A 57,671-nucleotide genomic window follows, 5' to 3' on the forward strand; every position below is an offset into this window, starting at 1 on the left:
AATTTTTCGACAGGGACGTTGAAATGAAAGTTACTTAACATAAACTTTTCTAAGTCGATCTTATAGGGTTCTGAAAAGTCGAATAAAAAGTTGCGAAGTCCGGGCAGGGCAAGAAGCAGCAGTTTAATGCCTTCTTTTACTTTCAGGATTCCCATTTCGTCCGTCATCTGAGCTCCGGAGCTTCGTGCGTAAGGAACAATAGATTGAAAATACCCCTGCAAAAATTCGTTAGATGGAATTAATAGATTTGGCGGACCAATATATTTCTGGTCTGCTTCGAGCTTTTCTTCCAGCGCAATCTTGCGCAACAGGTCTTCCTGCAGGGATATAACAATTGTTTCATAGTTCCCGCCGGGCAGCGGTGTTTTGGTAAGTGTTCCCAGCTGATTTTTGCCGATCAGCAACATTTTGCCTCCTGCCATCGAGATGGTTTGCCCCGAAGTTTCCATTGTGAATTGTCCTGAAACCTGAAATACTAACGTGGGATGATTCCAAAAACAAACTTTTTCTTTCCGCTCAGCAGAGAGATAAGAATAAAAGATCACACCCGGAAGAATTTCTGCTGGACTCGTCATTTAGCGTTGTAAGTAAGTGCCGCCCAATATAGCACCTTCTGCAAAAGTAGTGTTTAAGGTATTCCTTTCTTCCGGCGAGAATACAATATCCATCGCTGCGATATTTTCCGGCAATCTTGATCTGCGGCTCATGCTCACTAATGGCATGATATGATCACCTTGAGCATTTACCCAGGCAATGGCAACTTGTGTTGGTGTACAATCTTTATCGCCGGCCAATTGCTTTAGGACTTCTACTTTTTCCAGGTTATGAATTAAGTTTTTACCCTGGAAACGGGAGAAATGGTTGCGGTAATCATTCTCGGTAAGCGGAGCTTTCATTTCGCCGGTCAATAAGCCTTCAGCGGTATTCGCGAAGGCAACTACAGCAATACCTAATTCCTTTGCTGCGGGTAGCAGTTCGCTTTCTATTCCACGTTCAGCCAGCGAGTATCCAATCTCCAGCGCACTAATCGGATGAATACTGTTGGCTTTAAGAAGTTGTTCAGCCGTAATTTCCGATACACCGATATGGCGCACTTTACCTTCTTTAACCAGTTCGGCTACCGTTCCAATAATATCTTCAACCGGTACGCTGTTATCCATTCTACTTGGCTGGTAAAGGTCGATAGTTTCGATACCCAAACGGGTAAGTGAGTAGTTTACAAAATTTTTGATCGCGATGGGGCGGAGATCCATTCCCAACCAATGACCATTGTGAAAGATGGCACCGAATTTTACACTGATGAAAGCATCGTTACGCCTTCCTTTAATAGCCTTACCTATCAGCATTTCATTATGGCCGGCACCATAAAAGTCGCCGGTGTTCAGGAAATTAATACCGCTGTCTAAAGCTTCGTGTATGGTAGCAATACTTTCCTTTTCGTCAGGTGTAGAACCGCCCCAGATAGCCGACATCCGCATACAGCCTAAACCAAGTTTGGATACGAATGGGCCATTTTGACCCAATTGAATTTTTGTGATGTTTTTCATGAAACAAAGATCAACATTCACCACAGGTAAAAGTTTCCCCTACGGCTCAAATATTTTGTCCATACGGCTCAAGTCTTCACTTTTTAAAGATTATGCACTCAATTGCAAAATATTACTATTACGCGCACGATTGTCGAAAAAAAAATTTCAAGTCCCCTAAAAAGATTACATAAAAGACATACCTTTTTAGACAAATTCAGTTTTTTTAACCATATATGTGTTATTGCAATTCAGTATGAGCGTTTCTTCTCGTTGGTTGAATTCTCACTTCGTATGGAATATGTTTTTTACCCCAGTTGCAAAGTTCGTGCATCACATTTACAAGTTCAAGCCCGCTTGCTGTAATGTTGTATTCTACTTTCAATGGAACTTCATTGAAAATTTGTTTTTCAATGAAGTCAGCTTTTACTAACTCATTTAAAACGTTTGATAGCACGTTGTCGGATATACCATTAAGACACTCCTTGAGGTAACTAAACCGACAAACATCCTGTTTAATCAGTACTAAAATTTCGGATACCCATCTTTTTCCGATGATTCGCAAAACCTTGTTCAAAGTGCAGCGCTCGTCGAGGTAAAGTTCGTTCAAGGTATTGGTGGAACTAAATTTTTTTATGCTCATACTCATTTAATTATTAGTAACTCATAAAGGGCATCGCGTCGAAATCAGACAAATATTGACAGTACTTTTGTAGTGGAAATTTATTTTAATCAACTATTTATATGCAAATCATGAATGTTGCTCAAGTTAACAAAAACAAGTACAAAGTGGAAATACCTAACACTTGTATTAATCATGGAATCACGGGGAAATCGAAAAACGAGGTAAATGGTGATTGTACGAGTTTGCTCCTTAGTCGAAGTCTTTCTATTTACGACCAGTTCGCTATAATGGCATTCACTAAATAATAATAACAACAATAGATGAAAGCATATCAAGTTACCGAAAAATACAGCATAGCCGGCCTGGCGTTGGTTGAAAAAGATATTCCTAAATTATTGCCCCACCAGGTATTGGTAAAAATAAAGGCAGCGTCTTTAAATTACCGGGATCTTTTGGTGATTAAAGGTATCGAATCATGGAAGCCACCAGTCGGCAGAATACCCATTTCTGATGGTGTGGGGATTGTCGTGGAAAAAGGAATAGCGGTTAACTCGCTGAAGATAAATGATCGGGTAGCGGGCCTGTTTTTGCCCAACTGGCTGGAAGGGAAGCTTAATCCGGCAAAGCTGGTCAATCCCTTGGGAGGCAGATTATATGATGGTGTGTTGCAGGAATACGTAGTCTTTGACAAAAGCGCCGTGATAAAAGTTCCAGCATTTTTAAGTGATGCAGCTGCGGCTACTTTACCATGTGCAGGTCTTACCGCATGGAATGGTATGATGGAAAAAGGCAAGATCGGTCCTGGCCAAACGGTTCTGATACAAGGTACGGGGGGATATCTTTATTCTCCACGCAATTCGCGTTGATGAGTGGTGCAAAAGTTATCCTTCTGTCAAGCAGCGATGAAAAACTATCGCTCGCTGGTAAGATGGGCGTTCATCATTTAATAAATTACAGGTCTTCTCCAGCCTGGGAAAGCGAAGTATTGGAGCTAACCAACGGTTTAGGGGTAGATCACGTAGTTGAAGTGGTTGGAAGCGACCACATCAACCGCTCGATAGAAGTGTTGGCGCTGGATGGCACGATATCGCTGATCGGTTTGATCGACGGATTTTATGGCAACATCAATACCGCCAAAATTATGTCGAAGCAAATCCGGCTGCAAGGGATAGAAGTTGGATCGAAGGAAATGTTCACAAGGATGAACAAAGCTTTAGATGTGAATCAAATTAGCCCGATAGTAGACAAAGTATATGCTTTCGAAGATGCCAGGGAAGCTTTAAGCGCGCTGGAAAAAGGAACACATTTCGGCAAGATCGCTCTTGCGTTCAAATAATTAGTGGCCAACGCAATAAACCAGATAAATGAGAAACGTGCTTAAAACCATCGACATTAAAGTATTGTTAGCCTTTGCAGCTGTATACCTTATTTGGGGCACCACTTATTTAGCAATAAAAATGGGCCTGGAACATATGGAACGTACTGACTGCGCAATTTAAAAAGGTGTTTGAAAAGATGGGTTACCTAATTAAGCCACATGAAATTCAGGTTAATAATTTAGGTGACTAAATGTTAGCAAATAAGCAATTTAAGATAGCCTAAAATCTATTTAAGCTCAATATGGCCAACAATTCCTATAATAACAATGATTATGAATCAATCGGTGATTTGTAATTAGCAATTGTTTAGAAATGGGTAACCCGCTGCTGATAATAAGTAGAGAATACAGAATCCGGGTAAACAGGTAGATGAACCTGTGCAGCAGCGCTTATAGCTAAAAATAAGAGACAGGCTATCCCAATAACTTTTTTCATGTTTAAAGCTTATGTACAACAAAAACTATCTGCTTGTAATTGTCCTTTTCATAAAGCACACCAACCTCTTTCTTATTTGTTAAAACAAGATCAGAATAAGCGCTGTAATCACCTTTGTAGCCTTCGGGGGCTTTAGCAATAAGGTAGTTTTTCTTCCAGCTTTTTCCTTCGTCATAACTAATGCGCAATGTGAGATTATTTCTCTGCAAGGTGTCAGCATCGTTACAAATTGCCAGTATATTTTTTCCTTTATACTTACCAATGTTCAATATACTGCCCTGGCAAACCGGATCGGGCAGATGCGGGTCAAAATAAACAGTGTGCCATTGCTGTCCGCCGTTATTGCTTATCGCAATTATCCTTTGCTTAATATCCCCCAACTGATTTCGGATACTAAGCATCAGTTCGTTACCGGATAACTCAGCAGCCATCACCTCGTTGCCGCCGGGGATATTTACCTCATCACTTATTTTAAAGGTTTTACCATGATCATCTGTGTAGTATCCAAATGCCCGGCCATCTCCATAATGTTTTTGTGGGGCACCTGTTGAATGATTGGCTGCAACATAAATACGCCCTTTATATAACCCTTCTGCAAATTGAACAGCATGACCTGGAGTATTGGCATAGCTGCGCCAATCTTCATTAAAATTATAATCCTTATTAAATTCAGGCTGTTTGGGTTTGTGAACCTGCAAAGTAATATTTACAGGAGCAGACCAGGTTAAACCATTATCTACAGAGGCTTTATACCATACTTCGCGCACACCAAAACCTTGTCTTAGCTTTGATTCTGAAACATTACCAGTGTTATAAAAAAGGAAGATCCTGCCTTTCGGATACCTGGGATCAGTGCTATCTACTACCGGGGCAGCATTGTCAGTTTGCAAAGTGTCGTTAGAGGCTACTATTTGTAAGGCACTCCAGGTTTTACCATTATCGCTGCTTCTTTTCAACACGATCTGGATATTGCCGAAATCACCACCGCCATTTACACGTCCTTCACAAAATGCAAGCAAGCTCCCGTTTGGTGCTTTAATAATAGCCGGTATGCGAAATGTTTTATACCCTTCTGTTCCCGAAGCAAATACCGGAACTTCCTTTGGCTGTGCACCAGCAACTGCCATACCCAAAACGTTAATCAAAACGTAAATAATAAGTTTTCTCATTTTCTCTCAATACTTTTTAATAATTGCATACAATACCATTCCTGGCGTGGCAGGTGAAATGGTCCTTTAAATAAATTTCCTTTTGCCGGCTGGGCTATGGTTCCATCGCGGTGCAGATAGCCAAACCATTCACTATGATTTTCATCATGGAAATGTCCATAAGCATAGTCATGTACCATTTTATGCCAGCGGGCATATTTTTCAGCACCTGTAATTGTATAAGCTAACAAAGTAGCAATGATTGCCTCGTTGTGCGGCCACCAAAATTTCATATCATGCCAGTATTCCTGCACGGGCTTATTGTAAATATCCCGGTAATACAAAATACCGCCGTACTCCTTATCCCATCCGCGTTCCCACATATAATCAAGCATCCGGCAACCCAAAGCAATGAGCTTCGGGTCATTATCGCGGTATTTTGCCTCGTGCAGTATAAACCACGCTCCTTCCATCGCATGCCCAGGGTTAAGCGTTCGGCCATCTATATGGTCAATAATATTTCCGTCAGGTGCCACCTGTTCCATTACACATTTAATATCATCCTTAACAAAATCGTTCTCTATTTCGTTAATCCATTTATCTATCCACCCGTCGCAACGCGAATCGCCGATTGTATCCCTGAGCTGCTGCGCGGTATTGATCATAATCATAGGCACACCTATACCTTTTGATGGCCTTATTGAAGTAAATTTTGGCTGCAGCAAGCCGGGAATAGTTGCGTATTCAATACACTTACCGAAAATGTTCCGTGCTTTTTCAGCAATTTGTTCGCTGACGGTAGCTTTTGCGTAAGCGGCTAAAGCAATTACAGCAAAAGTTTCTGAAAAAAAGTACCTGCGTTTACGGATCGGACTGCCATTGCGGGTAACATGGAAAAACATTTGCCCGTCAGTATCAAAACAATGATTTATCAAAAATTCATACCCCAGTTTTGCGCCATCCAACCATTCCTGTTTCTTCTCAACCGTATTATATAGTGTTGCCAATAGCCAGGTGGCCCTGCCCTGTATCCAAACCGCTTTATCATCATCTATCAGCGAACCATCGTGGTCGCGCATTAGCAGGAAACCGCCATGCTCCGAATCATACGACCGTGGGAACCAAAATGGCACCGTATCCTTTAATAACTGATCCTCGTAAAAACCTGCTAATCGCTCTATTTCCTGTTCCGTGTAGTTCATTTTATTGATTATAATTTTTCATTACCATTAAGTAATAACCTGAAGGTTGATGCAGGTATCCCCGCATTATTCACCAGGTTAGCGTGCGTAAAGGGCTGCATGGCATACCATATTGCTTTCACGTCTTCCCCTTCTGGAATTTTGAGATAGATATTATTTTTGTTGATGAAGGCAACAACTGCTATCCGTTCACCTTTTGTATTAATCAATTCAAACCCCGTCAATGGTTTGTGATTCCCCGTGGTTAATTGCTCTTTAAAAACAATTATGATGGAGTTGCCTTTATGCAATACTGTTAATGGTGCAGGGCCATCGGCGGTTATTTGTTTTTTGTAAGTATAATGCAGCGCCAGTAAGGCCAACCTGTTTGCCACTACTTTTTTTTGCTTATAGTGAACATTTAAGGAATCCCCCATATCCATACTAACAGCCATGTGCACACCGGGAATTTGTTGCTGCAATTTATTTTCCATCTCTCTGAAGCCCGGCCATGAAGGCCTATTGATGCCGGATAGCTGCACAAAGTAAAAAGGAAGATCCAATCCCCATTTTTGCCGCCAGCTGGTAACTATCGCTTTAAACAGCCGGTTGTATAGTTCTGTATTGTGTGTATTACTTTCGCCCTGGTACCATAAAACACCTTTAACAGGAAACCCTGTTAAAGGAGCAATGCCTGCTTCGTAATTGTAGCAAGGCTCGTATGGATGTCGCTGTTTTCCTGAAGCCGAATATTTTAAATTAATATCTGCCCTGTCGCGGCACCATTGCATGGTAAAATCTGATTTTCGCCAGTTAGTCAGCATATCAACCAAAACCGGATCGTGCTCCATCGTGTACCTGTCTATCCATGATTCTATAGGTGATCCGCCAACGGCCACCTGTATTAAACCTATGGGTACATGCGCTTCACGGTTTATTTTTTCACCGAAATAATAAGCTATAGCCGAAAAATCACGGGCCGAAAGTGTATTGCTTTCTTTCCAGGTACCCGAAAAATACTTCAACCTGTTAACTTTAGCTAAAGTTGAGGTATCCCAGGTAATGGAATCAGTTTGTTTTAACAGATTAAGCTGATACAGCCTTATTGCCGTGTTATTTGCAGCTGTTTTTATTTCATTATCCCCATCGGCTTCGCTCCTTAGCGGGAATGCCATATTGGATTGCCCAGAGCATAGCCAAACATCGCCAATCAATATATTTTTGAAGATGATGGTTGTATCATTATCTTTTACGGTCATGCTAAATGGGCCGCCGGGTAACATAGCAGGTAAAATAATCCTCCAGTGCCCGTATTCGTCAGCCCTTGCGGTTAATCTGTACTTCCTAAAAGTTACTTCAATACTGTTCCCTGTATTTGCTGTTCCGGATACCGGCACAGGCATATTACGCTGCAGTACCATATTATCCGCAAATACTTCAGGAAGTTTTAGTCCGCCATAGTTTTTGCTTATTGCCTGATGAATTGTTGTGGCCATAATGTATGCGCCTTCCTGATCAGGATGCAGGTTATCAGCAAAAAGATCAGGCCGGGCATAAAACGGTTGGTGCAGATCGATTAAACTAACGTGATTTGTACGGGAAATGTAAGGGATTAAACCCTGGATTTGCCAATACCAATCCCTTGTACCCGATTTAAAACGTGGATGGCCGCTAAATATGGGCGTTAAACGGCAGATGTATATTTTAACTCCCGGATTAGATTGTTTAAAAGCACCGATCAGCCATGCATAATCGGCTTCAAATTCGTCGTGATAATCCGGCCAGTCCCTCGGATCGGTATCATTAAGGCCGAGATCAATTATGGCAATGTCAGGCTTAAAACCTATTGCATCAGCAAACTCCGGTGTTTTATAATACGGATTGTGGCCTTTCTTTAGTAGTGTTGCACCACTATGACCAAAATTCTTCACAATATATCCCTTACCTAAAAGATTTTGCAGTTGAGCAGGGTAACACTCTCGTTCTCTATTTTTAAGCCCGTAACCATAAGTAACGGAATTGCCGATACAGGCAACTTTCAAAACCTTGTCCTGCGCATCAATGCGTAAGCTAATCAGCAAAAAAATAAATAATGCTGTGATGAATGAGAATACTTGTTTGTAGTTCATACTATTAAATATTTATGCCTCTACAAAATCATTGGCCGCTGGTCTTAGAAAATAGAGTTGCAGCATCAAGGCCAGTAAAACAATCCCGGCCAGCATTGCGAAATCTTTACCCAGATTGCCGGCATCTGATGATTTGCCCAACAGATCGGTAATAAATGCTCCGGCAAATACACCCGTCATATTCATCAATCCATAAGCAGTAGCTCTGTATTTTGAGCTAACAAACTGGCAAAGAATGGGCATATTATTAGCATCAAACATTCCATAGCCTACCCCAAAACAAAGCGCAGCGCTTATAACAGAAAAAAGCGTGTGCCCAAAACCGATCAGCAATAGCGCAGGTATGGTTAATGCCATACCGATAGCACTGGTGTAAACCCGCCCCATCATATTTTTTTGTACCCATTTATCAGAAAGCAGGCCACCCAAGATTACCCCCAGAAATGAAGACGCCGCAATAGCGATGGTAGAAAATGGCCCTGCCTGGCTCATAGGTGTATGCAAGTTTTGTGAAAAAAGTGTGGGCAGCCAGTTTTTGCAGGCCCAACCGGGCAAACTCACTACCGCAAAATAAAAGAGGATAACCCAAAAGGCTATATTACTAAATAAGATTACCAGACCCTTGAAAGGTTTTGAGCTGCCTGTAACGGCATCTGCCAGGGTTGTTTCTTTAGATCTTTTCTTTTCCTTTAGAAATAAGATCAACACCAGCGAATACAGAACACCCGTTAATCCAAAAGCTTGAAAGGTTGTTTGCCATGAAAAAGCAGCAGCAACAGTTGCACCAAAACCACCTAAGGCCTGGCCCACATAAAGCCCTGTCATGTGGATCCCTATGGCAAGTGATCTTGTTTTGGACGAATGAACATCAGCAATTAATGATAAGCCTGCCGGTATATATAATGCTTCGCTGATACCCATTATAGCCCTTAACCAGTAAATTTGATTAAAAGTAGTTGCAAATCCCATTGAAAAAGTAACTGCCGACCAAACGAACAAACTGAAAACGATCAGCCATTTTCGGTTAAACTTATCTGCAAAAATTCCCGAAACCGGGCTCATGATACCATAGATCCAAAGAAAAATAGCCATCAAATACCCGAAGTTGGTAGCAGACTTTAGTTCGGCTATATCCAGCTGCATGGCAGGTTTCATTACCGAAAGCATTTGCCTGTCCATATAATTCAACAAGGCCACGCCCCATAACAGTCCGACTAAAATCCAAGCGTAATTTTTTGAATAGGTCATTTTTCTAATTTCTCAAACTTACCTCTTGATATATTGGGTGTACGTGTACCCGGTTTTATCTCACCACCAGGAATAAAAATTTCTTTATCCCATTTTACAGCCGTGGTAGTTACCTGGCCGTAAAACGGCAGTTCACCAATTTTTTTCCAAGTATTGGTTTGCGTGTTAAATTCATAAACATCTTTACTAAACCCAGGATGATTATTTAAAAGTGCTAATTTTTCACTATTGGCCTTTTTCTTTTCCTTATCGTTTTTGCTATTTGCAATAATCGCATTCCATGTTTCTATTTTATGGAATAGATCGCCTTTATCACCACCTATTAATATAATATGCTGCTTTCCGTTTGCTATTCCCGTAGCTGCTGAAATAGACGTTGTGTGCAAGCCATCACCCACATTACTAAGGGTGATCCATTTATTATATTGGGGATCGTAACAAAAGGTGGTGTTGTGCAATGTACTAATACCCAATGGTATACTGCTACGACCGCCTATTATATAAACACAAGGATAATTTCCATTTGACTGTGCAACGGCAAGCGAATGCGACATTGCAACAGGCAAAGGTGGTAAGGATAACCATTCCGGTTTGCTATCATCAAGGTTTAGCTTAAATACTTTATCTGAGGGCTCGCCGTTGCTTTCGCCACCAACAAGGTATACTACGTTTCCAATACTTGTTATACCCGCGTTTGCTACCGGAATTGGTAATGAAGGAAGTTGTTTATAAACAATATCCCGGCTAACTGCGTCCCATCGCATCATAAATACCTCCCTGTTACTGCCGGAATGTTCAGTTTCTCCCCCGGCGCATATAATACCTCCGGTAATAGTAGTACTGGCGCCATAAGCCATTTTTTGTTTCAGGTGTTTTGTTTTAGGGATGATCCAATTAAATTTGCCACTTTCAGTTTTTTCCAAAACATAAATATCATCTTTATAAACCTTTACCCCTCCTTGCCAGGGCTTTGCGCCATCGGTAAAATTGCTGCCGCCTGCTATTAACAAAACTCCATTATTAACGCCGGTAAATGGGCCTGCTACCCCCAATTGCTTTTGCATGCCGGCAGCTAAAGGCAGTTCGGCAGCTACTGACCACGAGATTTTATTTAAATTATTTTGCGCAATAGTTTCACACGACACCAACATCATACAAATTATAAGTAAAAGAAAGGCAAAAAATGGTTTCATTTGATTGAGACTTGCGGCTGCAAGTTTGATTTAAACTCGTCAAAACCTAATTTAGAAACATCTAATTTAAAGTTTTCAAATTGTTCCTGCGTCATATTGCTTACAGGTAACCTAAATTCCCCGCAATCAATTCCAACTAATTTCATGTAGGCCTTTCCAACAGAAATACCGCCGTATTTGCCCAGCAGCCTGATCATATCAACAGATTTTTGCTGCAACTGCTGCGCTTTTTCAAGGTCATTATTTTCAAAAGCGTTAATTAAATCATAATAAAGTGGTGCAGCATAGTTAAATGTACTGCCTACCGCTCCCTTTGCCCCTACTGCTAATGCCGGTAGCATGTTTTCGTCCCTGCCCCAAAGCATATCATATTGTCCATTTTGAAAGGTACTGCATGATAAGAAATCCATAAAATCCTCATGGGTATATTTTATACCTGCAAAGTTCGGCACATCATTAACTGCGTTTAACAAGTCGATCATCGGGAAGCCTACATTGGTTAAAACCGGGATGTGGTAATAATAAAACGGAATGCCTGGTACGGCTGCTGCAATTTGCCTGCACATCTGCGCAAGCACAGCAACATTAGCCGGTTTAAAATAACTCGGTGATGTAAACGAAACAGCATATATACCTGCTTTTTGCGCATGTTTGGCCAATTCAATACAGTCGGCAAGGGTATTGCCGCCAACTAATAGCATCACTTTAAAATCTTTATCGCTAACAGTACATTTTGCCCAGACATCTGTTATGTGTTTTTTTTCTTCTATGGTTAAGGATACTCCTTCACCGGTAGATCCGCAGATGAATGCACCGGTATTACCATTTTGTTTCAAAAATTTATAATAAGCGGGAATAATAGTGGTATTAATGCCGCCATTATTATCCATTGGTGTAAAAGGTGCCGCAATTAATCCCTGTAAATGTTCAAATTTCATAAGTATTGTTTAAAATTATTTGTGGCCTTATTATACCGGGAGTTTTGCTCCCGGTATGTATAAAGCATTCAATCAACTAACGCTATGCTCACACATAGTATCTTACAATTATTTTAAAATGATGTGTAACCGGCTGTTTGTACCAATTTGGTATTGTTGGTAAGCGTATTACGGTCAATTGGCCACAATAAGGCGTATGCATTTGCTGGTAACAAGGCAGTATGCTCATAAACATAGCTATCGCCCATGCTTCTTAAATCATACCATCTTTTTCCTTCAAATACAAATTCATATAAACGCTCCTGCAAAATGGCTTCCCTTGGGTTTGCATCTATAGCTTGATTTGGAAAGCCTATGGTTGCTGCTTTATAATTGACACCGTAGGCCCTTGCTCTTACTTTATTGATCTCGTTGCTTGGATCCTGCCCCAGGTAAACCTCTGCTGTTGCCTTCAGCAAAAGCAGATCGGCATAGCGGTATACAGGGAAATCATTGGTTATGTATCTTACTCCAGCATCTTGTTCTCCCTGATATTTGTCAACAAAACAACCGGCTATCTGGTAAGTTCCGTTGCTTAATTTATTATAGGCAGGCTGGATGCTTGCCAATGCCCTTGAATCGAGCGGGTTAAATTTCCTAAAAGTGGCTATAGTAACCGGCGCACGCAATAAGCCGCCCCAGTTATCAGTAGTTGCATTAAACTGGCGGTTAGCAAGTGAATCATAGAAGTTAGCAATTAAACCCGACTGCGGAACATAGGTGCTTTGTATCCAGGCCATACCGTTGTTAGTAGTAGCATTAGGCTCATTAAATTGGTAGTGAATGGCAAATATGATCTCGCTATTGCCCTTATTGGTTGATGAAAAAACACTTGAATAAGATGTTAATAGCTGTAAACCTGCATTTGTCTGTATATCATTCAACGCGTTTTCTGCAATAGTAGCGTCTGCCGTTCCGCCACTGTTATGAACACTTGTCCACAAATATACTTCGGCTTCCAGCATCAATGTAGCTGATTTTGACCAGTATGATTTTGAATTTTTGAATGAGTAATCACTACCAAAACTTGCTAATGATTGGGTAATATCTGCCTTAATCAAAGCCATTACCGCCGTTTGTGGTGAGGCTGCTTTAGCCAGCGAAGTAATATCAAGACTGCTGCCAGTTACCGGGTCGGTTTGTATAATGGCATTTCCCCAGGTACGATATATCTGGAAGTAGTAAAAAGCACGCATGCCATAACAAATACCCAGATAATAGTTTTTAGTTGCAGTGGCTACTACAGTTGTTGTATTTAATTTGGAGATCATGAGGTTGATCTGGTCAATATTTAAATAAAACCCGCCGAAATTGCTAACGCCCGGGTTATCCAGGTTAAGGTTTTCCTGCCATAAACGTTCCTGACCCTGGGTAGCTTCCCCGGTAAAAGCAGATCCCGAACCAGGATCGGTACCAAATATATCGGCACGCATTTCGCCCAGTATCTGAAATGCATTATTGTTTGCCCTGAAATTATTATGTATGCCTGCCATAAATGCATCAAACTGACTTGCAGACTGGAAAAAATTTGCATCGGTTATACTGCTTACCGGGGTAAGGCTTAACTGTTTGCGGCACGAGCTTACCAGCGCAAACATCCCTAAGCCTGATAAAATTATAATTATATATCTTTTCATTTTTTATTGATTATATAGATTTTAAAGAGATACCTGAACTCCTAATACATAAGTGCGCGGTGTTGGATAAGTACCCGTGTAAACCCCGGTTATAGTATTTCCTGATACGGGTGCTTCAGGATCAGGTCCGCTGAATTTCTTTATATAAAACAAGTTTTCGCCGCTAACAAATAACCTGGCAGACGAGAACACTTTAGTTCTGGTAAGCAAGGCCTTTGGAAAATCGTATGATAAGGTTACTTCACGACAGGCGAGGTAATTACCGCTTTCATAAAACTGAGAGTTTTCGCCTTGCAAACTACTGCCTCCATTGTTGCCGCGGGTATAATTATCCTTTGACCCCGCTACCTGATCGGCGTAGTACACTTTAGGTATCATGGTATTAGTATTGGTTGGTGTCCAGGCATTCTTTATCTCATTTATAAAATTGAATGTACCTTGGTAACCACCAAGAGATCTTGCTACAAAATCATTATAAATTGTGCTGCCTAATGAATAGTCAAAACGGGTGTAAAAGGAGAAGTTTTTATAGGCTGCATTGAAATTAAAGCCACCTGTCCAGGTTGGGTAAATATTACCCAGGTACACCTGGTCGCGCGAGTCAATAATTCCATCACCATTCACATCTTGCCAATTTACATCGCCCGGCTGAATATGTCCGCCGCTTCCAGCCGCAAGATTAGGACCCGTAATATTTGCAATATTGTCTTTACGGTTACCGGCAACAGACTGTACCTGTGCTTCATTAGCAAAAATTCCTAACTCTTTATAGCCATATATCTGGCCCATAGCCTGGCCTTGCTGCAAACCACCTACAGAAATTAACTGACCAGTTTTAGGATCAAATACCTGGATGGTATTTTGGCGGTTATTAGGTTGCCCGTTATTAGGCAATTTTAATATCTTATTTTTATCGTATGAAGCTGTTGCACCAAAGTCAAGCCTTAAGCCACCGGGATTATTAATAATGTTTGCTTTTAAGGTGAACTCAACACCCTTATTTTGCAGGCTGCCATCATTTGTTTCCAGCGTGCTGAAACCTGCATAACTTGGTAATTGCAATTTGGTAATTAAATTACTGGTTACGCGGTCGTAATAATCAAATAGCAGGCTTATACGGTCATTAAAAAAGCCTAAATCAATACCTACATCTTTAGTACTACTGGTTTCCCATTGTAAGGTGTTAAGCGTTGGGGCTGTATTAGATATGCCGCCTATACCATTATAAGTATTTGTTGATGAGTATATTCCCTGCACATCATAAGCGCCTATAGAAGTTACGTTACCGTTAGAGCCATAGCTGATTCTTGGTTTTATAGTAGATATTATTTTGGAAACACCTGAGTTTTGAAAGAAGTCTTCTTTCTGCAAATTCCATCCTGCTGACATGCCCGGGAAGAAGCCAATACGTTTTTGGTAAGAAAGTACTGAAACACCATCTTCCCTTAGTACAAAAGTTAAAAGATACTTCTGATCATAATCATAGTTTAACCTTGTAAAGCTCGATATAATACGAGTTGCCGAACTTTGGCTATAATTGCTACCGGCAGCAAAAATGGTAGAGGCATTTGCTGTTGAAATATTATCTGTAGGTGCGCCTGTTCCTGATACTTGCTCCTGAAAAATTGAGGTATTAAAGTATTCGCCACCAAGTAACAGGTTAAAATTATTTTTGCCGAATGACTTATTATAATTTAAAATAGCATCATACGTTTGCTGAAAATCCCTTTCAGTGTAAGCTGTTGCCGGCCTTGCAGTATTGTTATATGTTTGCGGATTAGCAAATATATTGGTATAAAGCTGAGTGGCATCGGTAAAACTTTGATTTATATTTTCATAAAAATATCCGCTCCCTGATAATTTCAAAGATAAGCCAGGCAGTATTTTCCAGTTAATAGCGGCGTTACCGGTTACCCTGTCAATTTCATTGCTCCGTTTTGTTTTTTGTAACCAGTACAAGGGGTTACCATCAGTTATACTGTTACCAGGGTTTGGTACTGTTTGGGCAGCATTAAGCCAGGGATTAAATGTTGGCCATAACGATAACGTTCTGTAAATATCATTCGACTCAGAATTTGAAGCTACGCCAAGTTGATTGACAGTTGAAAAATTGATACCGCTTGAAATTTCAACATTAGGTTTTACTTTATATGAACCGTTCACATTTCCTGAATAGCGATTGTAGGTTGATCCTACAATTACCCCAGGCTCATTATAATAATCAAAGCTCGAAAAATAGGTACCCTTATCATTACCGCCTGATGCAGCTACATAATGATCAACTGTTTGGGTGTTCTGAAACAGCGCATTGGCAACCTGCCCGCTGTGATCTTTAAATATTATTTTATGACCGGGGTTTGCCGGGTCGTTTTCATCCTGCCAACCTTGTTTTAAAAGCCCGATATTAGCCGGAGTTTCGGCTTGTATATCAAATGAACCTAAATCTGCCGGATCGGTCAATAAACCATAACCCCTTGAATTGTTAAGTGTTGTAAGTTGTCCGGTCGTAAGGGTTGTTTCTCCGGGATTCAACGCCAGAAAATTATTTAACCTGCCTAAACGGCCGTAGTAAATATAATCTGCAGCATCTACATATTTATATCCCTGGCGCTCGCGGTTAAAGCCAGTGGTAAACTTATAAGTTACATTGGATGATCCCGATTTGCCTTTTTTAGTAGTAATTAATATAACACCGTTATTGGCCCTTGCACCATATATTGCAGTGGCGGCCGCATCTTTCAAAATACTTACCGACTCAATATCTTCCTGGGGTATATCATTGTAAGGCCTTATTACGCCATCAACCACGGTAAGCGGCGATCCAGGGCTGTTAATTGAAGCTCCTCCGCGTAATAATACCAATGGCTGCGAACCAGGTGAACCGCTTGCAGCAACTACCTGTACACCCGATACCGTTCCCTGCAATGCAGTTGCCACATTAGCACGCGGCGCATTTGCAAGTACCTGGTTATCAAGTTTAGCAACTGCACTTGTTACGGTAGACCGCGACTGCGTTCCATAACCCACTACAAGTACTTCCTGTAATTTAGTGGCGTCATCTTTAAGGCTAACATCAATAGATGATTGGTCGCCTACAGCAATTTGCTGTGAAATGGCACCTATGAAAGTAAAAATCAGCACGTCGCCTTTAGTCGCTGTAATGGAATATTCTCCACTGTTACTGGTCTGCGTACCATTTGCTGTTCCTTTTACAACAATCGTTACTCCGGGCAACGGCAGTTTGTCGTGATCGGAGATTACCTTGCCAGTAATTTTCCTGGTTTGGGCTTGTACAACGGTAAGGAACAATGCCATTGTTACCGTCAACAAGATTCGGGTGAAAGTAAAGTTTATATTCATTTAATTAATAAGTTTATAATTGTATTATGTCATACATAATACAATTATAGGAAATTTAAATTATTACTTCCAAATAATTGCAGGGTTTTTTTTTCTGTTGATTTTCTGAGTGTTATAAATACACTTTGTGATTTTTGGCTTAAAAAGTGTGTTTTTAAATGAACGGAGAAGGATGTTGCTATTTTAGATCAGCACATTAAAAGCAGGATTTGTTAATATAAATTATATGGTACTTATTCCCTTTTTTTGGAAAATCCCCAAATTTATTTTTAAAGTTGCGCTCCCGAACGGAAGTTTTGCCGTCCTATCTATATATAAAGTAAAAGATAATCTTAACTGTATTATGTTATACAATAAACCGTAAAGAAACTTTTTTTAGCTTTGGATATTGACTTTATTGAACTTTTAAATTGACACGAACAGAAAAAGTCTTTATATTTTTACAATTAAATCTGATATATTAATGATAGAGTTGCAATCAAATGATCTCACAGATAGTCTTAGAAATATTGATACGAGCTCCCTGGTAGACCGTGTCGAAAAAAATTTAATTGAATTATTTATTGAGAAGAATTACAAAGTGGGCGACTCTATACCAAAGGAACTTGAACTTACCAAGGCCCTGGGCGTAAGCCGTACAGTAATCCGCGAGGCTTTGCTCAGGTTGAGGATGATTGGTCTCATCGATTCAAAAAAGAAACGCGGCGCCGTGATAACCAGCCCTGATTTAGTATCCATACTTGAAAAGAGCATGAATCCTCAAATATTGGATACAACCACTTTGAAAGAGATATTTGAGATGCGTTTATCCTTAGAAATTGGAATGGCTGATTTGATCATTAACCGTGTTACGCAACAAGACATCGCTGATCTCAAGCAGATCGTATCTGGTGAACCTCAGGAAACCAGCCATGAAATATTTATGATTGAGCAGGAAATTAAATTTCATGGTAAATTATATGACATTACCGGCAACGAAACATTAAGAAAATTTCAAAAAATGCTACTGCCTGTTTTTGACTATGTACATCGAAGCGGCTTACTCAAAAAACCCATTGAAATAAAAGAATATGTTTCTCATGCCGGTCTGATTACCTTAATTGAAAAAGGGTCAGCCGAAAAACTCAGAAACGGGATGCGCAATCATTTAGGAAATCATTTTGCAAGATTATTTGATTGAATTTTTGTTCAATAATTGAAGTTTGTCTTGCTATCCGATAGGGCCAAAAAGTTAATTAGAATTAGAAAATTAAAGAACATGATATCTGTTATTTCAAAATGCTAAGGTAAATTTCCCAGGCTGGGCAGAATTCGAACCTTTTGGTGGAACAATTGAACGTTTTAAATAATCTACAAGTGGGATAAAATATTATGGTAACGATATACAACTTGGGATATTTCGTAAGTACATATTAAAGCACTATATGTTGCGCTTTTGTTTGCTGTTTAGTGACCGTCTGTGTAGTACCATTATTTGATTAATCATGTAATATCATTATTGGTACATCCTAAAAGTATCTTCAAAGTGCTGATTGTTGCGACATAATATCTCTAAACAGCCTAAAACCTTACAGTATTCATAAATAAACTAATCCTGTATAAGGCAAATGCTTTTAAGGAAAAGTCACCCGCGTGTGTTGGCAAGAAAAGAAAATTATTTAATTTGTTCCATTACCGTGATCGCTCATATTATCAGTTTAGAGTACCGCTGCACAACATGGCTGGAGTATGTATCAAAAGACCGCAAGCACTTTGGCGTTAATGAGGAAGCATCCCATCATCGGAAAGAGTTAAAGGAGCTTAAGCTACCAGACATACATTTTTTATATCTGAATTTGTGAGTATTAACACTAAGTAACTAATTTTTCACTAAGTATATATCATTTTGAACAGATAATTACTTTTGTCAAAATAACAAAACCCTGCGTGCTATAGCCGCAGGGTTTATTGTTGAACGAGTATTGTCTGATATCTTTTACATTCCAGGATCCTTTTTAACCTCCAACGCCGTACGAACAGCCGATGGAAGGCTTGAAAACAAGGTGTAACCTGTGGCCGTTTCAATATCCTTCATGGTCACAATATATTGTGTCCAGTCAGAATTTATCACGTTAACATTCGGGGTGTTTACAGCAATAATGCGTGTGTTGCTGGTTACCCGGCTTATATCACCGTTACCCACAGGTACTATCAGCGCTACCTTCCAAACGTTGCTTGGCACATTTACGTGGCCGTTATTAACGGTGGTTGCCGGACCATTGGACCCGGTACCTCCCGAGCCATAGCTGCCCATAACAATGTAAACCTCGTTACCCGCGGTAACCTGGCTACGTAAGTAATTCTCCAGGTTGGCCCAGGTACTTTCATTGTTATTCGGCGCCTGCGGTATCATGTTGGTCATCAAAAACGTGGCAGCGTTTGCATTGGTCGAGCTTGTTCTATCGGCCGAAGGGCAGTTATGCCCCCTGTCGAAACCGCTGCCGCTATAGCTGTTGCTTTCTACCTGGTACCAGCCCATGGGTATACCTGCCCAGCCTGCAAAATCGTTTAAACGGTCAGTTACTCCAGTAGTATTTGAGGCATCTAAATGCCAACTAACCCAATTTGGTTCGCCTTTGGTAGCGTTGTAAGATTCAGTGTAGTAACTTTGGTCTATCAAATAATTATCCATAGCAGCCATTGTTGGCATCGCGTTCGATGGGTTGCCTAATAACAGGTTGCTGTTATCACCACTGGGAGGTGGCGCATCAGAACCTGCGGTAACAAGCCTTTGGGCCGCAACGCTGCCCGTGGCTGTAGTATCAAGCGCTGTACTGCCGGTTGTTGTACCTGAAACAATTCCCGGGTCACCGCTACCTTTAAAGGTTATATCATCAATATTAATACGCGTTGTTCCTGCTTTTACAATTTCAAAACGTACTTTTCCAGTTACGCTTACTTTGAATGAGTCGGTTACCAACGTGGTATTGGTTTCGTTTATAGGGTTGCCAACATTGGTATATGTTTTACCACCATCGGCAGACATTTCCAGTTGCCAGGTTGATGCCGCATCGGTGCCGTATTTGCCGTGTTTAATGTATAAGGTAGTTAAGCCGCTTACATCAAAGTTCATGGCTAAATCACCGGTGCGTAAACGTACCGATTGCGAGCCGTCTTTTAAATCGCCCGAAAGGCTGCCAATTAACGCGTCGTTAAAATCCCAGGTACCAGTGCTTAGCCCTACTGTGGCATCGGCATAAGCTGTTTTTGTGCCTTCATCAAATGTTTCGGTGATGCTATATGGTGTCGGGGGCGTTGTACCCGTGCCAGTTGTAGTAACGGGTGTTGGGTTATTTTTTTTTTCGGTTTTGGAACAGCCTGCAATAAATAAAACTGCGCCAAAGCATAATAGTAATAATCTGTTTTTCATCTGGTATTAAATTTTATAAAACATCAGTACATAAACATCCCGTAAGGCAAATAAAAGCCAGGCATGTTTGTTAATTTTTGTACGATATGGTTTGGTTGGTAAAAAAGGAAAAAGAAGAACATGCCCGAAAGCACGTTCTTCTTTTAAAGGGAGTGCTTATTTAGCAACCCATGCAGAACCGTTATACTGGAAAGTAGCAACGGTTGGTACGTCTTTACCGCCTGTATATAGCAAGTAAGTAACCTTGTAGTTGATATTCACCTTAGGGGTAGGGAAATCCGCAGTTAAAGCAAGGATGATAGCTGCTTGCAGGTCGGCAGTAGTCCAGGTGGTTTCCCAGTCGCCGTATTTCAACAGGTTAGTTCTGTTAGAGGCCTCGGCAGTACCGCCAACTGTTGAGTTACCTATAAGTGTAAAGTCTTTAGCAACCAATGTGTAATAAACGGTAGGATCCTGTATCCAGCTACCGCCGCTTTTTACAAATGTTAAGGTATTAATGGTTAAGGATGTTGTTACCCAATTGGTACCATTATAAGTAAACGGAATAACACGTTGGTCGGTAACTTTTGCAGCATTGTAATAGTTAAAGCTTACATATTTAACATCGCCAACTTTAGCAACAGCAGCAACACTTAAATCTGCTTTTAGCAGGGTGTTGATGTAAGCCGTTAAACTTGCGTCGTCTGCAGAAGTAAACTGATTATAACTGCCATGGCCTATGGCTGTATATTGCGCAGGTGTTAAAAGGTAAATTTGCTGCCATGCGCCGTTTAAGTATAAAAACGCAAATGTTGCTGCGGTATTTGCTGCCGGCGGGTTGTAATAGGTAAAGGTTAATACCACCTGCTGGTTTGCAACAGGCGCGGTGTATTTGTATGGTAACCAGGTTAATACCTGGGCAATGCTGAAATCGGCATATTTATTGCCGGGCAGCAGCAAATAATCGGCACTGGTTAGGGTGTACGATTGATCTTTAAAAACGCTATCGGGCAGCGTAATTGTTGGCGCTTTTGATGTATAGGTAATGTTAGCGTTCGAACCATCGGCATAATCAAAAAATTTGTAATTAAGTATGGTTGGGATATTGGCATTTGCATCGGTAGCCGACGAAAAGCCCAGTGCCTTATTAGCAGGCACCGTAGCAGGCAATATGGCGTAATCAGCAGGCTGAATGGTATAGTTCAGGGTTTGCACCGGTTTGCCCAGACCATCGAGCGCTTTATACGTTTTGTTTAGCGGGTGGCATGCCGTAAATGCAAAAGCAATTCCCAGCAACGCCAAAATGTTATAAATCTTTTTCATGATTTTTTAATTTTTATAATTAAAATTTAAGTTTTAATGTAGTCATGTAAAATCTGCCAGGGCCGTAATCAACACCAAGTTGGCTGGTACGTGTAATGTAGCTTGCGCCTTGTGCCGGAGCGGTATCAAACGCATCACCTATATAACCGGTGTTAAACAGGTTGTAAACGTTACCAGTAAACGAAGCATCGAAACCAGCCATTTTAAACCTGAAAACAACGTTTAAGTTAACCGTAGAAAAATTTGGGATCTGGTAAGGTAAGTATCCCGAAAAGGTAATTTTCGATGGGTCGTATGATGCGTAGTATTTTCCGTAGTATAGATAATCGCCACCGATGGTTACTTTAGGTAGTACTTTTATATCTAAGGTAACACCTGCGGTGGTTTGTGCGCTTGTTGCCCCTGTTCCCGGCTCGCCAATTTTTAAACCTTTTAATTGTAATGCCGATATGGTTGTACTTGTACCGTTATCGCTGGTAATCTGGGTTGCGCCGGTATTGCTCAGGTAATGGTAATTGCCAATGGAAAGCATACCGCCTAAAACAACATCTTTAATAGGGCGCAGCTTTGCTTCAACCTCAACACCTTCGTGTAATTCGTTTAAGCCACTTATGTTTGCTGTATTAAATGTACCATCAGGGTTCGCTGTTGGCGATACTACCACTTTCGATCTATCCAGGTAAACCGAACGGTAAGCGTTTACATTGGCGCTGAATAAAGCGCTGGTGTAACCGTAGCCAATTTCGGCATCAAATAATTTTTCGGCTATGGCATTTTTGTTAATGGTGTTATCCTTGTTTAAGAAAAGACTGGCTACAAGCGGTGCGCGCTGTACATAACCAATATTTCCGTAAATATTGTTCTGGTAATCAAGGTTGTAGTTTAAACCACCTTTTGCCTGGTAACCTAAAAAGTTAATCCAATCAGTTTTGTGTGAAGGGTCTGTAGGCAGGTAGTTGAAATAGTCGATCCTGCGGTTGCTGGTGTTACTTCCAGATAAGGTAATTACTACCGAAAGGTCTTTCTTCGTGTACTCACCCTGTAAATATACACCTTCCGAAGCTACATCATAAGTATAATCATTGTTGAATTTTTGCCCGTCGGTTGCATGGGCATTAGGGTTGTTAATGTTGCCTGAGGGTGAAGTTGCACTGTTGTTGCGGGTATCCTGCACGTACGATGCGCCGAACAGGTTGGCTACTTTATTAAAGTGTTCACCTTCGTAATACCTTAAATCTAAACCGCCTAAAAAGTGCAGGTTATCCCCTACTTTCTTTTTCAGGGTAGTTATGGCGCCGTATTGTTTGTGGTCGTTCTCCACATCCTGCATGTACATGTTTGCCGAACCATCCGTTACAGCCTGGTTGTTTTTTGTAATGGCGTTAAAATCGATAGGCGAGTAAATGCCGCCTGTACGTGGCACTTCGTTTGCAGCACCCGGTGCTAATACAACCGATACACCCGATTTATTGGACGTTAAGTAATCTGCATTACCTGTACCATAGGTTGCATATAAAACAGTCGACCATGATGTATTTTTGTCAATGTTCCAGTTATAGTTCACTGATGCTAATGGCTTGCTGTAGCTGTTTTGCTCGGCGCTATATTCCTGTCCGTTCAAATACCCCCAATCCGAATTGTAACGGAAGCCTGATGGTGCGTTACGGTAAGTAGAAATGGTGTTATAGGTGTAACGCTGGTCGTGCCGTTGCGATGCGCCCATAATATTGAACGACAGGGTTTGGTTGGTACCGATAAGTTTTGATACGTTGGCGAAATAGTTATAGCCGGTATATGTTAAACCTTCGGCAGAGGGTGAATTACCGCTGCTTTTCGATAATAAGAATGATGATGCCCATCCGTCGTTACTTAAACCGGTTGAGTATGATATCAATGTTTTTTGCTGATTATAGCTACCTATTGATTGCGATAAAGTACCCGATGCTTCTTTGCTGGTGCTGCGGGTGGTAATATCAATAGTACCGCCTAACGATGGCACGGCAATTATTGATGCACCTAAGCCACGCTGAACCTGCATCGAAGTAGTAACATCTTCCAAACCGGCCCAGTCGTTCCAGTAAATTTTACCGGCTTCCACATCGTTAACTGGGATACCGTTAATTAACAGGGCTACGTTGTTGCTTGCAAAACCACGGATGTTTATCCTCGAATCCCCATAGCCACCGCCCCCACGGCTCACGGTAACACCAGGCGTCATCCGTAATAACTCAGGAAACTCGGCGCCTGCACCTTTTTCTTCAATATACTGCTCGTTAATTGACGATGCAGCAATAGGCGTTTGCCTGTTAATCTTTTGTGATGGGTTAGCCGTAACCGCAACTTCTTTCAATGATGCGGAGTTAGGTACCAAATATATTATGCCAAGTTTGTTGTTACCATTAGTCTCAACTTCTTTTGTTACATAGCCAATGTACGAGATAGAAATAGTTATGTTGCTTGATTCAGCTTTAAGCTTAAAGCTACCATCAAGCGCAGTAGAATTTGAGTTTTGCGTACCTTTCACAACAACAGTAGCGCCAACCAAAGGTTCTTTTGTTTGCGAATCCTGTACACGGCCGGTAATAATATCTTCTACTGCAATACTATTGCCAAGCTGGTTTTTAGCAGTTTTTTCTTTCAGCACAATGGTATGGCCAACAATAGCATATGATAACGGCTGCTCTTTAAAAATTTTATCGAGCACCTGCTGCAAGGTTTGATTTTTGGCTTTTACCGATACTTTGGCGCTTTTGGCAAGCAGTTCAGTCTGCAAAAAAACATCGTAGCCGCTTTGGTGTTCAATTTTATTGAGCACAGTTTGCAAGCTTGCATTTTTTTCGGAAAGAGTAATGCTTTGGCCCAGGGTTGCAGCACTTAGCTGCAGGCAAAAAGCAAACAATAAAATGGCGAGTAGTTGTATGCGCATAATAAATTTTCTTTTTGAAGCCGGATTAATCCGGGAAAACCAATTTATAGCTCCGGTAATTTGAGTAACACGCCTCCCGGTATACGCAGGGGCATAAAACGTAGAAAAATTCATACTTTTGTTTTGGGTTGTTAAGTGAAAAGTCTGTAAGTCAATTTGATTTGGAATGATCGGCCCTGAATTTATCCGGGAAGTGCTCGTAACACTTTCCGGTTTTTTTTTGGGCAATGTAGTGAAGCGGCCTGGCCGTTTACTAAAATTGCTTCTCATGGTTTTACAATAATTTTTCCTCCATTAATTGTAAAGTTTAAGCCACTTGTTTTTAAAATCATAAATATTTGCGAAACAGGCACATCGCGCGATATGCGACCCTCGTAATGCCGCTCGGCAATGTTTCCCTGGTATGCTACATCTACATCGTACCACCGAGATATCTGCCGCATAATTGCCTGCAAACCTGCATTTTTAAACAGAAATTTGCCATTTTTCCAGGCAACTGCTTCATCAATATCAGCATCGTTAGTAATGCTGATACTGCCCGATGCATTTACAGCCTGCTGCCCAGGCACAAGTTTAACCGTGACTTTATTAAAGTTCCCGGTAACCTTTACGCTGCCTTCCAGTAGAGTAGTTTTTGTTGCTTTTTCGTCGGTGTAACTGTTTATATTAAAGTGCGTACCTAACACTTCAACCGTTTGGTTAGCAGTTTTTACAAAAAAAGGCTTCGCAGCATTTTTTGCCACTTCAAAATAAGCTTCGCCTGTTAGTTCAACGTTGCGCTCGTTTCCGGCGAAAGCAGTGGGGTACTTTAATGACGATGCCGCATTGAGCCATACTTTTGTTCCATCGGCCAAAACCAGTTTGTATTGCCCGCCCCGGGGGGTACTTATAATGTTGATGGCCTCGGCAATTTCAGGAGCTTCTGCAGGCTGCTTCTTGGTATTGTAAACCAGTTCGCCATCACCAGTTTTATCAACAATTGCATCGGGCTCCCTGGCAATTTCACCGTCGCGAGCATTATCTAAATTTATTTTTGAACCGTTAGCCAGGGTTAAAACAGCTTTGTTGCCACCGGGCTTTAAATCGTTTTGCTGGTGGGCCAGTTGTTTAGCATATTTCTTTTTATCGTTACCCTGATGGGCAAAAAGCATAATGCCTATTGCCAGCGGCAGTATTATCGCGGCAGCATAAGCGCCCCAGTTTTTTAATTTTATAACAGAATTTGGCGTGTATTTAATGCCTGTTTTTGAAACTATGTTTTGCCAGGCCGCAGCCTTATCATTTACTACATCGGGGTATTGCGGCAGGTTGGCAGTTGCATCAGCGGTTATTTTTTTGAATAATTTGGCATTCACCGGATCGGCCTGCAACCAATTCTCAAGAATTATTTTTTCTTCATCGGTTAGCTTGTTTCCTATATGCTTTGCAATAAGAGCGGCTACATCAAAATAAGCGTCGTAATTGTTTATCATGCCTTTCGATAATAAAGACACTCAACTTTGTTAAGTGGATAACGGGGGATAAAAATTTATTGAAATAATTTATCAGCGTAAATGCCTCATCTAATAAGTAGAAAAGAGACAGCGAACATCACCACAAAAATTTCAGGTTCAAGCCGCAAACGCAATAGTTGCATTGCTTTTTGTTTTTGTTTTTTGATGGTATTTACCGACATGTTGAGTTCGTCGGCAATTTCCTGATTCTTTTTACCATCAAGGTAACTCATGGTTGAAACCGTGCGGTAAGTTGAAGGCAGCGACTGTAACGCGGTATGCAGTTCTGCCATTACTTCGGCCGAGATTATGGCTTCTATAATGGAAGCAACTTCGGGTTCACCCTTATCTTGCATGTCAATATAGCCTGTAACCACCTTGCTATGCCTTATTGCGTTAAGGCTATCGTTACGTACGGTGCTGTATAAGTAATTTTTAACGGCTGCGGGATTGTGCGCTACGGTTTCGCGGGCATTCCAGTATTTAATAAAAGCATCCTGTGCAATATCGCGCGCGTGGTCCTTATCTTTTATCAGTTGGAAAGAAAAATATACCAGCCGATCGAAAAATTCTGCGAATAGGGCGTTCAAATCTGACTCCGTTGGCCCCTTAGAATTTCTTGAAGTAAATATGTCTTTCACTTTGCCCATGATTACGCCCGGTCAGTTAATTAAAAACGTAAAAATCCCGCTCACTACAGATTTTCTCCAAAATTCGGTTCTTTATGTTTCGGTGATGTTAAGACTGAGTTAAAAAAGCGTAAGATTTGGTAACTTTTCAGTTGCAATTCGTTGGCAAAGCCATCAATAATAGCAGACAGTTATTTAGCTTTAGACCTTGTTTGTTTGCATAATGTGAATTTTAACAAGGTGCAACTTTAACTTAAATTTATTCACTATCAAATTATAAAACTATAGTCCGAAACCTATGAATTTCAAACCCTTTATCATTTGTTAACCCAGGTGCATGAATAGCAATTGGCGCCAGGATAATTTTGTGTCATAATTAAAAAACAAAATATCATGACAACAAAAATCTCTTATTCAATCGCATTTTTACTAGGCTTGGGAATGGTGTTCCTGGGGGCCCGCTTTTTTTTCTCGCCTGAAATAGCAACAGCCGCATTCGGTATCCGTTTTAATTCAAACGGAGATTATTCTTTTCATCACATAAAGGGGATCAGGGATATTTTTTCCGGTATACTATTGTGCGCTCTTGTGTTAATGAAAGAACGTCGCAGCCTGGGTGTGATGCTGGTAGTGGCAACCATCATCCCGGTTTCCGATATGCTTACTGTCCTGAGCAAAAGCTATACAGGTGTGCAGCAGGCTATACCCCATATTGTGGCAACCATCATCTGCTCGGTAGTCGGCATACTATTATTGGTGGCTAAGCCTCCAATAGTAGTAGCAACAAAACAACAGGAAATATTAAACTAAACAAGGCAACATCATGGACCAGCTAAGAATTTATACTCTCGCTGATAAAGAAACAGCCGTGCAATATTTCACGGTAAGTTGGGCTAAGCACAGAATAAACCTTCCAAAATTCGGCTTTGAGGTTAAGGGCGTATGCGGCCATGCACCCGGGAATGCAAACCAGGTCATTCCCATAGTATCCTTTCCGGATGAAAGCGATCCTCATGAAATGACTGAACGCTATTTAAAAAGCCCGGATTTTGCGGTTGATACGGCAGGATTTGATCTAAACAAAATCATTAATGTAGAAACTAAAATATTGAGATCTACAATCTAATGGTTTGCCTAAGCAGGATTTAATACACAATGTGTTCGGCATGTTGTGTATTTTTGGTTTTACACAATTCAACTAATATGAAATGATAAATAGCTTATTGAATAGTATACAAAAGGTTATAGCGCTTAGCCCTGAAGAGGTTGATATAGTAGTATCACTGTTTAAAGAAAAGACCTTTAAAAAAGGTGATTTCTTTTTAGAAGAAGGACGGATTTGTAAGCAGGTAGGATTTGTGGCCAAGGGTTTGATGCGCTTCTATATCAACCAGGATGGGGAGGAAAAAATATATGACTTTTCCCAGGAAAATGAATTTGTATGCAATTATGAAAGTTTTCTTCCACAGATTCCTTCCTCAAAAAACATCCAGGCGCTGGAGGATAGTATTGTTTTTATCATCTCGCATGCTGATCTGCAGTTATTTTATAAAAACGTACGCGGAGGTGAACGTTTTGGCAGGGTCGCTATTGAATCTGTTTTTGTAAAATTACTACAGGATATAAGCGCCTTATATGCGGAAACACCGGAGCTGCGTTACGAGCGGTTTTTAAAAAACCATGCGGATCTGCAGCAAAGAATCTCCCAATACCATATTGCTTCCTTTGTCGGGGTAAAGCCACAATCACTGAGCCGAATCCGTAAAAGAATTTTCACCCAGTTCTGATTAGTTAATTAAGGTATTTAGAACATATATCTCTAATGTTTATTTCATACATAAATTGCTTAGATGCTATGATAAGATTACCGACATGATATACACATCCCTTAATACTTTTATATACTAAAAAAACACTGGTTAGTTTTAACTTAATTTTCACAATTTAATTATCCACATTAACACACGACCCAAAAAATCATCGCAAACATATCGGTCGTTGTATCTCCCTGAAATTGTAGTGTTTTGTAAAATTTAGTGTCATTTAGTTAACGATAGTTACAACGATTTACCTGACACTGAAAAATGATGAACAAAAGGTACTTTGAGAACCAAAAAAGAAACAAAATTACTTTCTAATAGTAACAAAAACCACAAATATACCAATTAGTCTTATTTATAACCTCCTAATAACATGGCATTTAAGAATTAAAATAGTAATTTTTACTTTTAGTTTTAAATCTATAAATAATTGACTATCAATTAGTTATATTGACTATTTACCGATACAGAACTTACTGAAAATATTTTCCAGTAAATCGTCTGTAGTTACAACGCCTGTAATCTCGCCGAGATAGTGGAGGGCTTGTTTAATGTCCATCGCTAAAAAATCGGAGGTTACAGTTTCCATACTGTTAAGTACTCTTGTAAGGGCCTCTTCAGTTTTTTGTAGTGCTTCCAGGTGGCGGATATTGGTTACTAGTGTTTCATCACCCGTTAACTTGTCCTTTATGGCAGTATGGTATATTTTATTTTTAAGATCTTCAATATGGAATTTCTCTTTTGCAGATATTACAACCTCGCTTTGCGTATGCGGTAAAGCAGCAATCTCTTCGCTGTTTAGCAGGTCTATTTTATTGGCCACTACCATCATTGCAATCCCTGGGCCTTGCAGGCTGGCTATATCATTATTCAATTCTTCTAATGTTATTACAGCGGCATCATAAACATAGATCAACAGGGCCGACTGGCTAATCTTTTCCATGGTACGCTGAACCCCTAACTGCTCAATTGCATCGGTAGCTTCGCGGATTCCGGCGGTATCTATTAACCTGAAATTTATGCCATGAATATTTAATACTTCCTCAATTGTATCACGGGTAGTACCGGGTATATGGCTTACTATTGCACGCTCTTCATTGAGCAAAGCATTTAGCAGGGTTGATTTTCCGGCATTTGGCCTGCCGGCTATAACCGTATTTACGCCTTGTTTAATAGCATTACCCAACTCAAATGATTGGATCAACCCTCCAATAACTTTGTTTATCTGGTGCGTTAGTTTTTTTAGCTGATCGCGGTTGGCAAACTCTACATCCTCCTCTGCAAAATCAAGCTCCAGCTCAATTAAGGATGCAAATTGCACCAGCTGATCGCGCAGCCCTTGTAATTGATTACTGAAGCCACCCCTAAGCTGATTTAAAGCTACCTGTTGTGATGCTTTTGAATTGGAAGCAATCAGATCAGCCACGGCCTCGGCTTGTGAAAGGTCCAGTTGTCCGTTTAAAAATGCCCTTAACGTGAACTCTCCCGCTTTGGCAGATCTTGCTCCCTTTTTTATAAGCAGCTTTAAAATTGATTCAATAATATAGTTTGACCCATGACAGGAGATCTCCACCACATTCTCGCGCGTGTATGATCGTGGTGCTACAAATAACGACATCAATACCTCATCCAAAATCATGTCTCCATCCACAATACTGCCAAAATGGATGGTATGTGATGCTTGCTTGGTCAGATCTTTCCCCTTAAAAACACTGTTGGCTATAGTAATAGCTTCGGGCCCCGAAAGGCGGATAACACCTATGGCGCCTATTCCGTTTGGGGTAGCAAGGGCAACAATTGTTTGGTCGTTAGTCATTTGATTATTGGGTAGTTAATCGCTTTTTTATATTCACGAATAAAAAATGATGTATAAGGCAAAGTTCGGCATTTAACCTTAATATTTTGTCGACTACATGCCATAAACAATTCCCAATTATCAGGCAACCAAATATCAAATCAACAATAACCAATCACCTAAAACAATTAACTTCGCCCTAATTATGGTAACTTTTTTTGAAGCTTCGCTCGATACTATTTCTGTGCACCATGTTGGCAACCAGGCCCAGGGTGAAATGTATGCCCTGTCTGATCATCCGCTCGAATTAAAGGACGAAGTGATCCCTAACCTGCTGATGCAATATTTTTTGAAGCCTTTTGAAAAAGCCAATGAAGTTTATCATCTGATGCACAGCAGCGGCGACCTTGCGCTTAACGAAATGCATCACTTTGCCACACAGATATTTGATGATAAAGAAAAGTTTCAGGAAGCATCTGAGCAGATAGCAAAGCACCTGTACAAAGTATCAACCCATCCCAATATTAAGGGTGGCGAGTTGTATGTGGTATATTTTAACAAAGTGCAGATAGAAGGTAACTCGCTGGATGCCATTGGTATATTTAAATCAGAAAACAAGGAAACCTACCTGAAAGTTTACCCGGATAAAGGTGGGTTCCAGGTCGATTATGAAGAAAATGCCATCAATATCAATAAGCTGGATAAAGGTGTGCTTATTTTTAATATCGAAAAAGAAAACGGCTACAAGGTTGTGGTTATTGATAAAACAAACGGCGGGCAGGATGCTGCCGTATATTGGAAAGATGAGTTTTTACAGCTCAAGATTCGTAACGATAGCTTTAACCAAACCAGCAATACCCTTGGTATTTACAAAAACTTTGTCACCCAAAAACTCGACGATGAATTTGAAATGAGCAAGGCTGATAAAATAGATTTGCTCAACAAATCAATGAAGTACTTTAAGGAGAAGGATACTTTTGACATGGACGAATTTGCCGGAGAGGTAATTGGCAATCCAAAAGCTATAGAATCATTCAAAAACTTCAAAAACCAATATGAGCAGGACTTTGACAGCCCTATTGCCGACACATTTGAAATTTCTGATAATGCTGTTAAAAAACAGGCGCGCGACTATAAAAGTGTTTTAAAGCTTGATAAAAACTTCCACATTTATATACATGGCGATAAAGACCTGATTGAAAAGGGTTTTGATGATGGCAAATCCATGAACTATTATAAAGTGTTTTTCAAGGAAGAAGCATAAGTAATGGATTATTTCAAAAAACTGTTAGACCTACTTAAAACTGAACGGGATGAAGACAGGGAAGCCTATTTAAAATTAGCACAATCAACCAGTATAACCGACCGAAGAGCAGCAGGTTTAGCGTGGTACCCTATTGCTATAACGGGTAGCGAGCCAAGTCGTGGAGATTATTTGAACGTTGAGGTTGAACGTAAATCTAATTTAGATGTTACGCACCAGTTAAGGTTTGGCAGTCCGGCTATTCTGTTTTCAAACCACGATCCAAAGAATGATCGCGTTGAGGGAGTTATCACCTACCAAAGTGGTGATCGCCTGAAAATAAACATCTTTACAGAGGAATTGCCAGACTGGTGCCGCGATGGCAAGTTGGGTATTGACCTGCTTTTTGATAACAACAGTTATGATGAAATGCAGGCAGCCCTTAAACGGGCCGATAAGTTACTGGATGATCCGAAAGATGGTAACCTGGTAAAAATACTAACGGGAGATAAGCGTCCGTCGTTTCTTCAAAACAATCAATATTTATCGTTACCGAGTTTAAATCAGTCACAGCAATCGGCAGTTGAAAAGATAGTTTCGGCACAGGAGCTGGCCATTGTTCATGGCCCTCCAGGCACGGGTAAAACAACAACTTTGGTTCAGGCAATTAAAACCTTAGTTACCAAATATAAAGAGCAGATTTTAGTAGTTGCCCCAAGTAATACAGCGGTTGATCTGCTCAGCGAGAAGCTATCATTAGCTGGTTTAAATGTATTAAGGATTGGTAACCCTGCCCGCGTATCGGATAAGTTGATGGACCTTACCCTTGATAGCCAGATGACCAGTCATGCTTATATGAAGGAAAGCAAAAAGCTGAAAAAGCAGGCTTCGGAGTATAAAAATATGGGGCATAAGTACAAACGAAGCTTTGGTAAAGCAGAACGCGACCAGCGAAAGGCATTGTTTGACGAAGCGCACAAGATCATGAAGGAAGTTGCCAAAACTGAGCAATTTATAATTGACGATTTGGTAGCCAAAGCGCAGGTAATAACGGCAACCTTTGTTGGCTCTGATCATTATACCATCAAAAATGTTAAGTTCCATACCATAATTATTGACGAAGCCGGGCAGGCACTTGAACCAGCCTGCTGGATCCCGATACTTAAAGCGCAAAAAGTAATTATGGCTGGCGATCATTGCCAGCTCTCTCCTACTGTTAAATCGGCTATAGCGGCGAGGAATGGCTTATCAACTACCTTGTTAGAAAAATGTGTGGCCCTGCATCCCGAAGCAGTAGTATTGCTTGATGAGCAATACCGGATGAATGAAGCTATTATGGGTTATTCATCGCAGGTATTTTATAACGGTGCCTTAAAGGCTCATGCTTCGGTAGCCAACCATTTATTATTTAATGGCGATCTGCCTCTAACGTTTATTGATACCGCAGGCTGTGGCTTTGAAGAAAAACAATCAGGAACCAGCGTAGCCAACCCTGAAGAAGCTGCTTTTTTACTGAACTATCTGGATAAAATAATCGCTGATTTTAAAGCCAATGCCGGGACTGAACCTTTCCCGACAATAGCAGTTATATCGCCTTACCGGGAACAGATCAGGATAATGAAAGAGCAATTGGCTAATTATCCGGCTTTAACTATATATAACGAATATATATCCATCAATACGATAGATAGTTTCCAGGGGCAGGAGCGCGATATGGTATTAATTAGCATGACGCGCAGTAATACGGATGGCGAAATTGGTTTTCTATCAGATATTCGAAGGATGAATGTGGCAATGACCCGGGCACGCAAAAAGTTAGTAATTGTTGGAGATAGTTCTACCCTATCAAGATTAGGTTTTTATGCTGATATGGTTTCCTATGCGCAGCAATTAAACAGTTACCAAAGCGCCTGGGAGCATATTAATTAAGTATGTATTAATGTTTTTCTGAATAAAGCAGAATCAGCGGTTTACCAGGTTTCAAAAAAATACATTTATATTTATCTAAATATAATTTGTGACCTGCTCATAAATGCCGAACTATAAACCAATTACTGCCCTTCTTATTTCGTTTTGCTTTAACATAGCTGGCTATTGCTATGCGCAGGCACCTGTAATTACTCCAAAGGGCAATCCGGTGATACTTCATTTAGATGCAAACGGTAATTATGCTGTTAGGGTAAATGACCTGGCCAACGTTATAAACAATACAGATTCTGCCACCCGCTACCGTGTAAACCCAAAAAGTTTTGATTGCAGCAACCGGGGAAACAACAAGGTTAAATTAACTGCTTTTACCAACGGATCAGCAAGCGTTTATACCCCTGATGCGGTTGGTGTAAAGGGCCCTTTAGGTATTGCCTTTGATATAGCCGGAAATTTATTTATAGCCGAAAATACCAGCTGCGTGATCCGTAAAATAACTCCACAGGGTGTGGTAAGTAATTATGCGGGGGCTGGTGTACCCGGATTTAAAGATGGCCCGGCAGCAACGGCCATGTTTGCCGCAATAATTGGGATAGCAGCCGATTCGTTAGGCAATGTTTATGTATGCGACAGTGGCAACAGCCGGATCAGGAAGATAGATATTAATGGTAATGTAACAACCCTTGCCGGAGATGGCTCACAAGGTAATAAAGATGGGCAGGGTCAGGCAGCCAGCTTTAATGCCCCATCGGGTATTGCATTTGATAAGCAGCAAAATTTATACGTTACAGATGAGTTTAATTTTAACATACGTAAAGTGACCCTATCGGGAAAGGTTACCACTTTTGCCGGCAGCGGTGTGTCGGGTTATTATGATGGCCCGGCGGCATCAGCCCAGTTCGGCAAATTAAAAGGCATCGCGATTGATTCAACAGGAAATGTTTTTGTATGCGATGAAGCCAATGTGGTAATCCGTAAAATAACACCCCAGGGCATAGTATCAACTTATGCAGGTGTTCCCAAAAATAACACCTATACCGATGGACCTAAAAACAGTGCTACATTTTTAGCGCCCTTATCAATTGTGCTTGATCAGGCGGGCAATTTATACGTGGGGGATATATTCATCGTCAGGAAGATTGGCACTGATGGCATTGTTTCAACACTTGCGGGCAGCGCAACCAATGGTTATGCCGACGGGCAAGGCAGCTCAGCAAAATTTAACTCCTTAGCAGGAATCGGGATAGACCTGTGCGGCAACATTTATGTATCCGACTATGAGAATCAACGGATCAGGAAAGTCACCTTGGGGGGCATGGTAAGTACTGTTGCAGGTAATGGTTTCCAGGTGGATATAAATGGAAATGTTGGCCCAAGCAGTTGTGTTAGTGCTATTGCCCAAATTCCGGTTGATGTTCAAAGCACGCCAACTATAACATCTGTTTTTAATGATATAACTGTTAGCAACTGTACAAATCTTGCAGACTATACCACTAAGGCAACCGCAACAGATAATTGCCCAAACAGCGTTATTAAGTTTACGCAATCGCCTGCACCGGGTACGGTATTGATCAATAATACACCTGTTAATGTCACTATTACCGCTACAGATACAACAGGTGGGTCTTCGAACTTATCATTCAACGTTACAGCTAAGGATGCCGGTAACGTACCACAAAGATCAGTTACCGTAACTGCCGATAATACCGTTATATGCCAGGGAACTCCCGTAAATTTTACGGCTAACGTGGTTAATGCTGATGCCGGGACAACCTATCAATGGATAGTAAACGATATGAATACCGGCCCTGATAATGCTTTATTTACCACAAGCAGTCTTAACAATGGCGATGTAGTAAATTGCATAGTAACCACAAGTGGCGGGTGCAGCGTACCAAATTCAGGCAGCCCGGTTACCATAACGGTAAATCCGGTGCCTGCAATTGATTTAAATGCTAATGAACAAATTTTGGCGGGAAGTAGTATTGTTTTAAAGCCTCAAATAACCGGCAATATTGCTACCTACAGCTGGACCCCTGCAACAGGATTAAGCGATGCAGCAATTGCCGATCCGGTTGCCAGTCCGGAGGTTACAACAACCTACCAGTTAAAGGTAATATCAACAGCCGGGTGTTTTGCTACGGCACCGGTTACTATAAATGTAGGGCAGCAAATTAATGTTCCAAATGTATTTACACCCAACGGCGATGGGATAAATGACCTTTGGAACATTAAATATCTAAGCAACTACCCTACCTGCTCGGTTAGTGTATTTAACAGGTATGGCTTACAGATCTTCCATTCTGTAGGTTACGGTAAACCATGGGCCGGCACCTACAATAACAAGAAACTACCCACCGGAACTTATTATTATATTATAGATTTAAAAGATGGTTCAAAACCATTAAGCGGTTCTGTAACCATCATTTATTAGCATTACCTACGTTCGTTATAAACCTCAAATTCTGCTATTGAAGGCTGGTGATCATAAGTTTCAATATGGATCCTGACCTTATCGCCCCAAACTGTTTTGAAGCGGTGTAGTTTTATCTTTTTAGCATTCTCCCCAGTAAATAAGGTAGTCCAAATTCCGTTATGGCAATAATCAAGACTGTAGGTTTTGATGTTGGCCTTTTCTTCGGCTATGGCAATGGTGTTGAATTCTTTATCCTTATCAAAATCAAGCTCATACCAGGGCTTTTTAACCGTTGGGTTTGATACCCACGATGAACCGAAATCATCATCATTGGCAAAATCCATAATTGCCGAATCGTCGCTCCAGCTGCCATTTGCAGGCACATGTTTAGCTATATTTGACGAAATTATAGGTGCATCAGAAACCGGTAATTTTGGTAAAGGGCCTTCATTATGCCAAAGCTCCCCTATTTTTTTCAGGGCCGCCAATGCATTGTCATCCATTAAGCCATCGCGGTTTGGCGCCACGTTCAATATAAAATTACAGTTTGATTTGTTTAGCGGGATAAGCGTTTCATTCACTAATTTTTCAGGGTCTTTTACAGGCGTTGTTGGGTGGCTTGTTTCCCAAAACCAGTTTTGCTGCAGCGGCAAACAGGCTAATGACGGTAAATGATCTTTATCATTTGCTATCCGCTGGCCTGCACCCATCTCGTAAGTTTTAATATCCGAATAGTACATACCCTCTTGTGGATATTTAGCGCCATTTAAGTCCATCAGCAAACAATTAGGCTGTAATGATTTTACTAAACGGTAGATCTCTTCGAAGGGCACATCATCATAGGTGATCCTTGACCAGGGTGCATCCCAGCCATCAATAATAAGGGCCTGTATATCACCGTACTTGGTCAGCAACTCTGTTAGCTGGGCCTTGATCATTTTTATATGGGCAGGCGTTATGCAATTTGGCCTTAATTTATGATGCGTATCAAGTATTGAATAATAAAGAAACACCTTTAAACCATTTGCCCTGAAAGCATCCGTATACTCTTTAACCACATCCCGTTTTAAGGGGCTGTTCATAACGTTATAATCCGTTGTTTTGGTATCCCATATACAAAAACCACTGTGGTGCTTGGTAGTGATACAACCATAACTCATATTTGCGGATTTGGCTGCCTTGGCCCATTGATCGCAATTTAGCTTTGTAGGATTAAACAAGGATGCAGGCGCTTCCGGATCAGGCCAGTCCTGATTCACGTAGGTTGCGATATTAAAGTGAATAAACATCCCAAAACGCAGGTCAACAAATTCCTGCTGCAATTGCGCAAGCTCTTTAACCGGCTTATTGTTAACAACCTGTGCTTTTAGCAAAACAGGTAAAATGCAGGTACACAAAAGCAGTACTGCTTTAATTTTATTTATTAATATCATTATTGTTTTAGTTGGGATATAGGTCTTTTATATAGATTGATTAGTTATTATTATAACCCCATATCGGTGGTTTCTCAGCGGGTTTAATTCCCCAGGTTTTATTAGGTTTTGCACCCATTGTAAACTCAAGCGTACCGCCGTTCATTATATCGTTTTGGGTGATATAGGTTTTGTTATATGCCTTGCCATTTAATTTTACAGCCTGGATATAGCAATTTACTTTACTGCCATTTGTTACTGCTACATTAAATGTTTTACCGTTTGCTAAAGTAATAGCAGCCTGTTTTAAAACCGGCGAACCGATCGCGTAGATACCATTGGCCGGGTTTACCGGGTAAAAGCCCATCGAACTAAAAATATACCACGACGCCATTTGCCCGCAATCTTCATTTCCTGAATAGCCTGATGATGAATTATTATAAAGCTCATTTAAAACTTTGGATACATAGAATTGCGTTTTCCAGGGCTGGCCTGCATAATCATACAGGTAAGTTATGTGATGACTTGGCTCATTACCATGTGCATACTGGCCAATAAAACCTGATGCATTGCCATTCACATCACCGGGTTTATTTTCGAGCGTAAAGAATTGATCCAGTTTATCTGTAAATGCTTTTTCGCCGCCGGTAAGTTCAATTAGCCCGGGTACGTTTTGCGGCACATACCAAAAGTACTGCCAGGCATTAGCCTCGGTATATGGGTTGCCGCCATTACCCCCATACTCAAGCGGGTTAAAGGGTGCAAGCCACTTACCATCAGATTTTTTTCCCTGGAAAAACCCTGTTTGAGCGTTGTACAGGTTTTTATAATAAGCAGATCTTTTGATAAAATGATCATAATCGTCAGTTTTACCTAAGTGTTTTGCCAGCATAGCAACGCACCAGTCGTCGTAAGCTGTTTCGAGTGTTACTGATACGGATTGCGACTCTACATTCTCTGGGATATACTGAAACTTTTCCCATGCCTTAAATGGCGAGCCGGGATGATCGGTAAGTGATGATCCTTTTACGGCCGCGTATGCTTTCTCCACGTCAATTCCCGGAATGCTTTTTAATATGGCATCGGTTATTACAGGGATAGCATGATTACCTATCATACAGTAATTCTCTTCGCCCCAAAGCTGCCAAATGGGTAAGTAGCCATAAGTATCATACTGCCTCAACATGCTATTGATAAACCCGGCGGTTCTTTCCGGCTGGATCAGGGTATACAGCGGATGTGCTGCCCGGTAAGTATCCCATAAAGAAAAAGTTGAATAATGCGTTTTATCCGGTGCATTTTGAATAGTGAAATTAGTTGCCTGGTAGTCGCCGTTTACATCAGCTATATTATTAGGCTGCGTAAAAGCATGATAAAGGCCGGTATAAAATATCTGCTTTTGTTCAAGCGTACCTTCTACCTTTATTTTAGACAGTTCTTTTTCCCATTGATCAGCGCTTTGACGACTCGTTTGTTCAAAATCCCAGCCCGGTAATTCGGTCTGCATATTTAACCTGGCATTTTCAAGGCTCACTGCCGAAAGTGCAACCTTTACAGTAACTTGTTCTTTATCGGCAGTATTGAAATTTAAAGCAGCTTTTAAAGCAGTACCATTTAATACCGAAACATCCGGATAACGTTTACTACCATCGGCCAATACTTCGGTTACAAACGGTTTTGAAAACTCTGCATGGAAATAAACTTTTCTTAAACTGGCCCAGCCTGTTATAATGCGGTAACCTTCAATCGTATTTTTATTTACCACCTTAATTTCGGCAGCTATTATTTTACATTGCCAGTAACCTCGTTTTTTATCAAGCGAATGATCAAGGTCTATCACAATATGCGACTGATCACTCTTGGTAAACGTATACCTGTGCATCCCCACATGCGGGGTCGAAGTTAATTCGGCATTAATGCCGTAATCCTGCAGCATAACCTGGTAATATCCAGGCCATGCTGTTTCCTGCTTATGCGAAAAGGCCGAACGGTAACCGCTGCCCTTAACACTATCTCTACCGGGGTTAAGTTTTAGTTCGCCATTGGTTGGCATTAATAAAACATCACACAGATCGGCAACGCCCGTACCACTTAAATGCGTATGGCTAAAGCCTACAATGGTTTTATCGTTATAATCATAGCCTGAACCCGGGTCGTCAGGAGCATCGCGGGTATCAGGGCTTAATTGTATCAGCGCGAATGGTGTAGTTGCCCCCGGAAAGTTACTTCCAGAAAGGCTGTTTTTATCAACCGCACCGGTACCAATAAAAGGATTAACATATTGTACGTACCCCTTTGATGGCCTAACCTGCGCCATTGAAGATAATACGGTTAAAAAAAGAATAGGAGTTATTAAATATTTCATAAAGCCTGTTTTTACAGGTGTAATATTAGTTACTTATGGCTGGATAAAGGGCATACAAAATTTGCTTATTAGTTACGCTTTGTTTATCAGGCAATTGATGTTGTTAATTAAACAATAATCGTATTTAACTGATAGCCGGATTGCTGGCATAAGCTGCCCACAATTCATCAACCGTTTTTCCGGTTAGCTCTTTCCATGTATCATTGTTATAAGTATGCGAACGCAAGCTGCTGTCAAGATCTTTAACTACGCCTGATTTTACTTTCTCTTCCATCCACACAAAAAAACGGGCGGTAATACGGTAGCTGTTGGTATAATTCTGGGTTGTCTTGTATTCGGGCATTGACCATTTGGCACCGGCATTATCTACACCAAATTTATACCGTGCATAATCTGCTATGCCTTCTGTTAACCAAACCGGGCCTGCACTGTAGCCGTATTCCTGCACTATATGCATAACCTCGTGGGTAACCACATCAATATCTGTTGGCGTGCGCAGCATCCATTCCGGGTTAAAATGTACCGTATCGCCTGCCGTAGCTGCTACACCCTGGTACTCCGGATCTATCATAAAAGTAACCCTATGGATAGATTTCTTATTAAATACCTTTGCTTCTGCCGGATACACTTTAAAAAAAGCTTCTATCATGCGTTGTTTTACCAATGCACCTTGTTTTGCAAACTGGGCATCATTATCAATAAAAATAAGTGTATAGCTGTTTCTGGCAACAGAATCCGTTTCGGAAAAAGAGTTAGACATATTTTTATAGCTCCTGATACGTGCCGAACTATGATTACCGGCAGATATAAACAGAATTGCAAATACCAAAACAATTGAAAGTTTCATGTTGATTATATTAAAGTAAGTGGGTTAAATGATTAATCAGGACATAAAAAGAGGAGCCGCTTTTGCAGCCCCTCTTTTTATAATTAACTATTACCAACCGGTATTTTGAACCAGTTGTTTATCACTATTTATATCATTTTGTGGTATTGGATAGAAATAGCTCTTTTTGGTGAATACCCTGTTTTCAAAAGCAACCACTTTGTAAAAATCGGGCAGATCGGCACTGATGTTAAGGCCGTATGTTGGGCCTGCTTCAGTTTGCTCGCCTATTTTCCAGCGGCGCACATCAAAGAAACGGTTGTTCTCAAATGCAAGCTCCACCTGGCGCTCCTGTCGTATGGCAAGGCGCATGGCATCCTGCCCTGCCGGAGCAGGCAAACCTGTACTGCCGTATTCAGGTATCCCGGCCCTGTTTCTTATCAGGTTAATGTATTTTAAAACATCCGGATCACCTGGTGTCGACTCATTTAATGCTTCGGCATAGTTAAGGTAAACCTCGGCTAAACGCATCATTACCCATGATCTTCCGCCCTGGCGCCAATCGCCTATCGGCTCATTTTTACGTACCACGTAGCCAGTTGGGCAATAGTCATTACCCCCTGTGTTTCTGCCGGAGTTACCTGTATTAAACAGCTCAGTGATAACATCTCCGCTATTGGTGTTTAGCCATTCGCTGCCGTTATAGGTAATATCCACATAAAAACGTGGCTCCCTGTTTACCCATTGGTTATAGGTGCTTCTTGATGCATCATCATAAGGTGCCTGAAAATTTGAAAATCCGCTTGTCTGGTAACCTGATGCCGGATCAGTTATTGTACGTCCATTGGCCATAAAGAAAGCGTCAACCATACCTTGCGTAGCACCTAAGCCACCGCTTCCCCTGTCTTCATCAGCAGCTCCCTGGTGATAAGGCGTGGTTTCATACTGCCTGTTGGTAACACCTGCACCAATATTGGCATAAATAATTTCCTTATTCCAGTCAACCAGCATCACATCACGGCATGAAAGATATGCGTTAAACTTACCGCTGGCATCGTTCTCTCTATACAGATCATATACGTTTGGCGAAAACTCAGCAATAAAAGCTTTACAGGCATCAGAGGCCAGCTTCCATTTATTGGCATCATATTGCTGATTGATCAGGTTTTTACCATCCAGGTTTTTAAGCGAACTGTAATCTGTATTACCATTATAAAGCGGGCTGGCGGCATAAACCAAAAGTTCAGATTTTATAGCCAATGCAAAACCCTTGCTAAACCTGCCATAGTTATTTGTATTTGCAGGCACTGCCGGCAAATCTTTAGCGGCCAGGTCAAGTTCAGCTGTTACATAGCTTACACAATCGTCATAAGGGCTGCGCGCAAGCTGCACATCATTAAATGAAGCATCGGGTGCAATGGTTTTATCACCCAATAAAACTACCGGGCCGTAAATGCGCATCAGGTAAAAATAAAACAATCCTCTTAATGCACGTGCTTCGGCCTTGTACTGGGCCTTTAGCTGCGGGGTAAGATCCGGAACCTTGTCTATATTATCCATAAAGATGCCGGCATTACGTATGCCCTGGTAAAATGTAGTCCAAAAGCCGCTGGTAATTGAGCTTGAAGCATCATAAGTACCATTGTTTATATTTTGGCTGGTTACAAAACCCCAGTCATATTCGGCCTCATCACTTCCGCCGGTCCACTGCCCAATATTGTTACCGCCTGCAAACCGCTGGCTTGCCTCGTCGGGAATATTGGAATATACGTTGGCTAAAAATTCAAGCGCAGTGTTATGGTTTGCAAAAGTTTGGGTAAGCGTAAGTCTGTCATCAGGAACCTGATCTAAAAAGCCCTTTTTACATGAATAGTTCATACTCAGCAATAAAAGCATAACAGACATTAGTGTAATTTTTTTCATATCTGATCTTTAATTTAAGTCTGTTTAATTAATTAAACTGTGCACTAAGGCCCAGAGATAATGTTTTAACATTTGGATATGTTGTACCGTTGCCTGTGTTTAACTCCGGATCCCAAAGTTTAAACTTGCTAAAGGTTAACAGGTTATAACCTTGCAGGTAAACCCTTGCGGCCCTAACCCCAATTTTAGTAAACAGGGCTTTAGGGAATGTATAACCTATATCCATTGTTTTTAACCTGATAAAGCTTACATCTTTTATCCAGAATGAGCTTGTTTGCGTGTTGTTTGAATTTGCAGCATCGCCATACGCTAAGCGTGGGTAAAAGGCATTAGGATTTGGGTTATCAGGTGTCCAGCGGTCTGTAATATTTGAAAATGCATTGCTGATACCTCCGTTTGTAGCAAATGGCTGAATAGCGTTTCCTGAAATATACCGATCAGCCCTGCCTGTTCCCTGAAAGAAGGCACCAATACTAAAGTTTTTATATTGTGTATTAAAACCAAAACCATAAACTAACGAAGGCACGTCGCCATTACTTATTTTAGTTTGATCGTATGCATTGATAACACCATCGCCATTTAAGTCTTTATACTTAATATCACCGGGTTTAACAATACTTTTATCGCCGGGTACTGCGCTGGCATCAATTTCGGCCTGGGTTTTAAAAAAACCTTCGGCTACATAACCATACTGCGCCAATACAGGGTTACCACGCTGGTTCATCCAGGGATATGGCGGAGTCGGCTGGTCATTTTCAATCACTTTGTTTTTGCTGTAAGTAACATTTGCCCTTACGGTTAAAGCAACCTTACCAATGTTCATATTATCCTGCAGGGAGGCATCAAAACCCCGGTTATCAACTATACCCAGGTTACCATAAGGGTTATTGGTTAAGCCTACAAAGCTTGGTACAGCGGCCCTTGGCAATAATATATTGGTACGATGTTCCTGAAACAAATCGAATGTAATAGCCAACTGATCTTTTAACGTCCGGATATCCAAACCTAAATCCTGTTTGTGTGATTTAGCCCAGGTTACATTCACTGCATAATTGGTAATGTTAATACCATTGGTATAGGAGCGGTTACTACCAAAAGTATATCCGTTAGCTCCATCGGTTAAAAAAGTAAGGTAGTTGAATCTCGGTCCGCCATCATCAGCACCGGCATAACCATTGCTGTACCTGATTTTGAACATGGAAAATGCATTTTTTAAAGGCTCAAAAAACTTTTCTTCAGACATTAACCATCCTACGCCAAAGGCCGGGAAAAACCCATAGCGGTTGTTTGGCGAAAAGTTCTCAGATCCGTTATATCCTGCATTAAATTCGGCAAAGTACCTATCGTTGTACGAATAGGTTGCCCTTGCTGCCAAACCCCTTTCGCGGTGAGGAATTGATGATGAGAAATCGGTAGCCGGGTATATCGTTTCGTCCTGCTGATTAAACAATAGCAATGCACCTACATGGTGTTTACTAAAGCTATGGTCGTAATTTAAAGAAGTTTCGGTATAGGTTTTAAAATACGGATCGGCGCTTCCATTGTTAACATTTGATTCGGCATAATTAAGATAAGTACTTGTTCCGGTATAGGTTTTTTCCAGGTTAAGTGAACCATCCAGGTTACGCGGATTGGTTGCATCAGGGAAATAAGTATCCTCGCGCTTGGTCCGGGTTATCTGATGCTGGGTATTGATATCATAGGAGAACATGGTTGAAAAGCTTAAACCCGGCAGCCAGAATTTTAAATCCTGTGTAAAACGAATATTAGAGTTTAACTGGCTTGAATATTGGGTTTGATAACCACGGGTAGTTAGATCGGCATAAGGATTACGCTGATCGCCATTGGGATTGGTTCCCGGTACAAGGCCTCCCGGATACATGATAGGGAAAGCTGTTGGCGCAACGATCATTGCCTGTGTAAAAATATCACTTGCTGAAATAGCCGGATAATTTCCTTTGGCTACATAACCACTTACACCAATATCCAATTTTGAAGTTGATGTAATATCGAGGTTAAGGTTACTTGTAAAATTATAACGGCCATAATCAATCCCGGCATTGTATTGCGAAAGCTGGTCTGTTTTTAAAAGCCCGGTCTCGTCATAATAACTTGCCGATACATAATATCTTGCGCTTGGCACACCACCGCTTACGTTTAAGTTAGCCCTTCTGTTATGGCTGTATTTATTAAATACGGCATCAATCCAGTTTACATTGGGGTACAGTAAAGGATCAACTTTATTTTGCGTGTTTTGTATGTAGAAGTTTGAATACTTAGCAGGCTGGCCACGGGTGGTCAACGCCTCGTTAACCATATTCATAAAGGTAACACCATCAGCCATTTGCGGCACACGGGTAAAGGAGTTTATCCCCTCATAAATATCTGCGTTGATTTTTGGTTTACCCGCTACACCACGTTTTGTTTGAATGATGATTACACCATTAGCACCGCGTACACCGTAAACAGCTGTTGCCGATGCATCTTTTAAGATGGTAAATGACTGTATATCTTCGGGTTCAATATTATTGATCGACCGCTCAACTCCATCAACCAAAATAAGTGGTGTGCTGTTACCAAAAGAAGCTATACCACGGATCCAGATATTGGCACCGTTGCTTCCCGGCTCGCCAGAACGCTGAACAGCGATGATACCAGAGATCTGCCCGGCCAACAGCGTTGTAACATCTGATACGGGTTGCTTTAAATCGGTAATGTTAATAGATGATTGCGCACCTACCAAACTAACCTTCTTTTGCGTACCGTAGGCAACAACAGCTACTTCCTTCAGTTCGTTTTCTGTAGTGGGCTCCAGTTGCACATCAAGGGTTTTATTGCTGCCTGCAACCACTTCTTTAGTGGTATAACCTACAAAACTAAATACTAAAGTTTCAGCATCATTATTTACCTGGATCTGGTATTTCCCATCTATATCAGTAATGCCGCCTCTGTCGGTACCTTTTATTTTTACAGATACACCAGGTAAGCCAATTCCTTTTTCATCAATTACTTTACCGGTTAAAATACGCTGTGCAGGTTTCTGTAGTATTTCTTTTTTGTCTTCGGTTTTTATCAGCACTTCGTCGTCCATCACCTCAAATGCATAGGGTGTGTTGGTAAGTAATGTTTTAAGCAGCTCCCCTAATTCTTTATTATTAGCTGATGCTGAAACCTTTACCTTACTGTTGGCAATAGTACCGTTATAAGTAAATTTTACGCCCGAAGCAAGTGCAATATCATCAAGTGCAGCACTGATTAATGTATTTTTAAAGCTTACAGTAACATGTTTTTTCAAAATGTCCTGCCCCTTTACTATACCTGCAGCCAAAGCAAGGCCCGTGCTCAGAAAAAATGTTATTATGAAAGTACTGATTTTCATAAAAAGGATAAGTTTGCGTCCCCATTTGTGAGGAACATTATTTTTCATATATTCACTTCTGTAAGAATGTTAAAAATTGGCGCATACTTCTGGCGTCCAAACCTTTGGAGTATCGCTTTGACTAATGCATTTTTTGATTTTTAGCTTAGGCCCCCGGCCAGGGGCCTAACTTTAATCTGAGATTTGAAAAGTAGCCTTTATATCAATTGCACCCCCTTCCCTTTATTAAGTAGCCATCATTCAGGTTAATTACTTTCGCATTTACTACGATGGCTAACTTTTGAAGAAAGTTTTCAATGCTTTCACCCGGCTTTAGCCTTCCATAAAACTGGCAATCTTTCACGTTGCCCTGCGTCATGATTTTTGTGTTAAGGTTTAGGTTTATATCTTCTATCACGTCAGCAACCCGTACGTTCTTATACTCATAGTAACCATTGCGGCGGTTAATAACAGCCTGCATATCCGGAATATCCTGAAGTTTGGCAGCACCGCTTGTTTTGTTATATAAAACCTCGTGCCCGGGCAGTAGCTGTACCTGCGTTTTATTATCAGAAAAAGCTACTTTACCTGTTATAAGGGATACAACTATATTCTGATGCTCTTTAAATGAATTGATATTAAATGATGTGCCCAATACCCGGGTGCTTGTTTTGCCGGTATGCACTATAAACGGATGCTTTTTATCTTTGGCTATCTCAAAAAAGGCTTCGCCCTCAAAAGATATTTCGCGCGTTGCGCCGTTGAAAGCAGATGGGAAGCTAACGCTGCTACCGGCACTTAACCAAATAACCGACCCATCGGTCAGTTTAATTGTTTTGTGCTCGCCAGCCCGCGTGATAACCGTGCTGAATGCTGCACCATCGGCAGGATGCTTGAAAATGTTTTTTTGTAAAAATAAAAAGGCACAAATAAGTATAGCAGCGGCAGCAGCCACTTTATAATATAAGGGTTTGATTTTGCCGGTTACAGGTTTATCCGAACGGATTTGTAAGTGCAGCGATTGAAGCATGCGCTGTTTTGATTCTTCCTCTTCCCCAATATCAGTATAAGGCAACAAAAGTTCGTCTTTTGTTTTATTTCTATACCATGCTAACAGCTCCTCTCTTTCAACAGAAGTAGCCGTATCTTTTATATATTTTTCTATTAATTCTTTTAAATAATTTTCTTCCATACAGAGATCAATACAAGGGAGTACGTTAACTAACTATTTACCCTTAGTCGCACTAAAAAAAATTAAGGAATTGTTAATTTACCTGCCATGTAAAAGCAGGAGATTGATATAAGCCAAAGGAATAATGAGAAACTGAACTTATCAATTACAATTGCTTTAAAATACAAACAAGGATAAAAAGTTCTTTTAAATTTAAGCGGAGTGTTTTTAATGCTTTGGTTAAATGGGCTTCCACCGTTTTTTCGGCAATATCCATTTCCTTAGCTATCTCTTTTATTGACATGTCTTTTTCACGGCTAAGCTTATATACAATCCTGCATTTTTCGGGTAGTTGCTCCACAATGCCGCCAACATATTCTTGCAGAAATTTGGCGTGAAATATATCGTCAGGCATATCAAGAGCGCTATGCTTTGCAATGCCTTCAATAATTTGTGTTTGACGATTACGCTTATGAATGTGTTTGAAAATTGAGAATTTTACAGCCGTTGCCAGGTAAGCACCTAACGATCCGATACAGATAGAATTTTTACGGTTCCATAAGCTTAAAAAAACTTCCTGAACAATTTCTTCTGCTAAAAACTTGTCTTTTGTGTGGCTGTAAGCTAAACCTATTAACTTTTTCCAGTACCTGTTGTAAATTTCAGTAAATGCCTGCTCCTCTCCTTTTACAAGGAGTTCAAGGATTTCAGCATCATCATATTTACCATACAGAACCATAGGACTTTAGCAGTTTTCTAAATTAGTTAATATTTTAATAATATAAACTTATTTTAATTATGAAAAATGCAACCATTGCGTGGTTTTGTTAAACAAACTGATTCACAACTATTTAAGCAAATACCTATGCTTTTATAAACCCTGATTTTAAAAAATCAAAAAATTACCTATTTTACTAAAGCTTAACATAGTATTGCAGGTTTAGTAAATTCTGTTTACCTGTATACCGTTTAAAATAGCCTGTTCTTTTGTTGCGTTAAAATTTACAGTAATACCCTGGCCGTCTTTCACTGTTATAGTTGTTTTTGTAGCGTAAGCATGTTGTGGAATCAGGTAATTTTGCGTGCCCAAATCTTTAATTAACAGGCTGCCGTTTACCGATACATCAAAACTACGTTCGGTATTATTACCCTTCTGTACCTGGTCATTTAAGTTATAAACTAATGGTTTATCAGCATTGGGCGTTATCAGTTCAGCAAATTGCAGTGTAATCTCGTATTCACCATCAGGTACATCCAACTTAAAGGCCGATAAGCCAACTCTTTGCGTTTGGTAAATAGCATCATATTCAGTACCTAAAATATTTTTTCCGGAGCCATAAGGTAAATTGCCTGGCATTTTAAATACTTCGCCGCCAACATATCCCCAACTACCCTTAGCGTAAGGCTGCTCGGGCACCCATAACTGATGCAGGTTATCATCAATAAAATATCGCTCACTACCAAGGCTAACATTAATTGCTGTAAACGGAATTTGGGTAGATTTAAAATCCGCCGGCTGCATTTTAAAATCTACAACGGTATTATCCTCTATAGTTTTTTCAGAAATAACTGTTGTTGCTTTTAGCTGGTTAATCCCGTTTACAAATGGCACATTAAAAACAACAAAACCTTGTTCTACCGGGGCTGTTTTAATCAAATTGCCATTGTTATATAAGCTAACTGAGGCGCCGTTACTATAAACATTTACCGGTTGCACACATTGTGTCTGCGAATCGGCAGTACCTGAGCGCATTTTCCAGGTTGAGGTACCGATTTTTATAAACGGTGTTTTTAATAAATTAGCCTGGTAAAAAAAATAGAGTTCCTTCGGTTCACGCGTATCTGTCAATAAGCCTTTGGTATTAACATGCGGCGTTGCCTCCTGCCGCTGCTCGGCGCTAAAATCAACTAAGCACCAGATGGCGCCACCAGCAACATATGGTAGTTTTTGCAGGGTTTTTAAATAATACTGATGATACAGCAGCTGGTAATCAACTGTTTTATCAAACCTTTGCGGGTTAAACGTGCGTAAGCGGCTATCGGCATCAGCACCAAACTCTGTAAGTATCATCGGCTTATCAGCAAGTTCACGATGATGGCGTTCTAAAAAAGCATCCAGGCCAGCCATATCTTTTGCATACCAGCCATAATAAAGGTTCCAGCCAACTATTTGCGGCACTTTTGCTAAACCGGTACTAAAGTAGCGATCAAAATCACCGTGGCATGATATCATGGTGTAGCGGGCCCAGTCTTCCTGGTGAGCTAAACTATCCAGCGTTTTAGCCAAGGCTACTACCCTGCTGTAATAAAGTTTACGCTGTTCGGAATGATCATCATAACGGGGATATATCAATACCTCGTTCATATAAGCCCATATCACCAAACTTGGATGATTATAATTTTGCCTGATCATTTCAACCAGCATGTGTTTACAATTATCGGTAAAAGCTGCCGTTTCAGTAATGCGGTTAACTATTGGTATCTCTATAGAAGCAAGTATGCCTAACCTGTCGCAGGCCTGTAATACAGCAGGATCCTGTGGATAATGCGAGATTCTGATAAAGTTGCCACCCATTTTTTTCAGCAGTTCCATATCGCGGATATGCAGCGCATCTGGCACGGCGTTGCCTAAATCTTTATAATCCTGATGCCGGTTTGCACCAATTAGTTTAAGGTGTTTTCCATTCAGAAAAAAACCTTGTTCTGCACTGAAATTGAACCAGCGTAAACCTAAAGGGTTATCGGTTTCGTCCAATAGTTCACCTGTTATAGCATCATAGATCTTGCTGATAACATGGTACAAGTAAGGATCATCAGGCGACCACAAGTGCGGGTTTTTGATAATTTGCAACTGGCCGGCCAGCGCATTACTCTCTTTACTGATTGATAAATTGCTTTGCGAATGGCTAATGCTTGTACCATCAGCTGCAAAAACCTCATTCACCACCCTAAGCTGTTTTTTTTGTGCCGATGAATTAAGAATAGATGAACTGATATTAACCTCTGCCTGTAACGAATCAACTTTGGTATTGATCTTAATACCCGATGAGGCAAAATCATCCCCGTTAAAATGAACCTGGTTTGCCGTAATGAGGTAAACATCCCGGTAAATGCCGCCATAAAAACTAAAGTCAGCATCAAGCGGTGCAATACTTTCATTATGACTGTTATCCAGCTTTATATCAACCTGGTTAGCATTAACACTATCTTTTAAATTCACATAGCTATCTATCCGGATACTAAAAGCGGTATATCCCCCTTTATGTGTACCCGCCAGTTTACCATTTATATAAATTTCGGCCTCTTGGTTAGCACCTTCAAAATACAGGTACAGCATTTTGTTTTTCCATGCTGCGGGTATGTATATCGTTTTATGGTACCAGCCTATTCCCCGGTAATATCCAGGTACGTCATCGCTTACATCTGCCGCATTCCAGGTATGAGGTAATGAAACCTGCTGCCAGGTTATATCTTTGCCTTGTGTTGCCGGGTAATTGGCAATGCTGCCTTTATAAAACTCCCAACCCGTATTTATACTTTGCTTGCCGGGTACCTGGGCAAAACCCACAGTTATAAAAAGCAGCCCGCATAGCGTTGCTATATATCCTTTTAATCTGATCATTTTTTAAAGTGGTTTATAATTACACCTATGAACTACCAAATTACATAATTTGATAGTTCAATTATTATAAAAAGAAATTTTACATTTTATCATGAGCCGAGTTAGCCGTTTGAATATAACAGCTCATTTCTATCCGGCTTTCCTGAAACTTAACATATTGAAGAGTTGTAAGCTATTTTTGCAAGTTGGTTGAAGACAATCGCTTAAAAGAGCTAATTTTTATAAATAAGTAAAATAAAACGCATTAAGGCCGCAATATCTTTTATTTGGTTAACTTTATCATTTAAATAAGCTTAATAATAGTGGCAAAGCTAAATTTCATAAACAAAAAAATATATGCCCCTACTACAACAAACATGTTATTGTTGTGTTAAATACTTCATTATATGATGGGTAAAAGCTTATTCAGCAGGTACGAATATATACTAAATAAAGAGGGCGAAATACTCAATAAAGCCCGGATAAGAATACTGGTACAAGGGCTGCTTTCATTTTTTTTATTAGGGGTGGTACTGTTAACATTAACCATAATACGGCAGCATGTTTTTTCTATCAGAATATTTGTTTTGCTTTCAATTTTCGCATCGGGGTTAATACTATTGTTAGGGGGTGTTTCCTGGCGAATTATTACCCATTTCTTTATATTTGCTGTAAGCTACCTCATCTGGTCCAACCTCATTTTATATAACCTTTATTTTTTAGTTGCCATACAATACATTTTAATTGTTGTAACCTGTAGTTATTATATACTTGGCGTTAGGTGGGGTTTGTTGTATTCTATCCTCAACATTGTTCCTTTTGTACTTCTAATACTGCACTATATTCAAAAAGAAACAAATTTTTTAGAGCAGGTAAGTAATGGACCTTCCTTTGGTATTGTGCTGGTATTTAACTTCACCTTACTGATCGTTATACATTATTATTTTTTTAAGGCTTTTAGGGAATCAAGTGACAAAGAAAAAGCACTGCTTGCCAACCTGGAGAAATCATTAGGTTCGTTACAACTGCTAATGGAGAAAAAGGATGAGTTTTTGGGCCTTGCTACCCATGAACTTAAAACACCGATCACCAGTATGAAAGCATCATTGCAGAGCCTGCAAAAAATGGTTTCAAAAAATGATGTATTAAAAGATGCGCTACCATTATTAACAATCGCCAACCGGCAGGTAGTAAAATTATCGGCCATTGTTAGCGATCTGGTAGATGTTAGCAAAACCCAATCGGGCAAATTAGAATTAAATAAATCTATTTTTCCTTTAGCAACAGCCATTGCTGATTGTATTACAGAGATAGAGCACCAGGCAAAAGGTTATCAATTTATTATTGAGGACGGTGTTGATAGTACCGTTTTGGCAGATAAAACACGAATAGAACAGGTGATTATTAACCTGCTTACAAATGCTGTTAAATATTCACCTGTAAAACGCCTTATTAATGTTAGTATTGAACTTAAGGGAACAGATATTAAAGTTTCAGTAAAGGATCAGGGCATAGGTATTCCTGAAGATAAGCTACCTTTTATATTTGACCGCTTTTTTCGCGTTCATGAATCATCCCAGGTATTTTCAGGACTTGGCCTCGGATTGTTTATTTGCGCCGAGATCATCAGCCAGCATAACGGTGAGATAGGCGTTGAAAGCATAGAAGGTGAAGGTTCTGTATTTTGGTTCAGTTTACCCGCAAAAATCACTTAACCCTGAAAGAATACTGCCCGGAGCCTACTTTTATCAATGTTTTTCCATTCTGATAGCCTAATGATTGAACATCCCTGGATAAACCAAGTGGTTGACCGCTTTCTGTTATTACAGAAGTTTTTTGAGATGGTACATATATAATTGCTTCGCAATTAACGGGTATTGTGGTGCTCATATTTAACCCATCCTTATGTTTATGCCATTCGCTTTTAATTATGCCATAAGGCGAATTATAACTAGCCGATGCTGTTGTAACATCGCCAACAATTTCAGGACGGATGATAATATTGCGGTAACTGGTGGAGTTATCATCCTGATTGATCCCGGCTAAGCCATTATAGAACCACTCCATAAGATGTCCGAGCATAAAATGATCATTAGATGCGTTACGATTTCCCTGCCACGATTCAATAAGCGCCGTTGCCCCCTTCTTTATCTGGTAACCATAACCCGGAACATCCGAACGACTGTTCATATCAAAAATCACATCAGATTGGCCTCCGTCACTTAAAACCTTTAACAAATACCTATAGCCAATATCGCCAGCAGTAATACTGTTATGATGTTTACGAATATCAGTAACAATATTATTCAACACTTTTCCCTTATCATTTTCATCAACAAGACCGGTGTAAACAGAGATAGCGTTGGCTGTTTGGCTGCCTGTTCCATATTGATATGTTGTAGGGTCAAAAAACTTATTGTTATAGGCAATTTTTACCTGTGCAGCGGTAGTGGTAAACCATTTTTCATCCTCCGGCTTATTCAACAGGTGGGCAACTTCGGTCATCATCTTTAAATCGTAATAAAAAATTGCAGTACTTGTAATGCCTTTTGGTGTGAGCTGGGAATAACCCGGATCTTTAGGCCCGATGTCGTACCAGTCGCCCAGGCCAAAATAAAGGATATGATCCTGCGCCTTCCTATCCAGGTAGCGTACATAACGGTTCATCATATCAAAACTTTCAGCAAGCAGGTTTTTATCACCGTACCATTTATATATATCGTAAGGTAAGATCACAGCACTGCTGCCCCACTCCGGCGAATCACGGAAACCACCATCAAAACGGACATACTCGGGTGCAATGTCAGGTATCAACCCATCAGGTGTTTGTGAATGGATAAGATCCCTTACTATTTTATGAAAAAGTGTTTCCAGGTTATAGTTGTATTGGATAGAGTTTCCCATTAAATGCGTTTCTTCCAGCCAGCCTAATTTTTCACGATGCGGGCAATCCGTTAAAATACTGGCCATGTTACTTTGAACAGCCCAGTCAATCAGTTTAAAAGTTTTATTAAATAAGGTATTTGAGCAAGTAAAGGTACCTATGCGCTTGGCAGCGTTGCGGGTATGCAAACTTTTAACACTTAAAAGCAGCGGCAGGCCTTTTGAGTTCGGCTTTTTTACAGGTACCCCTCCCTCTATCTGCAAGTATCTGTAACCATAATACATAAATTGCGGCTGCCAGCTTTCAATACCATTGCCGCTTAGGGTATAATTAAAATATACAGGACTGCCTACCGCAGCCTGCGTAACTAATCCGTTATTATCAAGCAGCTCGCCAGGAGTTATTTTTATCATATCGCCAGCTTTACCTTTTACACTGATAAAAGGAATTGCCGATGCATTTTGTCCCATGTCATAAATCCAAATACCGGGTTTAGGCTGGGTTATGCTTTTTGCGTTAAAAGTTTCAAATATTTTCAGCGGGTCTTGCATCTGTGCGTCAAGTTGCGGAGGGCCGTCAACTATCACCGCTTTTTTCCAGTTTTTATCATTAAAGCCAATGCTTTTCCAGCCGTGCTGCTGTAAATTAGCGTTAAAATCTTCGCCCCCATAAATACTTGAAAATGTTACCGGCCCTGCCAAAACTTTCCATGATCCGTCGCTCACTATATTATCTTCCGAGCCATCACTATATTGCACAACTAACCTGCATATCATTTTTGGATAACCGAACTGTCCCTTAAGTTTATGATACCTTTCGCCCGGGATGTAATAAAACCCATTGCCCAGCATAACTCCCACAGCATTTTTGCCCGGGTTAATATTTTTAGTAACATCAAAACTAACATATAGGGCATGCTTATCAAACTGGGTCCATCCCGGATCTAAAAAGTGGTCGCCAATCTTTTTTCCGTTAATACTAAGCTCAAATTGGCCCAGGCCGCAAATGTAAACAACGGCACTTTTTATAGTTTTACGTGCAAAAAACTCTTTGCGCAATAACGGTAAAGTATCGCTACCCTGGTTCCACCTGCTATCGCTCCAGTTATCAATTGCCGGCACAATCAATTCTTTATCCGGCATTTTGCTGTACCCTATCCACTGCGCTGCATTCCAATCGCTTTTAGTTAAAAGCCCCATTTGCCATGTTGCCATTTTACTCCAGTGCGATTGGTGCCCATAATTATCCCATACCATCACTTTCCAATAGTATGTTTTTACGGGTTTAAGCGTTTTACCACCAAACTCAACCTGTATACACTGATCTGAAATTACTTTTTTTGAATCCCAGATATTGCCATCATTTTTTTTGAGCAATAAAGAATCATCAGCAACCAATACCCTGTAGGCAACTTGCTTTACATTCCGCAAATCAGCAACCATTGTCCAATTTAAGGCGGGCTTGGTATTATCAACCCCTATTGGGTTTTCGCGGTATTCGCATAAAGTTGTTTGTACTTTTATGTTAGCCAGCAACAGGCCCCCCGGTAACATTAATAAAAAAAGCAGGATTGGTTTGTACATTTAGTTATAAAATAATGAGCCTTATATTTTGAAATCATTCCGGTAAAATCAACTATAGCTAACACCTGCAAATTAATAGAAATTTTTAAAAAGTAAAATTGACCTATTGATTTTCATACCATAAATTAAACGTTTATTTAAGCAAGAAGGATAGTGCAAATGCTTTCCAAACATTCAATAATATTGCAAAAAATTATTTATAAAATGTAATTTACCAGCGCCCAAAACTAAAGGCTACTAAGCCATTTACAAGCGTATTGGCATATTTTATGTTGTTTATGAGAAAGATAAAAATCATACTCTTTTTACTGCTTTTATTTTTAAAGATGGCTGCTTTTGCGCAAAGCCATTTAATACCCGATAACCTAAAGTGTGAGCTTCGGACCAATCCGGAAGGAGTTGATATCGCAAACCCCGGCCTTAGTTATCAGTTAAACAGCAAAAGTGATGTCGAAAAGAATCTCAGCCAAACCGCCTATCAAATATTAGTTTCAAAAACTTCTGATTTTAAATCTTCCGGTATACTATGGGATTCTAAAAAGGTGATGAGCGATCGCATGGCTTTTATTAAATATGCCGGAAAGCCTTTGGCTTCCGGAATTACCTATTGGTGGAAAATAAGAGTATGGGATGGTAAAGGAACAGTATCTGCCTGGAGTAAACCAGCTACGTGGACAATGGGGTTATTACACGCTGCCGATTGGGAAGCCAAATGGATAACAGCAAATGGAGCCGAACGTTATGCTCACAGTTATAAAACGATTAAAAAGGATTTTAATATCAAAAATAACATTGCAGAAATGCGCCAATATATGCCAAACGCTACTGAGGCTAATTATTCGTCGATGTTATTACGTAAACAGTTTCAAACTAAACCGGGCATTCAAAGTGCTGTTCTTCATATCAGCGGTTTAGGGCAATATGAATGCACGCTTAACGGGGTGGCTATTAATAAAAGCATTTTATCTCCCGGATGGTCTGACTATAAAAAGACTGTTCTTTACGATACCTATGATATTACCCGGCTATTAAAAGGACAAAATGTTTTAGGCGTTATTTTAGGTAACAGCCTTTATAATATCCAGCCCGATTCGGTGCGTTATGTGAAATTCCTTAACACTTACGGTCCGTTAAAAATGATTGCCATGCTCACCATCACCTACAACGATGGAACAAAACAAACGATTGGAACGGATAATAGCTGGCAGGTTTCGCCGGGGCCAATAACTTACTCCAATTACTATGGCGGCGAAGACTTTGATAAAAGGCTTGATCCTGATGGGTGGGATAAACCAGACTTTAATCCTCAAAAAGCCTGGGATAAAGCTATTGAAACTATTTCACCCGGCGGAAAATTAACCGGATTATCGGCTGCAGCAGCCCCTATTCGAAAAATTGCCTACCTCAATCCTGTAGCTGTTAAACACCTGAAACCGGATGTAATGGTATACGACCTTGGGCAAAATGCATCCATTATGCCGGAGATCAGGGTAAAAGGCGAACCGGGTGCTGTGGTAAGGATCATCCCGTCAGAACTTTTGTACCCTGATGGTACGGTTGACCGCCGGTCGGCCACGCAGGATGGTGTAAGGCCTGCCTGGTGGCAGTACACCATAGGATCGACCAGCAGCGAATCATGGTTCCCTAAGTTTTTTTATCAGGGTGGCCGTTATTTACAGGTAGAGATTTTTCCGGCGCCCGGTAAAACTACATTACCGGTAATAGAAATGATAAAAGGTGTAGTGGTCCACGGGTCGGCAGAACCTATTGGCACTTTTTCCTGTTCCAACCAATTGTTTAACCGCATATACACGCTGGTGCGCTGGGCGCAACGAAGCAATATGATGAGTATAATGACTGATTGCCCGCAGCGCGAAAAATTAGGCTGGCTGGAACAATATCACCTAAACGGCCCTTCACTTAGGTATAACTTCGACCTGTCACTCATGTTTAGAAAGATTATGAATGATATGGCCGACAGTCAGTTACCAAATGGCCTGGTTCCCAATATTGCACCCGAATATTTTTATGCAGCCGAAAACATCAACAACGGATTTCGCAACTCGCCCGAATGGGGCAGTTCTTTTATTATAGTACCCTGGCAACAGTATCTGTTTTCGGGTGATGTTGTACTGTTGAACCGGTATTACAGCCAGATGAAACGATACGTAGCCTTCCTGGATTCGACAACTAAAGACAACATATTATATACAGGCCTGGGCGATTGGTACGACATTGGCCCCAAACCGGCCTGGGGATCGCAATTAACGCCGGTATCATTTACAGCAACCGCTATTTTTTATTACGATTGCCAAATTATGTCGCGCATTGCAGGCATTCTTGGTAAAACAGAGGATGCTGCTTTATATAAGCAAAAAGAGCTGGCGGTTAAAACGGCATTCAATAAAATGTTTTTTGACCCGGTTAAGGTGTCCTACTCCACCAGCTCCAATACAACATTAGCCATACCGCTATTTTTTAACCTGGCCGATAGCCAATACCGAAAAAAAATATCAGAAAATTTGGTTGCAGACATTCGCAAGGCGGGTAATTCTTTTACTTCGGGCGAAGTAGGCTATCGTTTTTTGCTGGAAGCACTGGCCACCGAAGGGTACTCCAATGTTATTTATGATATGAACAACCAGACTGACAAACCTGGCTATGGCTATCAGCTAAAAATGGGAGCTACGGCACTAACAGAAAAATGGGATGCTGGTGTTGGTGATTTTGGTTCGCAGAATCACTTTATGT

At 40.6% G+C, this 57,671-nt stretch carries 40 protein-coding genes (2 of these 40 only partly in view); 13 read left to right on the forward strand and 27 right to left on the reverse strand.

The annotated features are described in order from the left end of the window. From ACQY4U_RS21420 to ACQY4U_RS21430, 3 genes are all read right to left on the reverse strand, one after another. A protein-coding gene (locus ACQY4U_RS21420; RefSeq protein WP_428331505.1) for a helix-turn-helix domain-containing protein crosses the window boundary here: on the reverse strand, positions 1–575 show its 5' portion. 232 nt of this gene lie to the left of the window's left edge; the window shows 575 of its 807 coding nt (coding positions 1–575); its start codon is at positions 573–575; its stop codon lies beyond the left edge, outside the window. Next, on the reverse strand, positions 576–1,547 hold the full coding sequence (locus ACQY4U_RS21425) for an aldo/keto reductase (RefSeq protein ID WP_428331506.1): 972 nt from the start codon (positions 1,545–1,547) through the stop codon (positions 576–578). Positions 1,548–1,767: 220 nt separating this feature from the next. Next, the gene (locus tag ACQY4U_RS21430) at positions 1,768–2,169 is read right to left on the reverse strand and encodes a winged helix-turn-helix transcriptional regulator (protein WP_428331507.1); all 402 of its coding nucleotides are present in this window, start codon (positions 2,167–2,169) and stop codon (positions 1,768–1,770) included. A gap of 302 nt (positions 2,170–2,471) precedes the next feature. Between ACQY4U_RS21430 and ACQY4U_RS21435 the strand changes: the two genes are divergently transcribed. Genes ACQY4U_RS21435 through ACQY4U_RS21445 form a run of 3 tightly spaced genes read left to right on the forward strand, consistent with a single transcriptional unit; the run spans position 2,472 to position 3,650 of the window. Next, a complete protein-coding gene (locus ACQY4U_RS21435; protein WP_428331508.1) occupies positions 2,472–3,017 on the forward strand; it encodes an alcohol dehydrogenase catalytic domain-containing protein in 546 nt (181 codons plus the stop codon). Beyond that, positions 3,017–3,487 carry a zinc-binding dehydrogenase gene (locus ACQY4U_RS21440; protein WP_428331509.1) on the forward strand — a complete coding sequence of 157 codons (471 nt, stop codon included), beginning with the start codon at positions 3,017–3,019 and terminating at the stop codon, positions 3,485–3,487. The genes ACQY4U_RS21435 and ACQY4U_RS21440 overlap by 1 nt, the downstream gene beginning before the upstream one ends. Positions 3,488–3,515: 28 nt before the next feature. After that, the gene (locus tag ACQY4U_RS21445) at positions 3,516–3,650 is read left to right on the forward strand and encodes a hypothetical protein (protein WP_428331510.1); all 135 of its coding nucleotides are present in this window, start codon (positions 3,516–3,518) and stop codon (positions 3,648–3,650) included. Between the two features lie 186 nt (positions 3,651–3,836). Here the strand turns inward: ACQY4U_RS21445 and ACQY4U_RS21450 are convergent, their stop codons facing one another. The 9 genes from ACQY4U_RS21450 to ACQY4U_RS21490 all read right to left on the reverse strand — a co-directional run bounded on the left by ACQY4U_RS21450 (position 3,837) and on the right by ACQY4U_RS21490 (position 16,793). Continuing rightward, positions 3,837–3,965, reverse strand: a complete 129-nt coding sequence (locus ACQY4U_RS21450; RefSeq protein ID WP_428331511.1) for a hypothetical protein — start codon at positions 3,963–3,965, stop codon at positions 3,837–3,839. A 2-nt stretch (positions 3,966–3,967) separates the two neighbouring features. After that, the gene (locus ACQY4U_RS21455) at positions 3,968–5,134 is read right to left on the reverse strand and encodes a sialidase family protein (RefSeq protein ID WP_428331512.1); all 1,167 of its coding nucleotides are present in this window, start codon (positions 5,132–5,134) and stop codon (positions 3,968–3,970) included. Then, on the reverse strand, positions 5,131–6,315 hold the full coding sequence (locus tag ACQY4U_RS21460) for an AGE family epimerase/isomerase (RefSeq protein WP_428331513.1): 1,185 nt from the start codon (positions 6,313–6,315) through the stop codon (positions 5,131–5,133). The genes ACQY4U_RS21455 and ACQY4U_RS21460 overlap by 4 nt, the downstream gene beginning before the upstream one ends. Positions 6,316–6,323: 8 nt before the next feature. After that, a complete protein-coding gene (locus ACQY4U_RS21465; RefSeq protein ID WP_428331514.1) occupies positions 6,324–8,423 on the reverse strand; it encodes a GDSL-type esterase/lipase family protein in 2,100 nt (699 codons plus the stop codon). A 12-nt stretch (positions 8,424–8,435) separates the two neighbouring features. Continuing rightward, on the reverse strand, positions 8,436–9,671 hold the full coding sequence (locus ACQY4U_RS21470) for an MFS transporter (RefSeq protein ID WP_428331515.1): 1,236 nt from the start codon (positions 9,669–9,671) through the stop codon (positions 8,436–8,438). After that, complete coding sequence (locus ACQY4U_RS21475) at positions 9,668–10,864, reverse strand: Kelch repeat-containing protein (protein WP_428331516.1); 1,197 nt, start codon at positions 10,862–10,864, stop codon at positions 9,668–9,670. Before ACQY4U_RS21475 ends, ACQY4U_RS21470 begins: the two co-directional genes overlap by 4 nt. After that, positions 10,861–11,802: a dihydrodipicolinate synthase family protein gene (locus ACQY4U_RS21480; protein WP_428331517.1), complete on the reverse strand. Its 942-nt coding sequence runs from the start codon at positions 11,800–11,802 to the stop codon at positions 10,861–10,863. The genes ACQY4U_RS21475 and ACQY4U_RS21480 overlap by 4 nt, the downstream gene beginning before the upstream one ends. A gap of 113 nt (positions 11,803–11,915) precedes the next feature. Beyond that, a complete protein-coding gene (nanU, locus tag ACQY4U_RS21485) occupies positions 11,916–13,478 on the reverse strand; it encodes a SusD family outer membrane lipoprotein NanU (protein ID WP_428331518.1) in 1,563 nt (520 codons plus the stop codon). A 21-nt stretch (positions 13,479–13,499) separates the two neighbouring features. Continuing rightward, a complete protein-coding gene (locus tag ACQY4U_RS21490) occupies positions 13,500–16,793 on the reverse strand; it encodes a SusC/RagA family TonB-linked outer membrane protein (protein ID WP_428331519.1) in 3,294 nt (1,097 codons plus the stop codon). A gap of 508 nt (positions 16,794–17,301) precedes the next feature. Between ACQY4U_RS21490 and ACQY4U_RS21495 the strand changes: the two genes are divergently transcribed. Next, positions 17,302–18,018: a FadR/GntR family transcriptional regulator gene (locus ACQY4U_RS21495; RefSeq protein ID WP_428331520.1), complete on the forward strand. Its 717-nt coding sequence runs from the start codon at positions 17,302–17,304 to the stop codon at positions 18,016–18,018. 427 nt (positions 18,019–18,445) lie between these two features. Further along, a complete protein-coding gene (locus tag ACQY4U_RS21500) occupies positions 18,446–18,679 on the forward strand; it encodes a hypothetical protein (protein ID WP_428331521.1) in 234 nt (77 codons plus the stop codon). A gap of 134 nt (positions 18,680–18,813) precedes the next feature. On the opposite strand, the gene ACQY4U_RS21505 is transcribed toward ACQY4U_RS21500, so the two are convergent. The 5 genes from ACQY4U_RS21505 to ACQY4U_RS21525 all read right to left on the reverse strand — a co-directional run bounded on the left by ACQY4U_RS21505 (position 18,814) and on the right by ACQY4U_RS21525 (position 26,558). Further along, the gene (locus ACQY4U_RS21505; protein ID WP_428331522.1) at positions 18,814–20,247 is read right to left on the reverse strand and encodes a DNA/RNA non-specific endonuclease; all 1,434 of its coding nucleotides are present in this window, start codon (positions 20,245–20,247) and stop codon (positions 18,814–18,816) included. Between the two features lie 156 nt (positions 20,248–20,403). Continuing rightward, positions 20,404–21,549 carry a hypothetical protein gene (locus ACQY4U_RS21510; protein ID WP_428331523.1) on the reverse strand — a complete coding sequence of 382 codons (1,146 nt, stop codon included), beginning with the start codon at positions 21,547–21,549 and terminating at the stop codon, positions 20,404–20,406. Positions 21,550–21,568: 19 nt separating this feature from the next. Continuing rightward, entirely contained in the window at positions 21,569–24,475 is a 2,907-nt protein-coding gene (locus tag ACQY4U_RS21515; protein WP_428331524.1) for a TonB-dependent receptor domain-containing protein, read from the reverse strand. Positions 24,476–24,741: 266 nt separating this feature from the next. Then, the gene (locus tag ACQY4U_RS21520; protein WP_428331525.1) at positions 24,742–25,947 is read right to left on the reverse strand and encodes a FecR family protein; all 1,206 of its coding nucleotides are present in this window, start codon (positions 25,945–25,947) and stop codon (positions 24,742–24,744) included. Positions 25,948–26,033: 86 nt separating this feature from the next. Further along, positions 26,034–26,558: an RNA polymerase sigma-70 factor gene (locus ACQY4U_RS21525; RefSeq protein WP_428331526.1), complete on the reverse strand. Its 525-nt coding sequence runs from the start codon at positions 26,556–26,558 to the stop codon at positions 26,034–26,036. 432 nt (positions 26,559–26,990) lie between these two features. Between ACQY4U_RS21525 and ACQY4U_RS21530 the strand changes: the two genes are divergently transcribed. The 3 genes from ACQY4U_RS21530 to ACQY4U_RS21540 all read left to right on the forward strand — a co-directional run bounded on the left by ACQY4U_RS21530 (position 26,991) and on the right by ACQY4U_RS21540 (position 28,384). Continuing rightward, positions 26,991–27,407: a DUF4267 domain-containing protein gene (locus tag ACQY4U_RS21530; protein WP_428331527.1), complete on the forward strand. Its 417-nt coding sequence runs from the start codon at positions 26,991–26,993 to the stop codon at positions 27,405–27,407. A 13-nt stretch (positions 27,408–27,420) separates the two neighbouring features. Beyond that, positions 27,421–27,723, forward strand: coding sequence for an NIPSNAP family protein (locus ACQY4U_RS21535; protein ID WP_428331528.1), 303 nt, complete (start codon positions 27,421–27,423; stop codon positions 27,721–27,723). A gap of 82 nt (positions 27,724–27,805) precedes the next feature. After that, a complete protein-coding gene (locus ACQY4U_RS21540) occupies positions 27,806–28,384 on the forward strand; it encodes a Crp/Fnr family transcriptional regulator (RefSeq protein ID WP_428331529.1) in 579 nt (192 codons plus the stop codon). A 487-nt stretch (positions 28,385–28,871) separates the two neighbouring features. Here ACQY4U_RS21540 and mnmE read toward each other — a convergent pair whose 3' ends face one another. Continuing rightward, on the reverse strand, positions 28,872–30,233 hold the full coding sequence (mnmE, locus tag ACQY4U_RS21545) for a tRNA uridine-5-carboxymethylaminomethyl(34) synthesis GTPase MnmE (RefSeq protein WP_428331530.1): 1,362 nt from the start codon (positions 30,231–30,233) through the stop codon (positions 28,872–28,874). Between the two features lie 184 nt (positions 30,234–30,417). Between mnmE and ACQY4U_RS21550 the strand changes: the two genes are divergently transcribed. The 3 genes from ACQY4U_RS21550 to ACQY4U_RS21560 all read left to right on the forward strand — a co-directional run bounded on the left by ACQY4U_RS21550 (position 30,418) and on the right by ACQY4U_RS21560 (position 35,815). Further along, positions 30,418–31,476 carry a nucleoid-associated protein gene (locus tag ACQY4U_RS21550; protein ID WP_428331531.1) on the forward strand — a complete coding sequence of 353 codons (1,059 nt, stop codon included), beginning with the start codon at positions 30,418–30,420 and terminating at the stop codon, positions 31,474–31,476. 3 nt (positions 31,477–31,479) lie between these two features. After that, on the forward strand, positions 31,480–33,384 hold the full coding sequence (locus tag ACQY4U_RS21555) for an AAA domain-containing protein (protein WP_428331532.1): 1,905 nt from the start codon (positions 31,480–31,482) through the stop codon (positions 33,382–33,384). Between the two features lie 103 nt (positions 33,385–33,487). Continuing rightward, positions 33,488–35,815: a gliding motility-associated C-terminal domain-containing protein gene (locus ACQY4U_RS21560; RefSeq protein WP_428331533.1), complete on the forward strand. Its 2,328-nt coding sequence runs from the start codon at positions 33,488–33,490 to the stop codon at positions 35,813–35,815. A gap of 2 nt (positions 35,816–35,817) precedes the next feature. On the opposite strand, the gene ACQY4U_RS21565 is transcribed toward ACQY4U_RS21560, so the two are convergent. The 8 genes from ACQY4U_RS21565 to ACQY4U_RS21600 form a co-directional block, all read right to left on the reverse strand. Next, the gene (locus ACQY4U_RS21565; protein ID WP_428331534.1) at positions 35,818–37,230 is read right to left on the reverse strand and encodes an alpha-L-fucosidase; all 1,413 of its coding nucleotides are present in this window, start codon (positions 37,228–37,230) and stop codon (positions 35,818–35,820) included. Positions 37,231–37,270: 40 nt separating this feature from the next. After that, positions 37,271–39,574: a GH92 family glycosyl hydrolase gene (locus ACQY4U_RS21570; RefSeq protein WP_428331535.1), complete on the reverse strand. Its 2,304-nt coding sequence runs from the start codon at positions 39,572–39,574 to the stop codon at positions 37,271–37,273. A 124-nt stretch (positions 39,575–39,698) separates the two neighbouring features. After that, the gene (locus ACQY4U_RS21575; protein ID WP_428331536.1) at positions 39,699–40,421 is read right to left on the reverse strand and encodes a basic secretory protein-like protein; all 723 of its coding nucleotides are present in this window, start codon (positions 40,419–40,421) and stop codon (positions 39,699–39,701) included. A 90-nt stretch (positions 40,422–40,511) separates the two neighbouring features. Next, complete coding sequence (locus ACQY4U_RS21580) at positions 40,512–42,323, reverse strand: RagB/SusD family nutrient uptake outer membrane protein (RefSeq protein WP_428331537.1); 1,812 nt, start codon at positions 42,321–42,323, stop codon at positions 40,512–40,514. A gap of 28 nt (positions 42,324–42,351) precedes the next feature. Further along, positions 42,352–45,702: a SusC/RagA family TonB-linked outer membrane protein gene (locus tag ACQY4U_RS21585; RefSeq protein WP_428331538.1), complete on the reverse strand. Its 3,351-nt coding sequence runs from the start codon at positions 45,700–45,702 to the stop codon at positions 42,352–42,354. Between the two features lie 202 nt (positions 45,703–45,904). Next, positions 45,905–46,873 (reverse strand): FecR family protein, encoded by a 969-nt coding sequence (locus ACQY4U_RS21590; protein WP_428331539.1) that lies wholly within the window; start codon positions 46,871–46,873, stop codon positions 45,905–45,907. Positions 46,874–47,018: 145 nt separating this feature from the next. Continuing rightward, positions 47,019–47,591, reverse strand: a complete 573-nt coding sequence (locus ACQY4U_RS21595) for an RNA polymerase sigma factor (protein WP_428331540.1) — start codon at positions 47,589–47,591, stop codon at positions 47,019–47,021. Between the two features lie 201 nt (positions 47,592–47,792). Beyond that, positions 47,793–50,474, reverse strand: a complete 2,682-nt coding sequence (locus ACQY4U_RS21600) for a glycoside hydrolase family 2 TIM barrel-domain containing protein (protein ID WP_428331541.1) — start codon at positions 50,472–50,474, stop codon at positions 47,793–47,795. A 386-nt stretch (positions 50,475–50,860) separates the two neighbouring features. Between ACQY4U_RS21600 and ACQY4U_RS21605 the strand changes: the two genes are divergently transcribed. Next, complete coding sequence (locus tag ACQY4U_RS21605) at positions 50,861–52,168, forward strand: sensor histidine kinase (RefSeq protein ID WP_428331542.1); 1,308 nt, start codon at positions 50,861–50,863, stop codon at positions 52,166–52,168. Here ACQY4U_RS21605 and ACQY4U_RS21610 read toward each other — a convergent pair. After that, the gene (locus ACQY4U_RS21610; protein WP_428331543.1) at positions 52,161–54,920 is read right to left on the reverse strand and encodes a family 78 glycoside hydrolase catalytic domain; all 2,760 of its coding nucleotides are present in this window, start codon (positions 54,918–54,920) and stop codon (positions 52,161–52,163) included. The two genes, ACQY4U_RS21605 and ACQY4U_RS21610, sit on opposite strands and share 8 nt — an antisense overlap. 278 nt (positions 54,921–55,198) lie before the next feature. Here ACQY4U_RS21610 and ACQY4U_RS21615 point away from each other — a divergent pair, with 278 nt between their 5' ends. After that, on the forward strand, positions 55,199–57,671 hold the 5' portion of the coding sequence (locus ACQY4U_RS21615; RefSeq protein WP_428331544.1) for a family 78 glycoside hydrolase catalytic domain. 365 nt of this gene lie beyond the right edge of the window; the window shows 2,473 of its 2,838 coding nt (coding positions 1–2,473); it begins with the start codon at positions 55,199–55,201; its stop codon lies beyond the right edge, outside the window.

The organism is Mucilaginibacter sp., assembly GCF_965277465.1.
Lineage (GTDB): Bacteria > Bacteroidota > Bacteroidia > Sphingobacteriales > Sphingobacteriaceae > Mucilaginibacter.

Coding starts and splice junctions, on each gene's coding strand:
- ACQY4U_RS21510 (WP_428331523.1), bottom strand. CDS start 21,549: ATGAAAAAGATTTATAACATTTTGGCGTTGCTGGGAATTGCTTTTGCA.
- ACQY4U_RS21610 (WP_428331543.1), bottom strand. CDS start 54,920: ATGTACAAACCAATCCTGCTTTTTTTATTAATGTTACCGGGGGGCCTG.
- ACQY4U_RS21465 (WP_428331514.1), bottom strand. CDS start 8,423: ATGAACTACAAACAAGTATTCTCATTCATCACAGCATTATTTATTTTT.
- ACQY4U_RS21460 (WP_428331513.1), bottom strand. CDS start 6,315: ATGAACTACACGGAACAGGAAATAGAGCGATTAGCAGGTTTTTACGAG.
- ACQY4U_RS21520 (WP_428331525.1), bottom strand. CDS start 25,947: ATGATAAACAATTACGACGCTTATTTTGATGTAGCCGCTCTTATTGCA.
- ACQY4U_RS21450 (WP_428331511.1), bottom strand. CDS start 3,965: ATGAAAAAAGTTATTGGGATAGCCTGTCTCTTATTTTTAGCTATAAGC.
- ACQY4U_RS21435 (WP_428331508.1), top strand. CDS start 2,472: ATGAAAGCATATCAAGTTACCGAAAAATACAGCATAGCCGGCCTGGCG.
- ACQY4U_RS21470 (WP_428331515.1), bottom strand. CDS start 9,671: ATGACCTATTCAAAAAATTACGCTTGGATTTTAGTCGGACTGTTATGG.
- ACQY4U_RS21475 (WP_428331516.1), bottom strand. CDS start 10,864: ATGAAACCATTTTTTGCCTTTCTTTTACTTATAATTTGTATGATGTTG.
- ACQY4U_RS21535 (WP_428331528.1), top strand. CDS start 27,421: ATGGACCAGCTAAGAATTTATACTCTCGCTGATAAAGAAACAGCCGTG.
- ACQY4U_RS21540 (WP_428331529.1), top strand. CDS start 27,806: ATGATAAATAGCTTATTGAATAGTATACAAAAGGTTATAGCGCTTAGC.
- ACQY4U_RS21560 (WP_428331533.1), top strand. CDS start 33,488: ATGCCGAACTATAAACCAATTACTGCCCTTCTTATTTCGTTTTGCTTT.
- ACQY4U_RS21570 (WP_428331535.1), bottom strand. CDS start 39,574: ATGAAATATTTAATAACTCCTATTCTTTTTTTAACCGTATTATCTTCA.
- ACQY4U_RS21530 (WP_428331527.1), top strand. CDS start 26,991: ATGACAACAAAAATCTCTTATTCAATCGCATTTTTACTAGGCTTGGGA.
- ACQY4U_RS21445 (WP_428331510.1), top strand. CDS start 3,516: ATGAGAAACGTGCTTAAAACCATCGACATTAAAGTATTGTTAGCCTTT.
- ACQY4U_RS21600 (WP_428331541.1), bottom strand. CDS start 50,474: ATGATCAGATTAAAAGGATATATAGCAACGCTATGCGGGCTGCTTTTT.
- nanU (WP_428331518.1), bottom strand. CDS start 13,478: ATGAAAAGATATATAATTATAATTTTATCAGGCTTAGGGATGTTTGCG.
- ACQY4U_RS21500 (WP_428331521.1), top strand. CDS start 18,446: ATGCTTTTAAGGAAAAGTCACCCGCGTGTGTTGGCAAGAAAAGAAAAT.
- ACQY4U_RS21440 (WP_428331509.1), top strand. CDS start 3,017: ATGAGTGGTGCAAAAGTTATCCTTCTGTCAAGCAGCGATGAAAAACTA.
- ACQY4U_RS21590 (WP_428331539.1), bottom strand. CDS start 46,873: ATGGAAGAAAATTATTTAAAAGAATTAATAGAAAAATATATAAAAGAT.
- ACQY4U_RS21425 (WP_428331506.1), bottom strand. CDS start 1,547: ATGAAAAACATCACAAAAATTCAATTGGGTCAAAATGGCCCATTCGTA.
- ACQY4U_RS21490 (WP_428331519.1), bottom strand. CDS start 16,793: ATGGCATTGTTCCTTACCGTTGTACAAGCCCAAACCAGGAAAATTACT.
- ACQY4U_RS21455 (WP_428331512.1), bottom strand. CDS start 5,134: ATGAGAAAACTTATTATTTACGTTTTGATTAACGTTTTGGGTATGGCA.
- ACQY4U_RS21580 (WP_428331537.1), bottom strand. CDS start 42,323: ATGAAAAAAATTACACTAATGTCTGTTATGCTTTTATTGCTGAGTATG.
- ACQY4U_RS21430 (WP_428331507.1), bottom strand. CDS start 2,169: ATGAGCATAAAAAAATTTAGTTCCACCAATACCTTGAACGAACTTTAC.
- mnmE (WP_428331530.1), bottom strand. CDS start 30,233: ATGACTAACGACCAAACAATTGTTGCCCTTGCTACCCCAAACGGAATA.
- ACQY4U_RS21585 (WP_428331538.1), bottom strand. CDS start 45,702: ATGAAAATCAGTACTTTCATAATAACATTTTTTCTGAGCACGGGCCTT.
- ACQY4U_RS21605 (WP_428331542.1), top strand. CDS start 50,861: ATGATGGGTAAAAGCTTATTCAGCAGGTACGAATATATACTAAATAAA.
- ACQY4U_RS21555 (WP_428331532.1), top strand. CDS start 31,480: ATGGATTATTTCAAAAAACTGTTAGACCTACTTAAAACTGAACGGGAT.
- ACQY4U_RS21575 (WP_428331536.1), bottom strand. CDS start 40,421: ATGAAACTTTCAATTGTTTTGGTATTTGCAATTCTGTTTATATCTGCC.
- ACQY4U_RS21550 (WP_428331531.1), top strand. CDS start 30,418: ATGGTAACTTTTTTTGAAGCTTCGCTCGATACTATTTCTGTGCACCAT.
- ACQY4U_RS21595 (WP_428331540.1), bottom strand. CDS start 47,591: ATGGTTCTGTATGGTAAATATGATGATGCTGAAATCCTTGAACTCCTT.
- ACQY4U_RS21495 (WP_428331520.1), top strand. CDS start 17,302: ATGATAGAGTTGCAATCAAATGATCTCACAGATAGTCTTAGAAATATT.
- ACQY4U_RS21565 (WP_428331534.1), bottom strand. CDS start 37,230: ATGATATTAATAAATAAAATTAAAGCAGTACTGCTTTTGTGTACCTGC.
- ACQY4U_RS21515 (WP_428331524.1), bottom strand. CDS start 24,475: ATGCGCATACAACTACTCGCCATTTTATTGTTTGCTTTTTGCCTGCAG.
- ACQY4U_RS21480 (WP_428331517.1), bottom strand. CDS start 11,802: ATGAAATTTGAACATTTACAGGGATTAATTGCGGCACCTTTTACACCA.
- ACQY4U_RS21505 (WP_428331522.1), bottom strand. CDS start 20,247: ATGAAAAACAGATTATTACTATTATGCTTTGGCGCAGTTTTATTTATT.